The 55789-nt window shown below is 61.5% G+C and carries 59 protein-coding genes, 1 riboswitch and 1 other annotated feature (1 of these 61 running past the window's edge); of the genes, 20 read left to right on the top strand and 39 right to left on the bottom strand.

Annotated elements, in window-relative coordinates:
- Window positions 1-43: 43 nt before the first annotated feature.
- The 12 genes from BN1133_RS07580 to BN1133_RS07525 form a co-directional block, all read right to left on the bottom strand.
- Window positions 44-1675 (bottom strand): methyl-accepting chemotaxis protein, encoded by a 1632-nt coding sequence (locus BN1133_RS07580; RefSeq protein ID WP_050665931.1) that lies wholly within the window; start codon window positions 1673-1675, stop codon window positions 44-46.
- A 141-nt stretch (window positions 1676-1816) separates the two neighbouring features.
- The gene (locus BN1133_RS07575; protein ID WP_050665930.1) at window positions 1817-3121 is read right to left on the bottom strand and encodes an inosine/guanosine kinase; all 1305 of its coding nucleotides are present in this window, start codon (window positions 3119-3121) and stop codon (window positions 1817-1819) included.
- Between the two features lie 149 nt (window positions 3122-3270).
- A complete protein-coding gene (locus BN1133_RS07570) occupies window positions 3271-3654 on the bottom strand; it encodes an MAPEG family protein (RefSeq protein ID WP_050665929.1) in 384 nt (127 codons plus the stop codon).
- Between the two features lie 13 nt (window positions 3655-3667).
- Window positions 3668-4642, bottom strand: coding sequence for a ferrochelatase (gene hemH, locus BN1133_RS07565; RefSeq protein ID WP_050666009.1), 975 nt, complete (start codon window positions 4640-4642; stop codon window positions 3668-3670).
- Window positions 4643-4706: 64 nt separating this feature from the next.
- Complete coding sequence (gene adk, locus BN1133_RS07560) at window positions 4707-5351, bottom strand: adenylate kinase (protein WP_050665928.1); 645 nt, start codon at window positions 5349-5351, stop codon at window positions 4707-4709.
- Window positions 5352-5555: 204 nt separating this feature from the next.
- Window positions 5556-7466 carry a molecular chaperone HtpG gene (gene htpG / locus BN1133_RS07555; RefSeq protein WP_050665927.1) on the bottom strand — a complete coding sequence of 637 codons (1911 nt, stop codon included), beginning with the start codon at window positions 7464-7466 and terminating at the stop codon, window positions 5556-5558.
- A gap of 194 nt (window positions 7467-7660) precedes the next feature.
- On the bottom strand, window positions 7661-8263 hold the full coding sequence (gene recR, locus BN1133_RS07550; RefSeq protein WP_050665926.1) for a recombination mediator RecR: 603 nt from the start codon (window positions 8261-8263) through the stop codon (window positions 7661-7663).
- A gap of 91 nt (window positions 8264-8354) precedes the next feature.
- On the bottom strand, window positions 8355-8816 hold the full coding sequence (locus BN1133_RS07545) for a putative pterin-binding protein (RefSeq protein ID WP_050665925.1): 462 nt from the start codon (window positions 8814-8816) through the stop codon (window positions 8355-8357).
- Window positions 8817-8903: 87 nt separating this feature from the next.
- The gene (locus BN1133_RS07540; RefSeq protein ID WP_050665924.1) at window positions 8904-9233 is read right to left on the bottom strand and encodes a YbaB/EbfC family nucleoid-associated protein; all 330 of its coding nucleotides are present in this window, start codon (window positions 9231-9233) and stop codon (window positions 8904-8906) included.
- Window positions 9234-9353: 120 nt separating this feature from the next.
- Window positions 9354-11693 carry a DNA polymerase III subunit gamma/tau gene (gene dnaX, locus BN1133_RS07535; protein ID WP_050665923.1) on the bottom strand — a complete coding sequence of 780 codons (2340 nt, stop codon included), beginning with the start codon at window positions 11691-11693 and terminating at the stop codon, window positions 9354-9356.
- Between the two features lie 149 nt (window positions 11694-11842).
- Complete coding sequence (gene apt / locus BN1133_RS07530) at window positions 11843-12388, bottom strand: adenine phosphoribosyltransferase (protein WP_050666008.1); 546 nt, start codon at window positions 12386-12388, stop codon at window positions 11843-11845.
- A gap of 105 nt (window positions 12389-12493) precedes the next feature.
- Window positions 12494-12868 carry a YbaN family protein gene (locus tag BN1133_RS07525; RefSeq protein ID WP_050665922.1) on the bottom strand — a complete coding sequence of 125 codons (375 nt, stop codon included), beginning with the start codon at window positions 12866-12868 and terminating at the stop codon, window positions 12494-12496.
- 105 nt (window positions 12869-12973) lie between these two features.
- Here BN1133_RS07525 and dusC point away from each other — a divergent pair, with 105 nt between their 5' ends.
- The 3 genes from dusC (at window position 12974) to BN1133_RS07510 (ending at window position 15285) form a co-directional block, all read left to right on the top strand.
- A complete protein-coding gene (gene dusC, locus BN1133_RS07520; RefSeq protein WP_050665921.1) occupies window positions 12974-13918 on the top strand; it encodes a tRNA dihydrouridine(16) synthase DusC in 945 nt (314 codons plus the stop codon).
- Window positions 13919-14003: 85 nt separating this feature from the next.
- Window positions 14004-14381 carry a TraR/DksA family transcriptional regulator gene (locus tag BN1133_RS07515; protein WP_396021101.1) on the top strand — a complete coding sequence of 126 codons (378 nt, stop codon included), beginning with the start codon at window positions 14004-14006 and terminating at the stop codon, window positions 14379-14381.
- Window positions 14382-14520: 139 nt separating this feature from the next.
- Window positions 14521-15285: a substrate-binding periplasmic protein gene (locus BN1133_RS07510; RefSeq protein ID WP_050665920.1), complete on the top strand. Its 765-nt coding sequence runs from the start codon at window positions 14521-14523 to the stop codon at window positions 15283-15285.
- On the opposite strand, the gene rnd is transcribed toward BN1133_RS07510, so the two are convergent.
- The 7 genes from rnd to BN1133_RS07475 all read right to left on the bottom strand — a co-directional run bounded on the left by rnd (window position 15239) and on the right by BN1133_RS07475 (window position 22635).
- Window positions 15239-16351 (bottom strand): ribonuclease D, encoded by a 1113-nt coding sequence (gene rnd / locus BN1133_RS07505; protein ID WP_050665919.1) that lies wholly within the window; start codon window positions 16349-16351, stop codon window positions 15239-15241. The two genes, BN1133_RS07510 and rnd, sit on opposite strands and share 47 nt — an antisense overlap.
- Window positions 16352-16427: 76 nt before the next feature.
- Window positions 16428-18107: a long-chain-fatty-acid--CoA ligase FadD gene (gene fadD / locus BN1133_RS07500; protein ID WP_144431459.1), complete on the bottom strand. Its 1680-nt coding sequence runs from the start codon at window positions 18105-18107 to the stop codon at window positions 16428-16430.
- A 188-nt stretch (window positions 18108-18295) separates the two neighbouring features.
- Window positions 18296-19147 carry an alpha/beta fold hydrolase gene (locus BN1133_RS07495; RefSeq protein WP_050665917.1) on the bottom strand — a complete coding sequence of 284 codons (852 nt, stop codon included), beginning with the start codon at window positions 19145-19147 and terminating at the stop codon, window positions 18296-18298.
- Entirely contained in the window at window positions 19131-19667 is a 537-nt protein-coding gene (locus BN1133_RS07490) for a Slp family lipoprotein (RefSeq protein ID WP_050665916.1), read from the bottom strand. The genes BN1133_RS07495 and BN1133_RS07490 overlap by 17 nt, the downstream gene beginning before the upstream one ends.
- Before the next feature lie 38 nt (window positions 19668-19705).
- Window positions 19706-20395, bottom strand: coding sequence for a tRNA (adenosine(37)-N6)-threonylcarbamoyltransferase complex dimerization subunit type 1 TsaB (gene tsaB, locus BN1133_RS07485; RefSeq protein ID WP_050665915.1), 690 nt, complete (start codon window positions 20393-20395; stop codon window positions 19706-19708).
- A gap of 12 nt (window positions 20396-20407) precedes the next feature.
- On the bottom strand, window positions 20408-22255 hold the full coding sequence (locus BN1133_RS07480; protein WP_227002246.1) for a DNA repair helicase YoaA: 1848 nt from the start codon (window positions 22253-22255) through the stop codon (window positions 20408-20410).
- Between the two features lie 131 nt (window positions 22256-22386).
- A complete protein-coding gene (locus BN1133_RS07475) occupies window positions 22387-22635 on the bottom strand; it encodes a hypothetical protein (RefSeq protein ID WP_050665913.1) in 249 nt (82 codons plus the stop codon).
- Between the two features lie 212 nt (window positions 22636-22847).
- Window positions 22848-22972 (top strand) — a sequence feature (His leader region).
- 24 nt (window positions 22973-22996) lie between these two features.
- Here BN1133_RS07475 and hisG point away from each other — a divergent pair.
- The 9 genes from hisG (at window position 22997) to BN1133_RS07430 (ending at window position 30515) form a co-directional block, all read left to right on the top strand.
- Complete coding sequence (hisG, locus tag BN1133_RS07470; RefSeq protein WP_050665912.1) at window positions 22997-23893, top strand: ATP phosphoribosyltransferase; 897 nt, start codon at window positions 22997-22999, stop codon at window positions 23891-23893.
- 4 nt (window positions 23894-23897) lie between these two features.
- Window positions 23898-25184 (top strand): histidinol dehydrogenase, encoded by a 1287-nt coding sequence (gene hisD / locus BN1133_RS07465; RefSeq protein ID WP_050665911.1) that lies wholly within the window; start codon window positions 23898-23900, stop codon window positions 25182-25184.
- 13 nt (window positions 25185-25197) lie between these two features.
- Complete coding sequence (gene hisC, locus BN1133_RS07460; RefSeq protein ID WP_050665910.1) at window positions 25198-26256, top strand: histidinol-phosphate transaminase; 1059 nt, start codon at window positions 25198-25200, stop codon at window positions 26254-26256.
- Window positions 26257-26265: 9 nt separating this feature from the next.
- Window positions 26266-27375, top strand: coding sequence for a bifunctional histidinol-phosphatase/imidazoleglycerol-phosphate dehydratase HisB (hisB, locus tag BN1133_RS07455; RefSeq protein WP_050665909.1), 1110 nt, complete (start codon window positions 26266-26268; stop codon window positions 27373-27375).
- Window positions 27376-27978 (top strand): imidazole glycerol phosphate synthase subunit HisH, encoded by a 603-nt coding sequence (gene hisH / locus BN1133_RS07450; protein WP_050665908.1) that lies wholly within the window; start codon window positions 27376-27378, stop codon window positions 27976-27978.
- A 5-nt stretch (window positions 27979-27983) separates the two neighbouring features.
- Complete coding sequence (gene hisA, locus BN1133_RS07445) at window positions 27984-28730, top strand: 1-(5-phosphoribosyl)-5-[(5-phosphoribosylamino)methylideneamino]imidazole-4-carboxamide isomerase (RefSeq protein ID WP_050665907.1); 747 nt, start codon at window positions 27984-27986, stop codon at window positions 28728-28730.
- Window positions 28730-29503 carry an imidazole glycerol phosphate synthase subunit HisF gene (gene hisF, locus BN1133_RS07440; protein WP_050665906.1) on the top strand — a complete coding sequence of 258 codons (774 nt, stop codon included), beginning with the start codon at window positions 28730-28732 and terminating at the stop codon, window positions 29501-29503. Before hisA ends, hisF begins: the two co-directional genes overlap by 1 nt.
- A gap of 12 nt (window positions 29504-29515) precedes the next feature.
- Entirely contained in the window at window positions 29516-30136 is a 621-nt protein-coding gene (gene hisIE, locus BN1133_RS07435) for a bifunctional phosphoribosyl-AMP cyclohydrolase/phosphoribosyl-ATP diphosphatase HisIE (protein ID WP_050665905.1), read from the top strand.
- 94 nt (window positions 30137-30230) lie between these two features.
- Window positions 30231-30515, top strand: a complete 285-nt coding sequence (locus BN1133_RS07430) for a hypothetical protein (protein WP_050665904.1) — start codon at window positions 30231-30233, stop codon at window positions 30513-30515.
- A 39-nt stretch (window positions 30516-30554) separates the two neighbouring features.
- Here BN1133_RS07430 and mltB read toward each other — a convergent pair whose 3' ends face one another.
- On the bottom strand, window positions 30555-31619 hold the full coding sequence (gene mltB, locus BN1133_RS07425) for a lytic murein transglycosylase B (RefSeq protein ID WP_050666006.1): 1065 nt from the start codon (window positions 31617-31619) through the stop codon (window positions 30555-30557).
- Window positions 31620-31804: 185 nt separating this feature from the next.
- Here mltB and BN1133_RS07420 point away from each other — a divergent pair, with 185 nt between their 5' ends.
- Window positions 31805-33145 (top strand): flavohemoglobin expression-modulating QEGLA motif protein, encoded by a 1341-nt coding sequence (locus BN1133_RS07420; protein WP_050665903.1) that lies wholly within the window; start codon window positions 31805-31807, stop codon window positions 33143-33145.
- A gap of 33 nt (window positions 33146-33178) precedes the next feature.
- Here the strand turns inward: BN1133_RS07420 and BN1133_RS07415 are convergent, their stop codons facing one another.
- On the bottom strand, window positions 33179-33760 hold the full coding sequence (locus BN1133_RS07415) for a thymidine kinase (RefSeq protein ID WP_050665902.1): 582 nt from the start codon (window positions 33758-33760) through the stop codon (window positions 33179-33181).
- 95 nt (window positions 33761-33855) lie between these two features.
- Complete coding sequence (locus BN1133_RS07410; RefSeq protein WP_050665901.1) at window positions 33856-35430, bottom strand: Na+/H+ antiporter NhaC family protein; 1575 nt, start codon at window positions 35428-35430, stop codon at window positions 33856-33858.
- 87 nt (window positions 35431-35517) lie between these two features.
- Window positions 35518-35689: riboswitch (Lysine riboswitch) on the bottom strand.
- A 302-nt stretch (window positions 35690-35991) separates the two neighbouring features.
- Here BN1133_RS07410 and BN1133_RS07405 point away from each other — a divergent pair.
- Window positions 35992-36396, top strand: coding sequence for an H-NS family histone-like protein (locus tag BN1133_RS07405; protein WP_050665900.1), 405 nt, complete (start codon window positions 35992-35994; stop codon window positions 36394-36396).
- A gap of 45 nt (window positions 36397-36441) precedes the next feature.
- On the opposite strand, the gene BN1133_RS07400 is transcribed toward BN1133_RS07405, so the two are convergent.
- Genes BN1133_RS07400 through BN1133_RS07380 form a run of 5 tightly spaced genes read right to left on the bottom strand, consistent with a single transcriptional unit; the run spans window position 36442 to window position 39244 of the window.
- Window positions 36442-37005, bottom strand: coding sequence for a cob(I)yrinic acid a,c-diamide adenosyltransferase (locus BN1133_RS07400; protein WP_050665899.1), 564 nt, complete (start codon window positions 37003-37005; stop codon window positions 36442-36444).
- Complete coding sequence (locus BN1133_RS07395; RefSeq protein WP_050665898.1) at window positions 37002-37229, bottom strand: DUF3820 family protein; 228 nt, start codon at window positions 37227-37229, stop codon at window positions 37002-37004. The genes BN1133_RS07400 and BN1133_RS07395 overlap by 4 nt, the downstream gene beginning before the upstream one ends.
- Complete coding sequence (gene queE, locus BN1133_RS07390; RefSeq protein ID WP_050666005.1) at window positions 37229-37900, bottom strand: 7-carboxy-7-deazaguanine synthase QueE; 672 nt, start codon at window positions 37898-37900, stop codon at window positions 37229-37231. The genes BN1133_RS07395 and queE overlap by 1 nt, the downstream gene beginning before the upstream one ends.
- 35 nt (window positions 37901-37935) lie before the next feature.
- The gene (queC, locus tag BN1133_RS07385; protein WP_050665897.1) at window positions 37936-38631 is read right to left on the bottom strand and encodes a 7-cyano-7-deazaguanine synthase QueC; all 696 of its coding nucleotides are present in this window, start codon (window positions 38629-38631) and stop codon (window positions 37936-37938) included.
- A gap of 1 nt (window position 38632) precedes the next feature.
- Complete coding sequence (locus BN1133_RS07380) at window positions 38633-39244, bottom strand: tRNA-uridine aminocarboxypropyltransferase (protein ID WP_050665896.1); 612 nt, start codon at window positions 39242-39244, stop codon at window positions 38633-38635.
- On the opposite strand from BN1133_RS07380, the gene rrtA reads away from it, so the two are divergent.
- On the top strand, window positions 39231-39791 hold the full coding sequence (rrtA, locus tag BN1133_RS07375) for a rhombosortase (protein WP_231686246.1): 561 nt from the start codon (window positions 39231-39233) through the stop codon (window positions 39789-39791). The genes BN1133_RS07380 and rrtA overlap by 14 nt on opposite strands.
- Here rrtA and pyrF read toward each other — a convergent pair.
- The 6 genes from pyrF to cmk form a co-directional block, all read right to left on the bottom strand.
- On the bottom strand, window positions 39772-40467 hold the full coding sequence (pyrF, locus tag BN1133_RS07370; protein ID WP_050665895.1) for an orotidine-5'-phosphate decarboxylase: 696 nt from the start codon (window positions 40465-40467) through the stop codon (window positions 39772-39774). The genes rrtA and pyrF overlap by 20 nt on opposite strands.
- A 31-nt stretch (window positions 40468-40498) precedes the next feature.
- The gene (gene lapB / locus BN1133_RS07365) at window positions 40499-41665 is read right to left on the bottom strand and encodes a lipopolysaccharide assembly protein LapB (protein WP_050665894.1); all 1167 of its coding nucleotides are present in this window, start codon (window positions 41663-41665) and stop codon (window positions 40499-40501) included.
- A gap of 9 nt (window positions 41666-41674) precedes the next feature.
- Entirely contained in the window at window positions 41675-41965 is a 291-nt protein-coding gene (locus tag BN1133_RS07360; protein WP_050665893.1) for a LapA family protein, read from the bottom strand.
- A gap of 149 nt (window positions 41966-42114) precedes the next feature.
- Entirely contained in the window at window positions 42115-42399 is a 285-nt protein-coding gene (ihfB, locus tag BN1133_RS07355) for an integration host factor subunit beta (protein ID WP_050665892.1), read from the bottom strand.
- 86 nt (window positions 42400-42485) lie between these two features.
- Window positions 42486-44159, bottom strand: coding sequence for a 30S ribosomal protein S1 (gene rpsA / locus BN1133_RS07350; RefSeq protein WP_050665891.1), 1674 nt, complete (start codon window positions 44157-44159; stop codon window positions 42486-42488).
- A 95-nt stretch (window positions 44160-44254) separates the two neighbouring features.
- A complete protein-coding gene (cmk, locus tag BN1133_RS07345) occupies window positions 44255-44947 on the bottom strand; it encodes a (d)CMP kinase (RefSeq protein ID WP_050665890.1) in 693 nt (230 codons plus the stop codon).
- Window positions 44948-45181: 234 nt separating this feature from the next.
- Here cmk and ribA point away from each other — a divergent pair, with 234 nt between their 5' ends.
- Complete coding sequence (ribA, locus tag BN1133_RS07340; RefSeq protein ID WP_050665889.1) at window positions 45182-45775, top strand: GTP cyclohydrolase II; 594 nt, start codon at window positions 45182-45184, stop codon at window positions 45773-45775.
- 50 nt (window positions 45776-45825) lie between these two features.
- Here the strand turns inward: ribA and BN1133_RS07335 are convergent, their stop codons facing one another.
- Window positions 45826-46704 (bottom strand): LysR family transcriptional regulator, encoded by an 879-nt coding sequence (locus BN1133_RS07335; RefSeq protein WP_050665888.1) that lies wholly within the window; start codon window positions 46702-46704, stop codon window positions 45826-45828.
- Window positions 46705-46796: 92 nt separating this feature from the next.
- On the opposite strand from BN1133_RS07335, the gene BN1133_RS07330 reads away from it, so the two are divergent.
- Window positions 46797-48011, top strand: coding sequence for an MFS transporter (locus BN1133_RS07330; RefSeq protein WP_050665887.1), 1215 nt, complete (start codon window positions 46797-46799; stop codon window positions 48009-48011).
- On the opposite strand, the gene BN1133_RS07325 is transcribed toward BN1133_RS07330, so the two are convergent.
- The 5 genes from BN1133_RS07325 to BN1133_RS07305 all read right to left on the bottom strand — a co-directional run bounded on the left by BN1133_RS07325 (window position 47999) and on the right by BN1133_RS07305 (window position 53883).
- Window positions 47999-48535, bottom strand: coding sequence for a VOC family protein (locus BN1133_RS07325; RefSeq protein ID WP_050665886.1), 537 nt, complete (start codon window positions 48533-48535; stop codon window positions 47999-48001). The genes BN1133_RS07330 and BN1133_RS07325 overlap by 13 nt on opposite strands.
- A 3-nt stretch (window positions 48536-48538) precedes the next feature.
- On the bottom strand, window positions 48539-49303 hold the full coding sequence (locus BN1133_RS07320) for a hypothetical protein (RefSeq protein ID WP_050665885.1): 765 nt from the start codon (window positions 49301-49303) through the stop codon (window positions 48539-48541).
- A gap of 130 nt (window positions 49304-49433) precedes the next feature.
- Window positions 49434-50159 (bottom strand): oxygen-insensitive NADPH nitroreductase, encoded by a 726-nt coding sequence (gene nfsA / locus BN1133_RS07315; protein ID WP_050665884.1) that lies wholly within the window; start codon window positions 50157-50159, stop codon window positions 49434-49436.
- Between the two features lie 73 nt (window positions 50160-50232).
- Window positions 50233-51795, bottom strand: a complete 1563-nt coding sequence (locus tag BN1133_RS07310) for an AbgT family transporter (RefSeq protein ID WP_050665883.1) — start codon at window positions 51793-51795, stop codon at window positions 50233-50235.
- Window positions 51796-51933: 138 nt separating this feature from the next.
- The gene (locus tag BN1133_RS07305) at window positions 51934-53883 is read right to left on the bottom strand and encodes a putative bifunctional diguanylate cyclase/phosphodiesterase (protein WP_050666003.1); all 1950 of its coding nucleotides are present in this window, start codon (window positions 53881-53883) and stop codon (window positions 51934-51936) included.
- 139 nt (window positions 53884-54022) lie between these two features.
- Between BN1133_RS07305 and BN1133_RS07300 the strand changes: the two genes are divergently transcribed.
- The 3 genes from BN1133_RS07300 to BN1133_RS07290 form a co-directional block, all read left to right on the top strand.
- Window positions 54023-54709: a DUF2982 domain-containing protein gene (locus BN1133_RS07300; RefSeq protein ID WP_050665882.1), complete on the top strand. Its 687-nt coding sequence runs from the start codon at window positions 54023-54025 to the stop codon at window positions 54707-54709.
- Between the two features lie 75 nt (window positions 54710-54784).
- Window positions 54785-55678 (top strand): LysR family transcriptional regulator, encoded by an 894-nt coding sequence (locus tag BN1133_RS07295; RefSeq protein WP_050665881.1) that lies wholly within the window; start codon window positions 54785-54787, stop codon window positions 55676-55678.
- A 70-nt stretch (window positions 55679-55748) separates the two neighbouring features.
- On the top strand, window positions 55749-55789 hold the start of the coding sequence (locus tag BN1133_RS07290; RefSeq protein WP_082177948.1) for a response regulator. The gene runs 988 nt beyond the window's last position; 41 of the gene's 1029 nt are visible here — the first part of the coding sequence; it begins with the start codon at window positions 55749-55751; the stop codon falls past the right edge of the window.

Below are 55789 nucleotides of genomic sequence, written 5' to 3'. Positions count from 1 at the left end.
CCAGTGGACTCAAGGGATTCGCGGAAAAAAGCCCGCCCTTTCCTCATATTCGGTAGCTGCCAACCAGGGTGGAGAGCTGCCTGCTGCGCGATTCAAGCTGAACCACGGCCCGCTCCGTCTGCTCGTTATGCTCGAGGGCCCGGTGGGCAGCCAGGGCTATCGTGTCCATGTGGCTGTGGATCCCCCGCACAGAGTCGGTCTGCTGATTCGCCGCCTCGGCAATATGCCCGTTCATTCGGCTGATGGTATCGATGACGGTCGAGATATGGCCGATCACCTCGCCCATGCGAGCCGCCGAGCTGGCGGTGACGTCCGAAAGAGACTGCAACTGGCCGATCTGGCCCGTCACCTGGGCCGTCCCTTCTTGCACCCTGGCTATCATGTCGCGGATCTCATCGGTCGAGGCATGAGTGCGATTGGCCAGGGTGCGTACCTCATCGGCCACCACCGCAAAGCCGCGCCCCTGCTCCCCGGCCCGGGCGGCCTCGATGGCGGCATTGAGGGCCAGTAAATTGGTCTGCTCGGCGACCCCGCGGATCACCTCAAGAACTCTCTCGATGCTCTGACTGTTGGAGTCCAGCTGCGACACGGCGGTGACCGAGGTCATCAACTGGGCGGCAAGACGACCGACCGCATCGGCCGTCTCCTGCATCAGGCTCTGCCCCTCCCGGATCATCATCATGGCCTGCTCGGCCGACGCCGCCGCCTCACGGGTATGATCGCCAATCTGGGTGCAGCCGGTCGTCACCAGCGCGATCGCCTCTGCCGCCTTCTTCGTATCCCCCACCTGTTCATTGGCGAGCCGATGGTGGCTACGTGCGACCGACGCCAGCTGGGTGGCCGCCTTGTCGTTTTCCGCCGCGATCCCCTGCACCTGCAGCACCAGAGAGCCCATCTGTTCGGTGAAGCGGTTGAAGTTGCGAGCCAGTGCCGATAGCTCGTCACGCCCCTCGGCCTGTAACCTGGCCCGTAAATCCCCCTCCCCGCGAGCCAGCTCATCGAGCGCCCCGGTCGTCGCCGCCAGCGGCGTCACGATAGAGCGCGTCAGCCACCAGAGTGCGCCGCAGAGGACGGCCAGGATCACGCCGCTGAGCGACAACAGCCGCACCAGGACCTGCCAGTACTGCTGCTGCACGTCATCCACATAGATGCCGGTTCCGATGATCCAGTCCCAGGGCTCGAAACGCTTCACAAAGGAGATCTTGGCCACGGGCTCATCGGCCCCCGGCTTGGGCCATTGATAGGCCACATGCCCCCCTTCGCGCCGGGTCTGGGTGGCGGTCACAAACTCGACGAAAAGACGCTTGCCAGCGGGATCTGTGATGGAGGAGAGATCCTGGCCATCGAGCGCAGGCTTCATCGGGTGCATCACCATGAAGGGGCGGCTGTCGTTGATCCAGAAGTAGTCATCATGGCCATAACGCAGCGCCTTGAGTGTCTGGAGCGCCGCCTGCTTGGCCTGCGCCTCATCAAGCTCCCCGGCCTCGACCCGCTTGGCGTAGCTGGCCACCAGGCTCCAGGCCGTCTCGACCTGATGACGGGTCTGCTTGCCCTTCTCCGCCATCAGACTGCGATAGTCCAGGGTTGCCGCAAGCAGGGTCAACAGGACGAGTGAGAGGACAATGAGTAGCGACACCAGCAACAGACGCTGGCGAATGGAGAGCGTTCTTAGCACACCGAGTTCCTCCGTTGAACAGGTCTAGCTACGCTATGGCATTAGGATCAAATAGTCCATTTGACTCCGCACTCATGCATCAGGAGTTTGATAGCGGACACGAAAAAGGGGCCCAAGGGCCCCTTCTCACACATGCCGGGATCAACGCTCCCAGTACACCTCTTCCAGGCTGTCTTCCTTCTCAGGCAGGCCACGGGAGAGACGCGGGCTGCTCTGGGCCAACACCTCATAGCTCACCCGGTTGGCGTACTTGCACACCTGAGAGAGGGAGGAGTAGGTGAGGAAATCGGCCACGTGCTTGGCGGAGTTGGGCACGGCACCGCGGTGGTAGGCATTGGCCACCATGTCGTGCAACACGGCAGACAGGGCCCCGTCGCCGGCACCGTTGGTGTTCTTGATCTTCTCCGGCCCACCCATGTAGGGGGAGATGTGGGAGTAGATGCGCTTGGGCACGCGGCAGCCACTGCGGGTCATGGGGCGGCTGAACTCGTACATGTTGAACTCGGGAATGACACCGGGCAGCAGTGGCAAGGTGGTCTCGCGCTTGAAGTCATCCTCGGTGTAGGCCGCCATGTAAAGACCCACAGGGCCTGCGGTGCAGAGCACCATGTCGGCCCAGTCCAGCGCCTTGTCGGCGGCGGCCAGGGGATCGGCAAAGCCGGTCAGGGCCTCCCCTTCCTCTTCGTTCATGGCAAGTACGGTGACGTTCTCGCTGATGAAGTCGCGCCACCACTGGGGATCGGACTCGATGACGAAGCGGGTGCCGAGGGTCAGCACCACGGGGACGCCTGCCTCACGGGCGTAGCGCACCGCACTCATGGCCGCCTCTTTCATGGGGGTGCCATCTTCACCGCGCACCAGGTAGGCGGTGATGACCAGCGCCGAGGCCTCCTTGATGATGCTCTCGGGGATGTGGGCCACATCCAGATGGTCCATCTTGCCGGGGTTGATGCCAAAGCTGCGCTCACCCCCTTCGGTGATGAAGGTGAAGCAGCGACCGATGGGGCCATCGACCGGCTGCAGGTAGTCCAGGTTGACCCGGGACGAGGTGTTGCACAGGTAACGGTAGGCATAGCTGCCGATGCGGATGTCCTGACTCATCACCCCGAGCAGGATGGAGTGGGAGTCAGCCAGCACCGAATAGTTGTGCATGGTGTTGCCGATAGTGCCACCGGCAAACTCGCTCACCACCATGTTGTTGCTCTTGAGCTCGTCGTAGATCTGCTCGGCCACCTCGTCGGAGATGAGCATGGAGTGGCCACGGCTCAGGCCATAGCGCTCGAGGAACGCGACATCCACATGAGCTTCAATATCGACCAGCGTCTGATCAATCCCCACCACATACGCCTTGCCCCGCTCGCCGAGGGTTGCATTCTGGGAGATGAGGGGATCGCGGCGATCCACCGGAAAGTAGTGTTTGGACTTGCGCTGACCGGGAAATTTCATGGCTCTGATCTTCGGCTGAAGGGGAAAAAGTGGGGCGCGATTCTACCACATCGCGGCGGTGCGAAAAGTCGCCCGTTTCACTTTCCTTACCAAGACAACGCAGGCACGAAAAAGGAAAACGTTTACCGCCGAAGTCTGCGTCCCCGGGCTCACCAGCCCAGACAGATACCCTGAACACTGGCCATCAGCAAGGCGGTAAAGGTCAGTATCATGCCCCCTTTGCGGGCTAGATTGGGGGCAGCCCGCTGCTGGATCCCCACCGCATGAAGCAGGCGTCCCGCCAGAAGCAGCAGACCGATGGCGTGCACCATGACCGGGGAGGCACCGGCCAGCTCGACGCCACCCATCAGCAGCAGTATCAGGGGGACATACTCGGCAAAGTTGCCATGGGCGCGCATGGCAGAGCGCAGCACCGGCTCGTTGCCATCCCCCAGGGATACCCGGTAGCGCAGACGACAGCGGATCACCCAGGCAGAGAGGTACAGAAAGAGCAGGCCCAGCAGGCCCGCATAGATCAAGGTAATGTGCAGCATCTTGGCTTCTCCTTCAGGCCAGCTCGCGGCAGATGAGCGACACCATCATGCGGATATGGGCCGGATCGTCGTTAAGGGACGGGATGTAGTGAAATGCCTCACCACCGTGCTCGAGGAACAGCTCGCGGTTCTGGCCGTCGATCTCCTCCAGGGTCTCGAGGCAGTCGGCCGAGAAGGCGGGACAGACGACATCGAGCCGTTTTATTCCCTTGGCCGGCAAGGCGGCGACCGTCTCGTCCGTATAGGGCTTGAGCCACTCCTCCTTGCCAAAGCGCGACTGGAAGGTGACACTCCAGCTCCCCTCGGCCAGCCCCAGCTCGGTGGCCAGCAGGCGGCCCGTCTCACGGCACTGATAGCCGTAAGGGTCACCCTCCTCCTGATACCGTTCGGGAATGCCGTGAAACGACATCAGCAGGTGATCCCCCTGCCCCTGCTGCTCCCAGTAGCGGCGCACGCTCTGGGCCAGGGCACGGATATAGTCGGGGTGGCCATGATAGTCGTGGATGAGGCGCATCACCGGCAGGTTGCGCTCTTTTTTCATCGCCTTGGCCCAGGCATCGAAGACGCTGGCGGTGGTGCTCACCGAATATTGGGGGTAGAGGGGCAATATGATGACCCGATTCACCCCTTGCGCCTTGAGGCTCTCCCACCCCTCGCTCATGGAGGGTGAACCGTAGGTCATGGCCAGGGCCACCGGCACCTCGACCCCCTCGCGCTTGAGCTCCTGCTCAAGCGCCGCGCGCTGACGCTGGCTGATGGCCATCAGGGGAGAGCCATCGGCGCTCCAGATAGACTGGTAGAGCCTGGCCACCTTGGGGGAGCGCGTCGGCAGAATGATAAAGTGGAGCAGCGGGCACCAGAGGGCGCGGGGGACATCGACCACCCGCTGATCGTGCAGAAACTGGCGCAAGAAGGCCTTGACGGCCGCAGTGGTCGGGGCAGACGGCGTGCCCAGATTGACGAGCAGGATCCCGGTTTTGGTTGTCACTTTGCTTCTCTGAGTCATCGTTATAAAAAAAGGGCCCTGATGGGCCCTCTTTTAATACCAGACTTTAGCCCAGCAGGGTAGCCAGTTGCTGACTCACCGCATCGACGCTCTGGGTACCGTCGATCTTGTGGTACCGGGTGCGGCCGGCATCGGCCTCTGCCTTGTAGAACCCGACCAGCGGGGCGGTCTGGGTGTGGTAGACGTCGAGGCGCTTGCGCACGGTAGTCTCTTCGTCGTCGGCACGGATCACCAGATCCTCGCCGGTCACGTCATCCTTGCCTTCCACCTTGGGCGGGTTGAAGACGACGTGGTAGGTGCGGCCCGAGCCCGGGTGTACGCGGCGGCCACTCATGCGCTTGACGATCTCTTCGTCCGGCACATCGAACTCGAGCACGAAATCTACATTGACGCCCGCTTCCTTCATGGCCTCGGCCTGGGGAATGGTGCGCGGGAAACCGTCCAGCAGGAAGCCGTTGGCGCAGTCGGACTGGGCGATACGCTCTTTAACCAGACCGATGATGATGTCGTCGGAGACCAGTTGACCTGCGTCCATCACCGCCTTGGCCTTGAGCCCCAGCTCGGTGCCCGCCGCGATCGCACCGCGCAGCATGTCGCCGGTGGAGATCTGCGGAATACCGTGTTTTTCCATGATGAACTGAGCCTGGGTACCCTTGCCGGCACCCGGCGCCCCGAGCAGAACAATGCGCATACACGCTCCTATTGATTGGTTATTCAAAATTAAGCGCAAGAAAAGCTACACGCTTTCCCCTGCTTCCACAAGTTTCGGGGGGACAAGCGCACAATTTACCACCAGTTCCCGCTCCTTGTGACGCCCTTTTTGCTTCGCGCAACCGAAAGCGTGGTGCGTGAACATGCAAAAAACAGAAGGCCCACCGAGGTGGGCCTTGCACTATTACTTCAGCAGCAGCCGGTTGACGCGGGCCACGAAGCTGGCCGGATCGGTCAGTCCTCCCTGCTCCGCCAACTGGGCCTGTTCGTGCAGCAGGGTCACCCAGTCACCGAACAGGGACTCGTCCTCGATATCGCCCAGCTTCTTGACCAGGGCGTGCTCGGGGTTGAGCTCGAGGATATATTTTTGCTCCGGCACCGGCTGGCCGGCGGCGCGCATCAGCTTGAGCATCTGGGTGCTCATGCCGTAGGCGTCGGTGACGATGCACGACGGCGAGTCGGTCAGGCGATGGGTGACGCGCACCTCTTTGACCGCATCGCCCAGGCTCTGCTTCACCCGCTCGATAAGGTCGGCGTTGGCCTTCTCGGACGCCTCCTGGGCCTCCTTGTCGGCGGCATCTTCCAGCTCGCCGAGATCCAGCTCACCTCGGGTGACCGAGATCATCTGCTTGCCGTCGAACTCGCTTAGGTGGCTCATCAGCCACTCGTCGACGCGATCCCACATCAGCAGCACCTCGATGCCCTTCTTGCGGAAGATCTCCAGATGCGGGCTGTTCTTGGCGGCGGCGTAAGAGTCGGCGGTGATGTAGTAGATCTTCTGCTGACCTTCCTTCATGCGGCCGACGTAATCTTCCAGCGACACGGTCTGAGCCTCGCCGTCACCGGCAGTGCTGGCAAAGCGCAGCAGCTTGGCGATCTCTTCGCGGTTGGCATAGTCCTCGGCCGGACCCTCTTTGAGCACGTTGCCGAACTCTTTCCAGAAGGTGGCGTACTTCTCGGCATCGTCCTTGGCGAGCTTGGAGAGCATGGAGAGCACCCGCTTGGAGCACGCCTTGCGCAGAGCCGCCGTGGTCTTGTTGTCTTGCAGGATCTCGCGGCTCACGTTGAGCGGCAGATCATTGGAGTCCAGCACCCCCTTCACGAAGCGCAGGTAGGTGGGCATGAACTGCTCGGCGTCGTCCATGATGAAGACGCGCTGCACGTAGAGCTTGAGGCCGTGCTTCTGCTCGCGGTTGTAGAGATCGAACGGGGCGCGTGCCGGCACGTAGAGCAGGCTGGTGTACTCCTGAGCCCCCTCGACCCGGTTGTGGGCCCACAAGAGCGGATCCTCGAAGTCGTGGGCGATGTGCTTGTAGAACTCCTGGTACTCTTCGTCCTTGATCTCTTTCGGGTTGCGGGTCCACAGGGCGGTGGCCCGGTTGACCTGCTCCCACTCACCCGGAGTGCCGACGATGGTCTCGCCATCCTCTTCCCGATCCGGGGTGCCCTCCTTGTACATCTCCACCGGAATCGAGATGTGATCGGAGTACTTGCCCACCACGGAGCGCAGACGCCAGTCATCGAGGAACTCCTCTTCCTCGGCGCGCAGGTGCAGGATCACGTCGGTACCGCGACCCTCTTTGGTCACGTCGGCGACGGTAAAGGAGCCCTCACCCTCCGATTCCCACTGCACGGCGCGATCAACCGGCTCGCCGGCGGCGCGGGAAACCACGGTCACCTTGTCGGCAACGATGAAGGCGGAGTAGAAGCCGACCCCGAACTGGCCGATCAGCTGGGAGTCCTTGCTCTGGTCGCCGGAGAGGTTCTTGAAGAACTCGGCGGTGCCGGAGCGGGCGATGGTCCCCAGGTGCTCGATCACCTGGTCACGGCTCATCCCGATCCCGTTGTCGGAGATGGTCAGGGTGCGCGCCTCTTTGTCGACGATGAGACGAACGCGCAGCTGACCGTCGTTCTCATACAAGGAAGGCTCGGAGAGCGCCTTGAAGCGCAGCTTGTCCGCGGCATCGGAGGCGTTGGAGATGAGCTCGCGCAGGAACACTTCTTTGTTGGAGTAGAGGCTGTGGGCCATCAGGCTCAGCAACTGTTTGACTTCGGTCTGAAACCCGTGGGTTTCTGCATGAACGGCTTGGGTCATCGGCAATTCCTTGACGATTTCAGGTTGAACGGATTCGACAAGGAAGATGGGGGCGCCCTGACGGCTTTCAAGGGGTGACAGATAAAATGCCGCACCGACCGCTGCATATTTCACCACTGGCCCGCAGAAAAAGGCCCCGCATGTGCAGGGCCCGGATCTTCCGGGCCTGACGACCCGGTGGCGGGAGTGACGACTCAGTTGAGGGGCTGACGCCCCATCAATGAGTGGGAGAGCGTGGTGCCGTCCACCAGCTCCAGCTCGCCGCCAACCGGTACCCCGTGGGCGATGCGGCTCACCTTGACCCCCGCAGAGCGGGCCATCTCGGCGATGTACCAGGCGGTAGCGTCCCCCTCGATGGTGGGGTTGGTGGCGAGGATCAGCTCCTCGATGGCCTCGTTTTGCAACCGGCGCTCGAGGATCTCGAGCCCCAGCTCCTCGGGGCCGATACCGTCGAGCGGCGAGAGGTGCCCCATCAGCACGAAGTAGCGCCCGCTGTAGTGGCCGGTCTGCTCGATGGCAGCGACATCGGCCGGGCTCTCCACCACGCAGAGCAGGCCGTTCTCGGCACGCTTGGGGCTGGCACACAGATCGCACTGCTCGTTCTCGGTGAAGGTGCGGCAGTGGCTGCAATGACCGATCTCGGTCAGGGCCCGGGTCAGGGTCTGGGCCAGCCGCAGGCCACGGCTGCGCTCGCGCTCAAGCAGCTGGAACGCCATCCGTTGGGCTGACTTGGGGCCGACGCCGGGCAGGACTTGCAGGGCCTTGATCATCTCGTCAAGGAGGGGACTGAATTTCATCGCGCTCTCGTTTTGCTCACGGTGTGGGGCAGGACTATACCCAAACCCGCCCCACCTTGTCATGGGCGAAGACCTGCGTCGATACGGAAGACTAGCGGGCCTCGAGACGCTTGACCTGCCACACCATGCGGCTGTGGTAGCGCTCCTTGTCGAGCTCGGGAAAATCGCTTAAGGGATAGATGATCCAAAGCGGCCCCTTGTTGCGTACCGTGAGCACAGCGCCATCCTGCTCGGCCGCCACCAGCACGGGGTAACGGTCAGCATCTTCCCTGGGGATAGACGCCGCATAGTCGTTAAGTGCCACGGCCCACACCTCGGGGGTCTTGAGCCCGGCCTGATTCAGCAAGTCCCGCAGCAACACCCCCTGGTAAGAGTGCATCCCCTCGGTCCAGGGTGTCTTGGTCGTTAAACGATGTTGGGGCAAAGCGGTAAACTGCTCGCGAGTCAGGCTCACCACCCCACCGGTGCCTGCCTCGATGGTGAGCAGCGGCTCGGCCCGAAGCGAGGGGGCCAGTAGCAGCAGTCCAATCCAGAAAGCGTGTCGCGTGCGCATGATGATCTCCCGTAAAAACCATCACAATCATAGCCTATGAGCCTGAATCGGATACAAAAGGCCCCGCCGAAGCGGGGCCCATCGGGATTAGAACGGCATCTTGAAGCCGGGGGGCAGTTGCATGCCGCCAGTCAGCTCGGCCATCTTGCTCTTGTTCTGCTCCTCGACACGGCGCACCGCATCGTTGAAGGCGGCCGCGATGAGATCCTCGAGCATCTCCTTGTCATCTTCCATCAGGCTCGGGTCGATGTCGACGCGACGTACGCTGTGGTTGCCGGTCATGGTGACCTTGACCATACCCGCGCCGGATTCGCCGATCACTTCCATCTCGGCCAGCTGCTCTTGCATCTTCTGCATGCGCTCTTGCATCTGCTGCGCCTGCTTCATCAGGTTACCCATTCCACCTTTACCAAACATATCTCTCGTCTCTCATCGTGAACGGATGCGGCCAGGCCGCGGGGCTTACCGAACAATATGGGGGCGGCAAGCATTTTTTCAAGCCGGGCGGGCCCGAAGGTGACATCAGCGTGACTGACATCAATCGGTCAGAGGTTCGATGGAGTCGATATGAAGTTCGGCTCCGAAGCGCTGACGTAAAAACTGAATATGGGGATCCCCTTGCATGTCCCCTCGCGCCTGCTCCAACACCTGCATGTAGAGGCGATGTTCGATCTCAAGCGGCGTCTCCTGCCCCTCGACGACCCCCAGCTCCACCTCGACTCGCACCGCCTCACCGAGCGCCGGCGTCAGATGCTCGGCCAGAGCCTGACACGCCTTGTCGCTCACCAGGTGACGCTGCTCGGGCTTGAGGGTCAGGTGCAACAGACCCGGCTCCCGGCGCAACACCGAGTTAATGGCAAGCTGGCGCAGCCGCCCCCCCACCTGGGTGTGGGAGATGAGCTCGGCCCAGGGATCGCCGCAGTGGGCCAGCAGGCTGGCCGGCATCAGGCGCTCGCCAAAGTCCCCCTGCTCCTCGTCGCTCTCCAGTTCATCCCAGTCGATGGGCAGTCGCTCGGGGGAGGCAAGCGCCTCTGTCGCAATCACAGGCTCTGCAACAGGCGGCGCAACCGGCGCGGTCACTGGCATCGCGACAGGCTCGGGGGCCGGCATGGGCGCCGGACCATCATCCAGCGGCCAAGGCGGCAGATCGTCGACGGATGCCGCCGACGCGGGCGGGGCACTCATGGGCGGCTCGGCACTGGCCATGGCCGCCTCGTAGTCGCTCCAGAGCTGACCGTCATCCTCCTCTTCCTCAAGGGGGGCGAAGGCCGGATCCACACGAGGCGGCGCGGGACGCAAAGGCTCTGCTCGCGGCGCGGGGGACGGGGCACTCTCGACCTGGCGAGGCGGTGTGACCGACGGTACCCGCACCGGCGCAGGCTCACCACGGGAGCGGCTGCGCAGCATATTCTTCTTGCCAAGCAGTGCCAGGGCCCCCGAGACCCTGGGCTCAGGCTCAGGGGAGTCGACCACGGGGGAAGGCGCCACGGCCTGTACCTCTTCTTGCGAAGAGGGCGCATAACCCATCTGCTCGGCCTGCTGCATCAACTCGGCCTGCTCGGCAAAGAGGGCCTGCTCGGCGGGCTCAGGCTCTCCCGCCGGTGACGACTTTCCCGTCTCGTCCGCGACCACCGGCGCCGGGCTGATACTCTGCTCTTGCGCCAACCCTTGGGGCCGGGCAGGGGCACTCTCATCGGCAGAGCGCGTCACCTGGGCGGGCACCGCCGTCATGGTCCCCAGAGGCGCCATGGCCTGGGGCGCCGGACTGAAGCTCGCCGGCGGCAGCGCAACCCGGCGGGGCGAGAAGGCGAGCATGCGCAGCACCGTCATCTCGAGGCCGGAGCGACCATCCGGGGCCCAGGGAAGCTCCTTGCGACCATTGAGGGCAATCTGGTAACAGAGCTGCACCTCTTCGGGGCTCATGGTCTGGGCCAACAGACGCAGGGCATCGGCATCGCCCCCCTCCTCCTGCACGCTGGAGGGGAGCATCTGCGCCAATGCGGTGCGGTGCAGCAGGGCCTCCAGCTCGGCATGCAGCTGATCAAAATCGGGGCCCAGGGTGGCGATTTCGGCCACCTTGGCCATGGCAGCCGGCGCATCCTGGCGCAGCACCGCCTCCACCAGCTGGTAGAGGTGGCGATGATCCAGGGTACCGAGCATGGAGAGCACGCTCTCGAGGCGCACGCTGCCGTTGCCGTGGGCCAGGGCCTGATCGGTCAGGCTCAGGGCATCGCGCATGCTGCCATCGGCCGCCTTGGCCAGGGCCAACAGGGCGCGCGGCTCAAACGGCTGCGCCTCCCTGTCCAGCACCCACTCGAGTTGTTTGGCGATCTGGGTCTGATCCAGGCTCTTCAGGTGAAACTGCAGGCAACGCGACAGTATGGTGATGGGGAGTTTCTGGGGATCCGTGGTCGCCAGCAGAAACTTCACATAGGGGGGCGGCTCCTCCAGGGTCTTGAGCAGGGCGTTGAAGCTGTGACGAGAGAGCATGTGCACCTCGTCGATGAGATAGACCTTGAAGCGCCCGCGGGCCGGTCGGTACTGGACGTTGTCGAGCAGCTCACGGGTGTCCTCCACCTTGGTGCGCGACGCCGCATCTATCTCCAGCAGGTCGACGAAGTTACCCTGGTCGATCTCCCGGCAGGTGTCGCAGACGCCACACGGATGGCTGCTCACCCCCTGCTCGCAGTTGAGGCTCTTGGCCAGAATGCGGGCGATGGTGGTCTTGCCGACCCCTCGGGTGCCGCTTAGCAGATAGGCATGGTGCAATCGCCCCTGCTCCAGGGCATTGGTGAGGGCCATCAGCACATGCTGCTGACCTACCACCTGGTCAAATGTACGGGGGCGCCACTTGCGGGCCAGAACCTGATAGCTCATCGCACTCCATCTGGGGCTGGGAGGGTAATGGCGGGGATGCTAACACAAAGGGGGCGACGGCAATACCGTCCGGGGATCGAGTGCGCGGATTTGCGGCACCCATAAACGACAAGAGCCGCCCTGAGGCGGCCCTTGTCAGCACGAGGGGATCACTCCCCCTCGAACTCAACCAGGCTCAGCACCTTGACACCGGCCGCGGTCAGGCGGGCATCGCCGCCCAGCTCGGGCAGGGAGATGACGAAAGCAGCATCGGTGACCTCACCGCCGGCACGACGGATAAGCTTCACCGCCGCATCCACGGTGCCACCGGTGGCCAGCAGATCGTCGACCACCAGCACCTTGTCACCGGCCACGATGGCATCGGTGTGCATCTGCAGGGTGTCCTGACCGTATTCCAGCTCGTAGGACTCCTCGATCACCTCACGCGGCAGCTTGCCGGGCTTGCGAACCGGCACGAAGCCGACGCCGAGGGCACAGGCCACCGGTGCACCGAAGATGAAGCCACGGGCTTCGGTACCCACTACCTTGGTGATCCCCTGATCCTGATAGTGCTTCACCAGCAGATCGATGGTGGTGCGAAATGCCTCGGCATCTTCCACCAGGCTGGTGATATCGCGAAACATGATGCCCGGCTTGGGATAGTCGGGAATGGTCTTGATGCTGTTTTCGAGAAACTTCAGGGTATCCGGGTTCATGTTGTAACCGTTGATTCGACTCGCCTCGGCGAAAAACAAAAAAGCCCGTCATCGCAAAAATGACAGGCCCACTCCATTGCATTTTGCCGCCATAGCTTAGGCACTTCACTCCTTCAATGCAACTGGCTCGACCAGGGGCAAACGATTGAGCCAGGTGAGCAGGATCACCATTATCACCACAAGCAGGACACGCACCCGGATATCGGGTATCAGGATCAGCGAGAGTGAGAAGGTCATCAATATAAAGAGGTTGGCCCGCCGCCGTGCCGAACGGCGAATCCCCCTGTGTTGCTGCCAGTCCAGGATCAGGGGGCCGAAGTAGCGGTGGGCCAACAGCCAGGCGTGAAAGCGCGGTGACGAGCGGGCGAAGAGGGCGGCGGCCAGCAATACAAACGGGGTTGTCGGCAACAGAGGCAGCACAATCCCAATCACACCAGTGACAAGACTGAGCCAGCCAAGCAGCATCAAGAGTGTCTTCATCTCGCTCCTCCCCAGAGTACGACTATCCTGGCTGAGATGGTGGCTGACAGGCGCCCCCCTTGCCACTACAATCTCGCCTCCTTTTTCACGCAGGCAGCCATTTTCATGCACGTCACTCTGGCCCCCATGCAGGGGGTGCTCGATCATCTCATGCGCGAGACCCTCACCGCAGTCAACGACTACGACCTGTGCATCAGCGAGTTCGTGCGGGTGGTCGATCAGCTGCTGCCTGCCAAGGTCTATCACCGCCTCTGCCCCGAACTCAAGCAAGGCGGCAAGACCCGTGCCGGCACGCCGGTCAGGGTACAACTGTTGGGACAACACCCACAGTGGATGGCCGAAAATGCCCTGCGCGCCGTGGAGCTCGGCTCCCCCGGGGTCGATCTCAACTTTGGCTGCCCCGCTCCCACGGTCAACAAGAGCCAGGGGGGCGCCGTGCTGCTGAAAACCCCCGAGACGGTACACGCCATCGTGCGGGCAGTGCGCGATGCGGTGCCGGCGCACCTGCCGGTCAGCGCCAAGATCCGCCTGGGCTTCGAGGACAAGTCCCTCTATATGGAGAACGCCGACGCCGTCTGTCAGGGGGGCGCCAACGAGCTGGCAGTCCACGCCCGCACCAAGGTCGAGGCCTACCGTCCTCCGGCGCACTGGGAATATGTGGACGCCATCCGCCGCACCCTGCCCATCCCGGTCACCGCCAACGGCGAGATCTGGAACCACGCCGACGCCGTCCGCTGCCGCGAGGTGTCGGGTTGCGATCGCCTCATGGTGGGACGCGGCGCCCTGTCGCTACCCAACCTTGCCGATGTGATGAAGCAAGGGTGCCCCCACATGAGCTGGCCCGAGGTGCTGCGACTCATGGTGCGTTACAGCGATCAGGATCTGGCCAGTGACAAGGCCGACTACTACCCGAGCCGCATCAAGCAGTGGTTTAGCTACCTCAAGCGGGAATACCCTGAGGCCGATGCGCTGTTTCTCTCCCTGCGTACCTATAAAGAGACAGCGCCAATCCGGGAGGCCCTGCTGCAGGCGGCAGAAAAGCTGGGCTAACCATGGCTAACTTGACTCATATCATTCTGAGCCCCCTTCGCCCTCCCTATACTGAGCGCACTGTTGTTAGCCTGATGGGGGCATTGTGTGTGAACTGAGTGAGGCACGCCTGATCGAATGGCGTCGCCGTCTCGAATCCCTTTGGGCCGAAGCCCGCGCCGAGCTGGTTGCCCGGATGGAAGCGACGCAGGTTGGCGAAATGGGGCCCGAGCTGGCCCAGTGTGATACCGAGCAGCTGATCAGCATAGGACAGCGACTCCTGCCCAACCAGAGCGCCCCCCTGACCGCCCGGCTGCTCCATGTGGAGGCCGCCCTCTGTCAGATGGAACTGGGCCTCTATGGTCTCTGCGCCGACTGCGAGGAGCCGCTCTCCGTCGCCGCACTGGATCAGGATCCCGCCCTGCAGCGCTGCCCGCGCTGCGAGAGTCGTTATCGCAAGGGCAACCACGCCCACGAATTGTAATGGATGCCGCCTCTGGCTGGTGAGCCGCTCTCCCCTGCTCAATACTCTGGGGAGTGACTCCAGCCGGGGGCGTATCGTGCTTCGTTTACTCCTGCTTCTTTTTTTGGCTCTTCCTCTTGCGGCCCATGAGGCCAACAAGATGCATCAACCCCTGCGCGTCGGCTGGACCGACTGGTATCCCTACTCCTATCGCAGCGCAGGCAACCTGACCGGCCTGGATGTGGAGCTGACTCGTCTCATCCTGGAAGAGGCAGGCTTCACCCCCCAATTTATCGAGATGCCCTGGGCCAGGGTGCTGCGGGAGATCGAATTTGGCTCGATAGATATCGGCATGTCGGCCAACAACACCGAAGAGCGCGCCCGCTATGCCCGTTTCTCTCTCCCCTACCGCACCGAACAGACCGCCCTGATGATCCACCGCCCCCAGTTGCCCCAGTGGCAGCACCTCAAGGGATTACAGGAGCTTGTGGGACGCGACGACTTCCTGCTCGGGGTGCTCAAAGGCTTTGATTACGGTGAAACCTTTCGCCCCCTGCTGGCCGATCCCCGCCTTCAGAAACAGCTGATCGTTCGTATGCGCCTCGAGCCACTGGTTCGACTGCTGCTCTCTGATCGGATCCAGGGCATCATCATAGATCCGGGTAATCTCATCACCCTGAGACAAAGTGCCCTCCCCCTCGATGAGCTCTACCCGCTGATAACGACCCGGGCCACCCCGGTGCACCTCATCATGAGCCTCGCGAGTACCGACGAGCAACAAAAGGCCCGGATCGATGCCTCGATCCGGGCCCTGCTCGTCGACAAGCGGCATTATGAGAACATACTCAAACGCTTCGGGGCAGAGATCTCCCTGCTCCCTATTCCTGCAGCAGATGCCCCACCAGCTCACGGCGCCAGCCGGTGAGCAGAGCAGGAGGCTCGAGTGCAGCACGCTCGGCCTCGCTCAGGCGCCAGCTCCAGGTGAAATACTGGTGGATGGTCTTCTTGCTGGCGATAAGTTCGGGCGGCACGCCACACTCCTTGGATTTCTCCTCGACCAGGGCCTTGATGCGCTTGAGCTCCCCCTTGTACTGGGGAAAGTCTACCAGCCGGCGGATACGCTCGGGCCACAGCTGCGGATCCCCGGCCTGGGCTTTGGCGACGATATCGAGCAGGCGCTTGCCATGGATCTTGATCTCGATGGGCAGCAGGCCAAGCTCGTTGAGATCGCGCAAAGAGGCCGGTCGGCGCTCCGCCACCTTGTAGAGATGCAGCTCCTTGACCACGAAGTTGACTGCCAGATCCCGGCGTACCGCCTCCTGTTGGCGCCAGGCCGCCAGCTCGCGCAGGATGGCGAGCTCGCGCCGCCCCAGCTGCCAGGCGTTGCCGATGTCCAGATACGCCTGATAGGGATCGCTGATGGCCACCTTGCGGGCGCAGTGGCTACGGCACTCCTCCTCGAACCAGGCCAGCTTGCCACTCTCGGCGAGCCGCGCCATCACCTGCCGGTAGAGAGGCACCAGATAGAAGACGTCAGCCGCCGCATAGTCGAGCTGACGCGGGCTCAAGGGACGGGCCAGCCAGTCGGTGCGGGCCTGATCCTTGACCAGCTCCACCCCGAGGAAATCTTTGACCAGGGCGCCAAAGCCCACCGACACGCCGTAGCCCAGGAAGGCGGCGGCGAGCTGGGTGTCATGCATCAGGGCCGGCAGGTGGCCGGCCTCATGCTGGATGAGTTCGAGATCCTCACCCGAGGCGTGCAACACGCTGAGGCGGCCCGGCTCACCGAGGATCTTCCACAAGGGGGACATGTCCACGGCCAGGGGATCGATCAAGGCCAGTTGATGGCCGTCGTAGATCTGGAACAGGCCGAGTTGGGGGTAATAGGTGCGGGTGCGCACGAATTCGGTGTCGATGGCGAGCGGCCCGTCCGCGAGCTCGGCCAGGTAGGCCTCGAGACGGGGCTGCTCAAAAATCAGTTGGTATTGCATGGCGTCGCCTTGTGCTGACCGGCCCCGAAAACAACAGCGCCGTGGGGGAACCACGGCGCCGGGGAAGGCAGGGACCTTATTGCTGCTTGGCAAGCTCCTCGTCACGCAGCACGCGGCGCAGGATCTTGCCCACATTGGTCTTGGGTAGTTCGTCGCGGAATTCTACCAGCTTCGGCACCTTATAGGCAGTCAGATGTGTGCGGCAGTGGGCTATCATATCCTCTTCGCTCAGACTCTGGTCTTTGCGCACCACGAAGATCTTCACCACCTCGCCGGACACCTTGTGAGGCATACCGACGGCGGCCACTTCCATCACCTTGGGATGCATGGCCACCACATCTTCGATCTCGTTGGGATAGACGTTGAAGCCGGAGACCAGAATCATGTCCTTCTTGCGATCGACGATCTTGAAGAAACCCTGCTCGTCAAAGGTTGCGATGTCACCGGTGCAGAGCCAGCCATCCTGGATCACCTCGGCGGTCGCCTCGGGGCGCTGCCAGTAGCCGGTCATCACCTGGGGACCGCGCACCTGCATCTCGCCCGGCTTGCCGAGCTCGCTCACGACCTGACCCTCGTCATCGACCAGGCGGATCTCGGTGGAGCAGACCGGCAGGCCGATAGAGCCGTTGTAGGTAGTGAGATCGTAGGGGCAAACGCTCACCAGGGGGGCACACTCGGTCAGGCCATAGCCCTCGAGCAGGGGCACCCCAGTGGTCTGCTGCCACTTCTCGGCCACCGCGCGCTGTACCGCCATGCCACCACCAATGGTGAGCTTGAGGCGCTCGAAGTTCATGGAGGAAAAATCGGGATTGTTCACCAGGGCATTGAACAGGGTGTTAACCCCAGTGATGCAGGTGAAGGGATATTTCCTGATCTCCTTGATAAACCCGGGAATATCGCGCGGGTTGCTGATGAGCAGGTTGTAGCCACCGAGGCGCATAAAGAGCAGGCAGTTCACGGTCAGGGCGAACACGTGGTAGAGCGGCAGGGCGGTGACCACGAACTCCTTGCCCGCTTGCAGGCGCGGCCCGTAGACACCCAGACACTGCTCGACGTTGGCAATCATGTTGCGGTGGGTCAGCATGGCCCCCTTGGAGAGGCCGGTGGTACCGCCGGTGTACTGCAGGAAGGCGATGTCCGAATTCTTGATCTCGGGTTTGACATACTGCAGGAAGCGTCCCTTGGCGAGGGCATGGCGCATGGTGCTGGCCCCCGGCAGGTTGTATTTGGGTACCAGCTTCTTGACGTACTTGACCACGAAGTTGACCAGGGTCCCCTTGGCCAGCCCCAGGTTATCGCCCATGCGCGTCAGGATGACGTGCTTGACCGGGGTGTCGTAGACCACCTTCTCCAGGGTGTGGGCGAAGTTGGAGACGATGACGATTGCCTTGGCGCCCGAGTCCTTGAGCTGATGCTCCAGCTCACGCGGGGTATAGAGGGGGTTGACGTTCACCACCGTCATGCCGGCGCGCAGGATGCCAAAGACGGCGATGGGGTATTGCAGCAGGTTGGGCATCATGACCGCGACCCGATCACCCCGCTCCAGCTTGAGTTCATCTTGCAGGTAGGCGGCGAAGGCCCGGGACTGCTCTTCGAGGCGACGGTAGGTGATGGTCTGTCCCATGTTGACGAAGGCGGGCATGTCGGCAAACTTGCTCACCGACTCCTCGAACATCTCCACCAGAGAGCCGTACTTGTCCGGATCGATCTCGGCCGGAACCCCTTCCGGGTAACGCTTGAGCCAGACCTTCTCCACGTGATTCTCCTGCATATAAAGCACCTGTGCGCTCACCCTGTTTCCTCCATCCCTGGATCATTCAATCGGCTGTTTTGAGCTAGAGCTCTAAGGTAGTCACATGGTGACACAAGGATTATTGAATTAACAGCGATTTAACAGAGTGAGACTGGATTGAATTGAAAGAATAGTGACGTAGGGCGGGGATTCTACCGGATAAGGCAGAATTTTTCGATACAAGCTGCGGTGATTGCAGGATCTTCCATATGGAAGTGATGTCCTCCCTCCACCATGCCGGATTCCAAGCGCCCTATGGTATCACGACGCGCCACCAACTGATGGCTGAGCTCGGGATAACCGCGCGTCCCCTGCAACAGCAGTACGGGCGCCGTGATCGCCCCGAGCAGCGCCCTGGTCTGTCCCTCGCTCATGCGCAGAGGTGTGCGCTCACGCAAGGCGGGATCGCTGCGCCAATACCAACGCCCTGCCCGCTCGATCAGGGCTCGCTCCACGATGAGACGCACCAGATGAGGAGCCAGATCCCCCACCTGGCAGCGGGCCACCACCGCCTGCTCCGGTGTCGAAAAACCGGGGTGCTGGCGCCGGGTGGTGCGGGTACGACTCTCGAGTACCCGGCGGATCTGCCCCGGCACCTCCTCATCGGGCGCAGTGAGAGGACCCAGTCCCTCGAGCAGGATGAGGTGAGAGACCTGCTCGGGAAAGACCCCGGCATAGGCCGAGGCGATCAGCGCCCCGAGAGAGTGGCCGAGCAGGATGACATGGTGCCACCCCGCAGCCCGGATGATGCGATGAAGATCATCCAGCCAGTCCACAAACACATAGGGGGTCGACTTGTGGTCCGAATGACCGTGACCGGGCAGATCGATGGCGACCAGCTGACACCCCTGAAGGTGAGCGGCCAGGGGTCGAAAGCTCTCGCTGTTATCGAGCCAACCGTGAAGGGCAAGGATCAGGGGAGCGCCGGGCTCCCCCCAACGTTGAAAGGCGACCCGGCGGCCATCATCGAGCCGGATCTCGCCGGTGTCAGCGTGGCAGGGCATGGATAGAGCGCCGCGGCCAGAAGGGATCGTAGAAGGGGTCATAGAAGAAGGGATCCACATAGCGAACCTCAACCTCTTTGACCGGGGGCCAGAGCTTGCTCTTGTCCACCTCCAGGACCGCGAAACGGTAGGGATGCTCCCCTATCTTGCCATCCACCGGGGCCGCCACCTTGCCGAGCACGCTCAGGGAGCGCCCCTTGGCATAGAGGGTGGGATCCACAAAGCCCGGCATGATGGCGAGAAACCGCCCCGCGCTCTGCTCGGTCTGCTGCGGCACCCCGTTGGATTTGAGCGGCAACTCCACCACCTCGAGCACACTGCGGCTCGGCTCGTTGCGCACCTCGGCAATGACCCCGCTCCAGCGCGCCATGGCACCACTTTGCTCCAGCGCAGGCTTGAACGGTACCAGTGCCGATTCAGGCTCGTAGGCGAGCTCCCGCGGCACAGTGCCGCAGGCCGCGAGCAGTAGGGTCGCCGCGCCCAACAGTAGTCTGCTCCACGGTTTCGATGAATAACCCATGCACAACCCTCCTCGAAAGAGGGGGGCTCCCCCTCCGGTCATTCCCGACCCGGCAGCTTCTTCCAGGTCACCTTGTCCCGCAAGTATACGGGGGTTGCGGCCTCAACCGCTACCGCCTCACCGGCTAACCAGGCGGCGCGGGCAAGCGGCAACATGTCCTCGGCCATCGGTAGCCAGGGAGCGCTCGCAGGCACCTGTTCGCCTGCCAGTTGCAGCACCTCCCCATAGGTAGAAAAACCGGTGCCGATGGCGTGCCACTCCCCCTCCAGGGCGAGTTCGGCAGCCAGCCGTTGAGGATCAATAACACACTCTTCCTGAACCGGCACCATCAGACCCGACTGCTCCTCGAAACGTCCGAAATAGACCTCGTTCATGCGCGCATCGATGGCGGTGAGCACCCGGCGGGCGCCATCACGACGCCAGGCCCCCTGAGCCATGGCCGCCAGGGTAGAGACAGCGATGAGGGGTTTCTCGGCCCCCAGTGCCAGCCCCTGCGCCACGCCGATACCGATACGCACCCCGGTAAAGGAGCCGGGCCCGCGGCCAAAGGCGATGGCGTCAAGATCCGCCAGCGTGATATCCGCCTCGTCGAGCAGGGACTGCACCATGGGCAGGATCTTGCGAGTATGGTCGCGGGGCGCCTCTTCATAACGGGCAAACACCTGCTCACCCACCAGCAGGGCGGCGGAGCAGGCTTCGGTGGCAGTATCGACGGCCAGGATCTTCAACACGCTGTTTCCTTAAACATTGCTTGGCGAGGGCCCAGCGCCCTCGCGGAAAAACTCACCCAGCCGCGCCAACTCCCGGGTACGGGGGATGGGGGGCAGGCTCTTGATAAAGGTGGCGCCATAGGCGCGGTTGACCATACGCGGATCGCAGATGACCAGTACCCCGTGGTCCCCTCTGTCGCGAATGAGGCGCCCCACCCCCTGCTTGAGGGCGATGACCGCCTTGGGCAATTGCACATCGAAGAAGGGATCGCCACCGCGCAGTCGACAATCCTCGATGCGCGCCTTGAGCAGGGGATCGTCGGGAGAGGCGAAGGGCAGCTTGTCGATGATAACACACGAGAGCGCCGCCCCCCGCACGTCGATCCCCTCCCAGAAGCTGGCGGTGGCCACCAGTACGGCACGGCCATTCTCGACGAAGCGCCTGAGCAGCTGCGACTTGTTCTCCTCCCCCTGTAGCAGCACGGTGCGACCCATCTCGCGGCGCAGGACCTCGGCCACCTGGCGCATTGCCTGATGGCTGGTACAGAGGAAGAAACAACCGCCCGGGGTGCGGTTGATAAGCGGAATCATCATGGTGGCAAGCCGCTCCCCACGCCCGAAGGCGTTGGGTTCGGGCAGAGAGCGCGGCACACACAGGCGCGCCTGCTCGGCATAATCAAACGGGCTCTCCAGGGTCAGCTCGGCGCTGCCACCGAGCCCCATCTCACCGGCGAAGTGGCCAAAGTGGCCATCCACCGTCAGGGTGGCGGAGGTAAAGATCCAGCTCACCTCGGGGCGCTGCACCTCGCCATTGAAGCGCTCGGCCACCGAGAGGGGGGTCAGATTCAATGAGAAGTGCAGCCGGGTGCACTCATACCAGTAGGAGCAGCCGGTTTCCCCGAGCGAGAGCACCTCGCCAAGGCGGCTTTTAACCTCACTCACCCGCTCGAAGCACTGGTCGAGCCGCTCGCCGCGCCCGAGCGCTATCTTGAGCACGTCGTAACAGAGCGACAGGGCATCGGTGAGGCGCGCCAGCGCCTGGCCCCAGTGACTGCTTTTCATCATGTCGCGGGTGTTGCCACGTCCGCTCTCCATGCCAAAGGCCAGGCGCAAGTCCTGGCTGGCAATCTGCAGCCGGTCGGCCCCCTTGCCAAGCTGGTTCATGTCCTGGGCCTCGCTGCGATAGGCGAGCTGGATGTCCTGGGCAAGATCTTGCAGGGTGCGACTCGAGAGCGACTTGCCAAAGTAGCTGGTGGCGATCTCGGGCAGCTGGTGCGCCTCGTCGAATACATAGACCTGGGCTTCGGGCACCAACTCGCCAAATCCCGTGTCTTTCACCGCCAGATCGGCGAAGAAGAGGTGATGGTTGATCACCACCACCTGGGCCTCCATGGCCCGGCGACGGGCGATCACCAGATGGCAATCTTCGTAGTAGGGGCAGTCGCGCCCCAGGCAGTTGTCGTTGGTACTGGTGATATGGGGCAGGATCTCGGCGTTCTCCTGCAGCCCCGGAATATCCCCCACATCCCCTGTATTGGTGGTACCGGACCAGGACTTGACCTTGACCAGATCGGCCAGCACCTCGGCCTTTTGCAGATGAGACTCGCTCATCAGGTTGTTGAGCCGCTCGAGACAGAGATAGTTGCTGCGCCCCTTGAGCAGGGCCACCGGGCGGGCATAGTCGAGGGCGCCTATGATGGTCGGCAAGTCCCGGTGATAGAGCTGCTCTTGCAGGTTCTTGGAGCCGGTGCTGATGACGATGCGCTTGCCAGAGTGAAGAGCCGGCACCAGATAGGCGTAGGTCTTGCCGGTGCCGGTCCCCGCCTCCACCAACAGGCGCCCGTGGCTATCGATGGCGCGCTCCACCGCCCTGGCCATCTCCAGCTGGGGAGCGCGGGCGACAAAGCCGTCGATGTGACGAGAGAGGGAGCCATCGGGGGCAAACAGGGTCGAGACAGTGGTCAAGGCAGGTCTTCCGGCGAAAAGGCCGAGTATACCAAAAGCGCCGCTCAGACGAAGAGATCGATCTGATGGGGGGGATCGTCCGGGGGCGACTCCTCCTCTTCCACCTCGTTCGCCACCCGCTTCACCGGCTTGCCGGCAGGGGGTTGCTCCTTGCGCCGCTCCTTGGGATCGGCCGTGCTCTCGGCAACTCTGGGCTTCTTGCCGACTGCCCTCACCTCACGGGAGATAGGCTCACTGCCCGGCGTTGCCGGCGCACGGGGCAGGATGGAGAAGATCAGATCCTGGTTGGCCATGGTGCGCTCCCTATCCGGCAGAGGGCCGGACTCCCCTAAAGATGGACTGATCACTTATCGACCGCAAAACCGTTTGCTTGATATGCGCGACTATTTTTCGGGGGCGGGGTTGCAATTTCTGACCAGACGGGTAAGTTAAAACCCATTGTGCACTGGCACTCCAATTCGTAAAGAGAGATTTACATCATGTCTAACCTGCTGAAGACCCGTCACCATCACCACCATCATCCCGACTAGTCTTTCAGGAGGTTGGCTGCTGGAAGACCGATACTGGTGACTTCCTGCAGGCCCTCGATCAACAGACCCTCGGAAGCACCGCTTCCGAGGGTTTTTTGTTTTTAATACGAAGGAAAATCGAGCAATGGAAACACAACGTCTGCGCATCGCCATGCAAAAGTCCGGTCGCCTGAGCCAGGACTCCCAGGCCCTGTTGAAAAGCTGCGGCCTCAAGATCAACCTCCTGGAGCAGCGTCTCATCGCCCACGTGGAAAACATGCCCATCGACATCCTGCGGGTACGCGACGATGACATCCCTGGGTTGGTGATGGACGGCGTGGTCGATCTCGGCATCATCGGCGAAAACGTGCTCGAAGAGGAGCAGCTGAGCCGCCGCGCCCTGGGTCAGGCCGCCGATGTCAAGGTACTCAGACAACTCGACTTCGGTGGCTGCCGCCTGTCACTCGCCGTGCCGCGCGAGATGGAGTACACAGGCGCCGAGTGCCTGGCCGGCAAGCGCATCGCTACCTCCTATCCCGGCCTGCTCGGACGCTTCTTCGCCGAGCGCGGCCTCCCCTTCAAGAGCGTGATGCTGGGCGGCTCGGTCGAGGTGGCCCCGCGCGCAGGACTCGCCGACGCCATCTGCGATCTGGTCTCTACCGGGGCGACCCTGGAGGCCAACGGCCTCAAGGAGGTCGAGGTGATCTACCGCTCCAAGGCGGTGCTGGTGCAGGCTGCCCAACCTCTCGAGGCGAGCAAACAGCAACTTATCGACAAGCTGATGCCGCGCATCCAGGGCATGCTGCAGGCACGCGAGAGCAAGTACATCATGCTGCACGCCCCCAAAGAGAAGCTCGAGGCCATCACGGCACTGCTGCCGGGAGCCGAGCGTCCCACCATCATGCAACTGGCCGGCGATACCAACCAGGTGGCCCTGCATGTCGTCTCAAGCGAGACCCTGTTCTGGGAGACCATGGAGCGTCTCAAGGCCCTGGGTGCCAGCTCTATCCTGGTGCTGCCCATCGAAAAGATGATGGAGTAAGCTCATGCAGACCCTGATCTGGAACACCCTGGCCCCGGAGCAACAGCGCAGCCTGTTGGCCCGCCCGGCCCTGGCCAACGCCGACACCCTCGAGAGCACGGTGCGCGGCATCATCAGCGAGGTGCAGCGCCGCGGTGATGCGGCACTGCGCGAGCTCTCCGCCCGTTTCGAGCGTGCTCCGCGCGAGACCCTGCGCATCAGCCGCGCCGAGTTCGACGCCGCAGAGGCGCGCCTGGGAGAGGAGATTAAAGCCGCCATCCGCCAGGCCATCGGCAACATCCGTACCTTCCACGCCGCCCAGGCCCAGCCGGTGCTGCGTATCGAGACCCAACCCGGCGTGGTGTGCGAGCTGCGCAGCCAGCCCATCGGCCGGGTCGGCCTCTACGTACCGGGGGGCAGCGCCCCGCTCCCCTCCACCGTCATGATGCTGGCCGTGCCGGCGGCCCTTGCCGGCTGCCGTGAGGTGGTGCTCTGTACCCCGTCGCCGGCCAGCGACGAGATCCTGTTTGCCGCCCGCGCCTGCGGGGTGGAGAAGGTGTTCGCCATCGGCGGCGCCCAAGCCATCGCCGCCATGGCCTACGGCACCGAGAGCATCCCCAAGGTCGACAAGATCTTCGGCCCTGGTAACAGCTACGTGACCGAGGCCAAGCGCCAGGTAAGCCAGGACGTGCGTGGCGCCGCCATCGACATGCCGGCCGGTCCCTCCGAGGTGCTGGTGATCGCCGATGGGTCGGCCAACCCCGAGTTCGTGGCCGCCGATCTGCTCTCCCAGGCCGAACACGGTCCGGACAGTCAGGTAGTGTTGGTGACCGATGCCCCGGCCTTGGCCGACCAGGTGCAGGAGGCACTCTCCCGCCAACTCGCTGGGCTGACACGCCGCGACATCGCCGCCGAGGCCCTTCGCAGCAGCCTGATCCTGCTGTGCCGCGATCTTGACGAAGCGTGCGCCATCTCCAACGCCTACGCCCCCGAGCACCTCATCGTGCAGACCCGGGCGCCGCGCGATTTGCTCGACCAGCTCGAGAATGCCGGCTCCATCTTCCTCGGCCCCTGGACCCCGGAATCGGTGGGTGACTACGCCAGCGGCACCAACCACACCCTGCCCACTTACGGCTACGCGCGCACCTGCTCGAGCCTGGGGCTCGCCGACTACCAGCGCCGCTACACGGTGCAGGAGCTGAGCGCCGAGGGACTCAAGGGACTCGGCCCCGTGGTCGAGTGCATCGCCCGCGCCGAGGGGCTGGGCGCCCACGAGAATGCCGTGACCCTGCGTCTGGCCGCGCTGAAATAACAAGGAGCAGAGCATGAGTATCAAGGACCTGGCACGGCGCGCGGTGCGCGCACTCACCCCCTACCAGTCGGCCCGCCGCATCGGCGGCAAGGGCAACGTCTGGCTCAACGCCAACGAGGCCCCCCTGGCCTACCCCTTCACCATCGAGGGAGAGCGACTCAACCGCTATCCCGAGTGCCAACCCCCCGCGGTGATCGCCGCCTATGCCGATTACGCCAGCGTGGAGACCGATCAGGTATTGGTCAGTCGCGGTGCCGACGAGGCGATCGAGCTGCTCATCCGCACCTTCTGCGAGGCGGGGCAGGATCAGATCCTCATCTGCCCCCCCACCTACGGCATGTACGCCATCAGCGCCGAGACCTGCGGCGTCGGCATTGTCGAGGTCCCCCTCACCGCCGCCCGACAGCCCAACTGGCCCGAGATCAAGAGCCGCCTGTCGGATGTGAAGCTGGTGTTTCTCTGCTCCCCCAACAACCCGACCGGGGATCTGGTGGGGCGCGAGGGACTCATCGCACTGCTCGAGGCCGCCAACGATCGCGCCCTCATCGTCGTGGACGAGGCCTATATCGAGTTCTGCCCCGAGGCGAGCGTGGTCGACCTGCTGGCGCGCTTCCCCAACCTGGTGGTAACCCGCACCCTCTCCAAGGCGTTTGCCCTGGCCGGGATCCGCTGCGGCTTCACCCTGGCCGCCAGCGAGGTGATCGCCCTGCTCTCCAAGGTGATCGCCCCCTACCCCATCCCGGATCCGGTGGCCCAGATTGCGGCAGAGGCGCTCTCGGCCAAGGGGCTGATCCTGATGCAGGAGCGGGTGCGTGAACTCAACGCCCAGAAGGCGCGGCTCAAGGCCGAGCTCGCGGCGCTGCCCTGCGTCACCGAGCTCTTCGAAGACAAGGGCAACTTCGTGCTGGTGCGCTTTGACGATGGCGCCCGGGTGTTCGCCGCCATGAAGGAGGCCGGTATCATACTGCGCGATTTTTCGAGCAAGCCCGGTTTAAATGATTCGGTGCGCATTACGGTGGGTTATCGCGGCGAGATGGACGCCGTGGTCAACGTGCTGCGCGACATACGATAAGGAGATCCCATGACTGCCCCAATCCTCTTCATCGACCGCGACGGCACCCTCATCGAGGAGCCGGTCAGCGACAAGCAGGTAGACCGCCTCGACAAGCTGCGCTTCGAACCCATGGTGATCCCGGTGCTGCGCGAGCTGCAGGCCGCCGGCTACACCCTGGTGATGGTCACCAACCAGGATGGCCTGGGCACCGCCAGCCTGCCCCTGGAGCACTTCCAGCCGCCCCACGACCTGATGATGCACCTCTTCGAATCCCAGGGAGTGCACTGGGAGCAGGTGCTTATCTGCCCCCACTTCCCGGGCGACGGCTGCGCCTGTCGCAAACCCAACCTGGGTCTGGTCAGGGAGTACCTGGCCGCGGGCCGCATCGACCGTGGCAACTCGTTTGTCATCGGCGATCGCCAGACCGATCTGCAACTCGCCGAGAACATGGGGATCGCCGGCATTCGCTACCACCCGACCGAGAACGGCTGGCTCGCCATTCGCGACCAGTTGCTCGGGCGCGGCCGCAAGGCCGAGGTGGAGCGCAACACCCGAGAGACCCGGATCCGCATCGCGGTGGATCTCGATAAGAGCGGCGGCAACCGCATCAGCACTGGGCTGGGCTTCTTCGATCACATGCTCGATCAGATTGCCACCCATGCCGGGATCCACATGGAAGTCGAGGTGAGCGGCGATCTGCATATCGACGATCACCACACGGTAGAAGACACCGGTATCGCCCTGGGTCAGGCCCTCAAGGCGGCGCTCGGCACCAAGCGCGGCATCGGGCGCTTTGGCTTCGTGCTCGCCATGGATGAGGTACAGGCGGTCATCGACGCCCGCCCCCTGACCGAGCTGGAGGTGGCCACGGCCATGGACTTGAGCGGCCGCCCCTACTTCGTGTTCGACTGCCCGGCCGGCTTTGGCCGCGACCAGGTGGGGGATCTGGCCACCGAGATGGTGCCTCATTTCTTTCGCTCCCTCTCCGACGCCATGGCCATCACCCTGCAGATGAAGGTGGGCAGTGGCAACACCCACCACCAGGTGGAGGCCCTCTTTAAGGGCTTCGGCCGCGCCCTGCGCCAGGCGGTGCGGGTAGAGGGCAGCGATCTCCCCTCCAGCAAGGGGGTGCTCTGAATGAAGCTGGTGATCATCGACACGGGCTGCGCGAATCTCGCCTCGGTGCGCATGGCCTTCGAGCGGCTCGGGGTCAACCCTGTGGTGAGCCGTGAGGCAGACATCATCGCCGCCGCCGACAAACTGATCCTGCCCGGGGTAGGCACGGCGGTGGCGGCCATGCAGAACTTGAATGAGCGCGCTCTGGTGCCGCTCATTCGCGCCGCCACCCAACCCCTGCTCGGCTTTTGCCTCGGCATGCAGATGCTGGCCGCCTCTTCCGAAGAGCGCATGGGGGGCGAGACCGATATCGATTGCCTGGGGATCATTCCGGGCAAGATCCGCCTGATGCAGGTCGGCGATCTGCGCCTGCCGCATATGGGCTGGAACCAGGTGTGGCACGACGAGACCCACCCCCTGCTCAAGGGGATCCCGAGCGGCAGCCACTTCTACTTCGTCCACTCCTACGCGCTGGAGGTGACCGAGGCGACCCTGGCCACCTGCGACTACGGCCAGCCGTTCACCGCCATCGCCGGGCGTGACAACTTCTTCGGCGCGCAGTTTCACCCGGAGCGCTCCGGCGCCGTGGGAGCCCGCCTTTTGCAAAACTTTCTGGAGCTGTGACCGGCATGATCATTCCCGCCATTGACTTGATAAACGGCCAGGTGGTGCGCCTCTACCAGGGGGACTACGGCCAGAAGACCGAATACTCGAGCGATCCCCAGGGGCGCTTCGACGACTACGTGGACCAGGGGGCGCAGCAGCTTCACCTGGTCGATCTCGACGGCGCCAAGAACGCCGCCGCCCGCCAGCTTCCCCTGCTGCGCGAGCTGCTGGCCAGCACTGCAGCCCCGGTGCAGGTCGGCGGTGGCGTGCGCGCCGAGCAGGATGTGGCCGACCTGCTCGCCGCCGGCGCCAACCGGGTGGTAGTGGGCTCCACCGCCGTCAAGAGCCCGGCACTGGTGATGGGCTGGATGGCGCAATACGGCCCCGAACGCATCGTGTTGGCGCTGGATGTGAACATAGGGAGCGATGGGGTGCGCCGTATCGCCGTGGGCGGCTGGCAGGAGCAGAGCGACACCACCATAGAGTCGCTCATCGAGGCCTTCCTGCCCGCCGGGCTTAAACATGTGCTGTGCACCGACATCAGCCGCGACGGCACCCTGGCCGGCACCAACGTCGATCTCTACCGGGATCTCTGCGCCCGCTTCCCGCAGGTTGCCTTTCAGGCCTCCGGCGGTATCGGCTCCCTCGCCGACATCGAAGCGCTCAAGGGATCGGGGGTCGCCGGCATCATCCTCGGGCGCGCCCTGCTCGAGGGCAAATTCACCGTGGCCGAGGCGATCGCCTGCTGGGCCAACCAGGAGGTGCGCTGATGTTGGCACGTCGCATCATCCCCTGCCTCGACGTCAAAGATGGCGTGGTGGTCAAAGGGGTGCAGTTTCGTAATCACGAGGTAATGGGCGATATCGTCGCCCTGGCCCGCCGCTATGCGGCCGAGGGGGCGGACGAGCTGGTCTTTTACGACATCACCGCCTCGAGCGACGCCCGGGTGGTCGACAAGAGCTGGGTGAGCCGGGTGGCGGAGGTGATCGACATCCCCTTCTGCGTCGCCGGCGGCATCCGATGCGTCGATGACGCCCGCCAGGTCCTCGAGTTTGGCGCCGACAAGATCTCCATCAACTCACCGGCCCTGGCCGATCCCACCCTCATCACCCGGCTGGCCGAGCGCTTCGGGGTGCAGTGCGTGGTGGTGGGCATTGACTCCTACTTCGACGCCCAGAGCGGTCAATATCAGGTCAAGCAGTTCACCGGCGACGAGAGCCGCACTCGCACCACGACCTGGACCACCCAGGAGTGGGTGCAGGAGGTGCAACGGCGGGGGGCCGGCGAGATCGTCCTCAACGTGATGAATCAAGATGGCATGCGCCAGGGCTATGACATCGAGCAGCTCAAGGCGGTGCGTGCCCTGTGCAGGGTGCCACTCATCGCCTCGGGCGGCGCCGGCGCCATGGAGCACTTTCGCGACGCCTTCACCCTGGCCGACGTGGACGGGGCGCTGGCCGCCTCCGTCTTTCACAAGGGGATCATCCCCATTCCCGAACTCAAGTCCTGGCTCAAGGGCCAGGGCATCGCCATTCGCAGTTAAGGAGGGCGTGCAATGACCATCTCTTTCGATAGCCAGAGCCTGGACTGGGCCAAGTGTGACAACCTTATCCCCGCCATCGTGCAGCACGCTCACAGCGGCCAGGTGCTGATGCAGGGCTTTATGAATCAGGACGCCCTGGAAAAGACCCTGGCCTGTGGCCAGGTCACCTTCTTTAGCCGCAGCAAGCAACGCCTGTGGACCAAGGGGGAGAGCTCGGGCAACGTGCTCGTCCTCAAGGCCATCACCACCGACTGCGATCGCGACAGTCTGCTCATCGCCGCCGAGCCGGTCGGCCCCACCTGCCATCTGGGCAATGTCTCCTGCTTCGATGGCCACCCGCTGCCACCGCTGGGCTTTCTCGCCGAGCTCGAGCAGCTGCTGGCCGCACGCAAGGGGGCCAGCCCCGAGAGCAGCTACACCGCCCGCCTCTACGGCAAGGGCACCAAGCGCATCGCCCAGAAGGTGGGAGAAGAGGGGGTCGAGGTAGCCCTGGCGGCCATGGCCAAGGACAGGGAAGAGCTCATCAACGAGTCGGCAGATCTGCTCTACCACCTGACGGTGCTGTTGCAAAACGAGGGGCTGGCCCTGCAGGACGTGGTGCAGCGCCTCTTCGAGCGGCATCGGCAGGGGTGACAGGAGGCTGGCTTGGCGCCCCCTCCCCTTCGGGGGGATGACAATCCCCCCAAAAAGAAGTACTCATAAGGCACTCTTAATGATGGAGCACCCCATGAGCAAGTATCAGGTTCTGGCGACTCGCCTCGATGCCCCCGACTTCACCCTGCTGGAGATGGACTCGCCCACCTTTCTCGAGGAGAAGAGACAACTGCTGGAGCAGGGGCTGGAGGTGGTGGGGGATATTATCCACGCGGCCACCCGGGAAGAGGCCATCGCCCATCACAGGGAGGGCTTTGGTTACCTCAGCCGGGAGTACAGCGCCGCCACCCCGGCAGGAGGCGCGGCCTGGATGGTGATGGGGCTCGTCGACGAGATGAAAAAACGCCTGACACGATGAAGAGTGCAGAGGGAGCCAAACGCTCCCTCTCTTTTTCCCTTAACGGGCGACCCGCACCGCCTCACCCAGCTGCCACACCGCCATGGCGTAGTGGGTGCTGTGGTTGTAACGGGTGATGGTGTAGAAGTTGGAGAGGCCGTACCAGTACTGATACTGCTTGCCCATGTCCAGGCGCAGCAGGCTCGCCTCCCTGTGATGACCGAGAGGAGCCAGCGGTGTGAGGCCAGCGGCCGAGAGCTGGCTGACTTTGTAGCGGGTCTTGAAGCCGTGCTCGAGGCCGGGAGCCTGGCCGCTCGCCTGTACCGCCACCTTGTCCCCCTTCACCCAGCCATGAGCCTGGAAGTAGTGGGCCACGCTGCCGATGGCATCCACCGGATCCCAGAGGTTGGTGTGACCGTCACCGTTGAAGTCCACCGCATAATTCTTGAATGAAGAGGGCATGAACTGGCCATAACCCATGGCCCCGGCGAAGGAGCCCTGGGGATCCAGTGGGTCGATCGCCTCACTCCTGGCCATCAGCAGATAGGTCTCAAGCTCCCCCTCGAAATAGGCGGCGCGGCGGGGGTAGTCGAAGGCCAGGGTGGAGAGGGCATCGAGAATTCGGGTCTTGCCCATCACCCGGCCCCAGCGGGTCTCGACCCCTATGATGCCGACGATCACCTGGGGGGGGACCCCATACTGGGCATAGGCACGGTCAAGGGCCTCCTCATACTGGTTCCAGAAGGCGACGCCGTTCTCCACATTGCCCGGGGTGATGAAGTTGTTGCGATAGCGTATCCAGGCCCCGTTCGGCCCAACCGGCGGCTTGGTGGTGGGGGCCTGTTTGTCCATCAGACGGATCACCCAGTCGAGACGCTTGGCCTGCCCCAGCACATCGTGCAATTGCTGCCGGTTGAAACCATGCTGCTGCACCATCTTGTCGATAAAACTGGCCGTCTGTGGATTGGCGGAGAAATCCCCCATCAGGGGTGTCTGCACATGCTCGGGATCGAGCAGAAAGCCCCCCTTGGGTGCCTGGGGCTCACTGGGAGCGGCGGGAGCCGGGGTGCTGCTGCAGGCGGTGACAAGAGGAATGATGGGAAGAAAGAGAGCCAGGTGACGCATCGACATTGAAGATCCAGCAGGTAAACGGAGCCGTCATGTTACTCCATTGTGAGGGTGGAACAAACGCATCTCCCCGCTAAATCGTCACCCGCTGTCGGCTCGATTCAGGCCATGGCAAGCAAGGAGCAGGCGCAGGCGCAAGATTGGCGATAAGATAGAGTTCATCTCCCCCTTTTCACACCGCCATGAGCCATCAGGAACAGTACCGCCAACAACTTCGCCGCCTCTCCGACGAGTTGCTGGCCATCCAAAAACCGATCCGTATCCTCGACGCCATCAAATGGCCGCGCCAGCTCGAGGAGGAGTTCTTCGCCTCGGGTGCCTGCCACCTGCCCAGGGTCGATCGCCACTTCTACGAGGCGATCCCCCTCTCCTTCGATCCTCACCACACCTACCGGGAGCTAAGAGAGCTGCGCGAGAGGATTGTCCGCCACCTGGGAGCCCATGACGAGCTGGGGCAGATCCTGCAGCAGACGGTTGAGCAATACATGGTGGTATGCGAGATGCTGCGCTCACGGGGTACGCCCGATTTTTTGCGCTACAGCCGCCTGCTCTATGGCTCGGCCCGGGATCACCTGCGCGGGGATCGCAAGACCCTCAAGGAGCTGGGAGAGCGTTTGTGCCAGATCTTCTCCCTGCCCGGCGCCCGCCACCTGACCCGCCCCTGGCCCAAGATCTATCAGGGAGAAGGCGCGGTGACGCGACTGCAGGAGAAACTCACCGACTACTTCGATGAGGGGACGGTGCGGGTGAAGCTCAGCGATGGCATCGTCTCGGATGCCGCCGCCGGCGGAGACTATATCAAGCTCAGCAGTCACGCCCGCTTCTCCGAGCTGGATCTTCAGGTACTCGAGGTCCACGAAGGGTGGGTCCATGTGGGCACCACCCTCAACGGACGGGCCCAACCCTGGGCCAGCTGGCTCAGTGCCGGCTCCCCGCGTATCACCGCCTGTCAGGAGGGGCTGGCGGTGCTGATTGAAACCCTCACCTTCAGCTCCTTCCCGGATCGGGCCAGGCGTATCTCGGATCGGGTGATGGCGATCGATATGGCCGAGCAGGGGGCCGATTTTATCGAGCTCTATCGCCACTTCCATGCCCGTGGCATGGGTCAGCACGACGCCTACAAGGTGGCCCAGCGGGTGTTTCGTGGTGGCGCGGTCGACGGCAGCGCCTGCTTTACCAAGGATCTTTCCTATGTGCGCGGCTATGTGGAGACGGTCAATTTCATTCGCAGCGCCGTACTCGAAGGGGTGCCCGAGATCCTGCCCATGCTCTTCGTGGGCAAGGTGAGCCTGGATGATATCCCGGTGCTCTATCGCCATTATCTGGAGGGGCTTATCGAGGCGCCGCGCTTCCTCCCCCCCATGTTTAAAAACCTGACCGGCCTCTACGTCTGGTTCGGCTTTTCATCGGGCATGAGCCTCATCGACATCGGACGGGTACAGCAGCATTTTCGCCAGCTGTTCCACACCCTCCCCCAGACCGCTCCCCTCTACGAACCCCAGGGAGACGTGGACATCGACTGATACAAGGACCCCGGCATCAGCCGGGGTCTTTTATCAGGAGTAGGCCTTGCCTTCCAGATAGTGCTTTCGACAAAGGGAGACGTAGCGGTCATTCCCGCCGATCTCGACCTGTGCCCCGTCGCGCATCACCTCTCCCGAGGCGCTCACCCTGGCATTCATGTGGGCTTTGTTGCCACACCAGCAGATGCTCTTGAGCTCTTCCACCTTGTCGGCGAGGCAGAGCAGGTGGTAGGAGCCGGGAAAGAGCTCGGCACGAAAATCGGTCTTGAGCCCGTAGGCCACTACCGGGATATCGAGTTCATCGACGATACGCGCCAGCTGATAGACCTGCTCCTTGGTCAAAAACTGGGCCTCGTCCACGATAAAGACATCGATACGCTTCTGCTCGTTGCGTTCACGCAGTAATTCGAAGAGATCGCTCTCTTCGCCAAATACCTCGACTTTCAGGGTCAGACCAACCCGCGCCGAGATAACACCGACACCGAAACGATCGTCGATGGCAGGAGTCATGGCCAGGGGATTCATCCCCCGCTCGCAATAGTTGAAGTGAGCCTGGATGAGCTGGGTCGATTTGCCGGAGTTCATGGCGGCAAATTTATAGTGAAGAGAGGCCATGGGCACGCATTCCGAAGGGTCTTTTTAACTGGGGCGAATACTACCATAAACCAGCGGGGGCCCTAAGGCCCCCGCATGGTGAGATCGCCGTTTGCTCAGGCATTGGCCAGAACAGGTTGGTTACGGCGAATAAAGAAGAGGCTCGATGCCATAAACCAGATCCCGCTGACCACGACACCGGCCAGCACCGAGTGCATCAGACCGAGGGCCAGGTAACCGAGCACGGCACCGAAGGCGATGGTGAGGGCATAAGGCAACTGGGTCACCACGTGATCGATATGATGGCAACCGGCTCCGGTGGAGGAGAGGATGGTGGTGTCCGAGATGGGCGAGCAGTGATCGCCAAACACGGCACCGGCCAGCACGGCCGAGAGCATGGGTAACAGCATGGTGATGTCGCTGGCGGCAGCCATGTCGCCGGCAAGCGGCAACATGATGCCAAAGGTACCCCAGCTGGTGCCGGTGGAGAAGGCCATGGCGCCGGAGAGCACGAACAAGACTGCCGGCAGCAAGGCGATGGGCAGACCGCTCTGGGCCAGGGATGCCAGGTACTTGCCGGTCTCGACCTCGCGAATAACGGCACCGATCCCCCAGGCGAAGATGAGGATATAAATAGCCGGCAGCATGGCCATTACACCGTGCTTGGCGGCCAGCATCCAGTTCTTGAGACCCAGTCCAAGGCGCAGGGAGAGCAGGATGGCCACGGCCAGACCACAGAGACCACCATTCACCAGAGAGGCTCCCACGTCGGTGTTTTCAAAGGCACCGAGCAGCGTGAAGGGGGTGCCCTTCTCGGCCAGGGCTGCGGCGCCGGAGGCCACCATAAAGTAGACGGTGGAGAGGGTCAGGGTCAGGATCGGCAGCACCAGATCCAGTACCCGCCCCTTGTCGGAGCTGGAGAGTTCGCCGCTGGCACCGGCCGGCGCCCCCTTGCTCTCGTCCCACAGCTTGCCTTCGGCCGCCCACTCCTCATGCTGACGCATGGCGCCGATGTCGAGCTGATAGAAGATCACGACCAGTACCATCGCCAGAGTAAAGACGGCGTAGAGGTTCATCGGGATCATCTGGATAAAGGCCGAGATGGGGGTCTGGTCGGTCAGACCGTGGGCCGCCAGGATGCCACCTATGATGGCGATGATGTAGGCCCCCCAGGAGGAGATGGGCATCAGCACGCAGACCGGTGCGGCAGTCGAGTCGAGCAGGTAGGCGAGCTTGGCACGGGAGATCTGGAAACGATCGGTCACCGGACGGCAGACCGAGCCCACCGAGAGGCTGTGGAAGTAATCGTCAATGAAGAAGAGGAAGACCAGGCAACCGGTCAGTATCTTGGCGCCGCGGCGGCTCTTGATACGGGTCGCGGCCCAGTCGGCAAACGCACGGGTCGCGCCGGAAACGGTCATCAGGCTGATGATGCCGCCGAGCAGCAACAAAAAGAGGAGAATATTGACGTTCCAGCTGTTAACGGCACCGTCGGCCCAGAAGATGCCTTTGGCGACATCGCCAATGTATTCGGCAGTACCGAGCGGAGAAAAACCGCTCACCAGAATGCTGCCGGCGAGAATGCCCATTCCGAGGGAGAGCAGAACCTTACGGGTCCAGATTGCCAGAATAACCGCAATCAGGGGGGGGGCGAGTGACAATGCCGACGTGGCGTAATGGGTGATTTCCATGATCTCTTGCACCTACAACAGACTCAGGTGGAGATCTACCGAGAGGATAAAGAAACAAGATCCACCGGGGGCGGACATACTCCTCACCCTTCAGGTAGCGCTCCATAGTGGATGACTATGGCAGTCCTGCACCTCTTCGATGCAGAACCAGCAGCCCGGTATGATGGCCTGGCCACTTCGGCGCTGACTCCTTTCCTCGAGCATCACAGGCATCACCCTCCGCTCGGTTACTCATAGGCAGCGCGCCTCTACTTAAAGGTATTCGCGATGCATTTTATCAATCGAGAGATTAATCGCAAGTTTTATGAATGACTACTCATATGAACCACACTCTATCGCAAAGTGCAGCAGAAACATCTTACCCTTCCCTCATGATGACCGATTTCTCCCGCTTGCCCCCCCAAACGGGAATAGCGTGAAAGTAAATAAATGGGTTTACGTCAGGAAATATTAATTAATAATTATCTCCGACTTGACTTGCTCATATTCCCTGTTTAAATTGCGACGAAATAGCTACACTTCATCTGTGTAAAAATCAATAACTGCTCGAGTGGTGTCCTTATGAACGAATTTTTGAAAGTACTGCTGAATATCCGCAGCCTGCGTGCTGCGTGCCGTGAGATGACCATGGAACAACTGGTTGAAGGTCTGGAAAAGCTGCAATCTATCGTTGACGAGCGTCAGCAAGAAGCCGCAGCCAGCCAGGCTGCTCAGGCCGAGCATCAGCGTAAACTGCAAGAATTTAGCGAAATGCTCAAAGAAGCCGGTATCGACCCGACCGAACTGGTCGGTAGCCCGGTTGTTAGCGAAAGCAAGAAGAAAGGCGCCAAGCGTGCTCCGCGTCCTGCCAAATACCGCTATATGGATAATGGCGTAGAAAAAACCTGGACCGGTCAGGGCCGTACCCCTGCCGTGATTGCCAAGGCGCTGGAAGAGGGCAAGGCCCTGGAAGATTTCGCCATCTAACGTGACATCGCCCAATAAAAAACCTCGCCCATGGCGAGGTTTTTTTTATTTGCGCTCACTCTCTTTTTGCCAAATGACTTCCCTGAGCCCCTCGCACCTGATCAACCACCTGGCCAGGACAAAGAACCAGTCACTCAGACGGTTAAGGTAGGGAAGCAGAGCGGGGTTGAGCCGCTCATGCTCACCCAGCATCACCACTTGCCGCTCGCAGCGCCGCGTCAGGGTTCTCACCACATGGGCCTGGGCAGCCACCAGTGAGCCACCGGGCAGAATAAATTGCGTCAGTGGTGACAAATCCTGACTCATCCGATCCATCTCCTGCTCGAGACGAAAGGTCCATTCATGAGTGACTCGCCACACATCCTTATTTTGTGCCGAGCCGGGAAGCGCCAACTCAGCCCCCAGATCGAACAGCTCATGCTGTAACAACTGCAGCGTGGACTGCATATGGAGAGCCTCGTCGGGTAATAGTGCAATCAACAAACCAATATGAGAATTGAGCTCGTCGACAAGACCATAACATTCAACCCTCATATGGGTCTTGGCAGATACGGTCCCATCGGCCAGCCTGGTCATTCCTCCATCACCCTGTCTGGTATATATCCTCATCCCTGTGTCCCGTTGAGTAGTGGTAATACCACAGATTCCAAACCATTGACCTTGATCTCGTGGGCCAAGGCCAGTGCACTGCCCAATTTCCCGGCCGGGAACCCCTCTCTGGCCATCCACACCAGATAGGGCTCGGGCAGGTCGATAAGGCGCCGTCCCTGATATTTCCCATAAGGCATGTTCATATTCAAATGAAGCAACACTTCTGGATCGGGATGGGTCATCAATCGATATCCAGATATTTATGAGTCTGTATTGAGAGCCGCCAGTGACGCTCGATACACACCCTCATGGCCAATTCGGTCGCATGCTTCTTCTGACTAATGGGCTGTAATCCTATCTGCACATCGGGGCGCAGGGTCGCAAAGTGAAGCAGGGCGTCGAGCTCCTCGATATGATGCTCGGTCGCCACCGGGTGCTTAATCTCATTGGCACGGGCGAGGGCCTGCGGTAATACCTCCAGCCCCCCCTTCATCCCCAGTTTGGGAGAGACGGTGACCCAGGCCTCGTCATGCACCTGGATCTCATGGGTACCACTGGTCTCGACCTGCACCGTAAATCCTTCGGCCAACAAGAGTACCGAGAGCTCGCGCAGGTCATAGAGACAGGGTTCACCCCCCGTGATCACCACGTGGCGAGCCGTGTAATCGAGGCGCTGGAAGCTCTCGCGGATCTCGGCTGCACTCATGGCGCTCCAGGCATCGGACTCGTTGGAGCGATCCAGCACCTGGCGGCTCGGCACCTGACGCTCGGGGTCGACCACCCAGGTATGGCGGGTGTCGCACCAGGGGCAGCCCACCGGGCAGCCTTGCAGGCGTACGAAGATAGCGGGAAGGCCGGTATAGACCCCCTCCCCCTGGATGGTTTGGAAAATTTCGTTGATCGGGTAGTGAATCATCACATTCTGTCTAATTCGGTGAAAGGGCCGACTTACGATGCCGGCGCCAGCTTGGTGGCGAGGCGGGCACGCACGGCCTCACCCTGCTCAAGGTACTCTTGCAGGCCACGAGCGCGCAGCAGGCAGGCGGGACACTCACCGCAACCATCCCCCTGAATGCCGTTATAGCAGGTCAGGGTGTGGTGACGCACAGTGTCAAGGTGGCCACAACGGTCGGCCAGTGCCCAGGTCTCGGCCTTGTCGAGCCACATAAGTGGTGTCTCAAAGCGAACCGGCCTGTCCATCCCCAGCACCACGGCCCGGTTGAGTGCCTGGACAAACTCGTCCCGGCAATCGGGATAGCCGGAAAAATCGGTCTCGCAGACGCCGGTAATGACCGCCTCGGCTCCCACCTGATAGGCATAGATGGCCGCCAGGGTGAGAAACAGTATGTTGCGACCCGGCACAAAGGTGTTGGGCAAGCCGTTCTCTTGCAGCTCACGGCTGACCGGGATCTCATCGCGAGTCAGGGACGAGAGGGCCAGTTCACCGAGCAGGGAAACATCCATCACCTTGTGGGCCTTCACCCCCAGGCGCTCGGCCAGTGCTCTGGCCACCTCGATCTCGGCGACATGACGCTGGCCATAGTCAAAGGTGATGGCATGGACCTCATCATAATGCTGCAGGGCCTGTACCAGACAGGTCGTGCTGTCCTGGCCTCCGCTGAATACGACCACGGCGATACTCATGTCACGCTCCTCGGTTGACTTGGCTAAAGGTAAGCCATTGCTGGTTGAAACGAACGAACAGGTCCCACAGGGGGGCGTAACGCCCGGGCTCTTGCTCCCATTCGCACAAGAGGTGATACCCCGCCTCCAGGGTCGACAAGGCACCGGAGAAGGGTGCCTTGCGAATATGATAGTGGCCACTGCGTGGCGTCAATGCCACCCGGGGCAACGCCGCCAGGGCCGGATTTTCCATCAGCATGCGATAGCACTTGCGCCAGGTGCCATCGAGGAGCACAAAGCGCGCCCCCCTCTCCCGTGGCAACTCGTCGAGGGTGAGCGCCCCCTCACCGGGCCACAGCAGGTAGCAAGGGGGATGGCTGACAAACTGCTGCACCGCCTCATCCTCCTGCCACTGACTGCCCACCCTCAGCTCAGCCAGCTCCAGAGCCCCGGCCAACAGATGGGCCGTCCCCTTGGGATGCAGATGCTCCTTGGGGTGCTGCAACACCATTAATGGTGTCGGGTTGGCGATACGGGGCAACGTGGCACACAGACAGGCCTTGAGTGCGCGGCCACAATGAGTACAGTAGCGGCTGGTGTGGGTTGATGTGGGATCACTCGTGTTCACAAAGATTTCCGGATGGCCGGCAGCTGCCGGGCTCTCGCTGTTATTGCTGCTGCTCTGGCTGAGCGTACCAAGCGATGCCCTCTCGTTTCAGCGTGAGGCCATCGCCCATGGGCAGTGGTGGCGCATCATAACAGGCAACCTCGTTCACACCAATGGCTGGCATCTGTCGCTCAACCTGCTCGGACTCTGGCTCCTGGCGCAGATTTTTCATGACGAGTTGAACTCAAGGTGCCTGCTCACCGTATTGGGACTCTGTGCCCTCGGGGTCACCCTGGGGATCTGGCTCTGGTGCCCTCAGACCCAATGGTACATGGGGCTCTCGGGAGCCCTCCACGGCCTCTTTGCCTGGGGGGTAGTACAAGAGCTGGGGCGTCGTCGCAGCGCCAGCCTGCTGCTGATTGGCTTGCTGCTAAAGCTCTACATCGACTGGCAGGGTGGAGGCTCGGGTGGCCCGAGTGCCGCACTGATCGGCGCCCGGGTCCACGTAGAGTCTCATCTTATTGGCGCAATGGCCGGTCTCTTGCTGGGCCTTCTCAGCCGAGCTCGGCGTTGATCGCCTGCAACACACTGGCAGGGGTGTCGGCCTGAGTGATGGGACGTCCCACCACCAGATAGTCGGCCCCCGCTGCCACCGCCTGTGCTGGCGTCATGATGCGGCGCTGATCCCCCTGCTCGCTGCCTGCGGGACGAATTCCCGGAGTCACCAGTTTGAAGTCGGCACCACACTCGGCCTTGAGCAAGCTGGCCTCCTGGGCCGAGCAGACCACGCCATCCAGGCCGGCCGCCTTGGTCAGACGGGCCAGGTGCAACACCTGCTCGGCAGGGGTGAGCCGAACGCCCAATTCATTGAGATCGCTCTGCTCCATACTGGTCAATACAGTCACCGCGATGAGCAGCGGGGCCTTCTCCCCATAGGGAGCCAGGGCTGCCTTGGCCGCTTCCATCATGCGACGTCCACCACTGGCATGCACATTGACCATCCAGACACCCAGTTCGGCACTGGCTGCCACGGCCTTTGCCACCGTATTGGGGATGTCGTGGAACTTCAGATCCAGAAACACATCGAAGCCTCTGGCGACCAGTTGGCGAACAAACTGGGGGCCAAACAGAGTAAACATCTCCTTGCCCACCTTGAGGCGGCATGCCGACGGGCTGAGTTGATCAACCAGGGCCAGGGCCTCTTCTTCGCGCGCAAAATCCAGCGCCACCACTACTTTGGGCTCGCTCATGTCTCTTCCTGTCTTGTTAGCTTGATTAACGTTATTCCCCGTCCAGACCCCGGACCGGTTTGATGGTGCCCCACTGGCGGCACGACGGGCACTGCCAGAAGAGGGAGTGGCTGGCAAAGCCACACTGGCGACACTTGTGGGTCGCCTTTATCTTGATCTGCTCCCCCACCAGGCTCTTGAGCATGGCGAGGCTCTCCTTGGCCTGTCCCTCCTCGGCACCGCGCAGCTGAAGCTCCATCAGGTGATAGAAGCCACGCATGGAGGGGGTTCGTCTGAGCTGACGCAGCACCAATTCGGAGGCCGCCTCGCGACCGTTGTGCTGCTCGACGTAATCGGCCAGACGCAGGGTGACGGAGAAACCGGCCCGCGCCTCCTGGGCGTGAGCCAACAACTCGGGGATCCGCTCAGCCTGTTCGCTCTTCTCAAGGCTTTCACACAGGGGAGAGATGGCCTCACTGGCAAAATCCACATCCTGCTCGAGCACCCGCTCAAACTCGCGGACGGCCTGGGCGAACTCCCCCTCCCCCATCGCCAGCCATCCCAGGGCAAGGGAGGCCCGCACACAGGCCGGCTCCACCGAGAGTGCCTTGCGAAAGCGGCTCTGCGCCAACTTGCGATCGCCCTCACGCAGGGCCATGTCCCCCAGCTCACAATGGTAGTGAGCAATGGCGGGGGCCGGCTTCTTGCCCTGAAATGTCTGCAGCCGCTCACTGACCTCGATGGCCTTCTCCCAATCACGCAATTGCTGATAGATAAGCTGCAACTGGGCCAGAGCGGTCTCTTCGAAGTCGCTGTCCTCGGTGAGCTCGAGCCACAATTTCTCGGCCCGATCGAGCAGGCCGGCGGCCAGGAAGTCACGCGCCAACTCCTGCAAAGCCAATTGACGCTGCTCCATGGTAAGTTGGCGAGTAATGAGGTTCTGGTGGATCTTGATGGCCCGATCCACCTCGCCACGCTGACGAAACAGGTTACCGAGAGAGAGGTGGGTCTCTATGGTCTCATCATCCACCTCGAGTAGCTGAATGAAGAGATCGACTGCCTTGTCAGACTGATCCGACAGGATGTAGTTCAGGCCCGCCACATACTGGCGGGAGAATTGATTGCTCTGCTTCTGGGTATCCTGGCGGACACTCCTGCGCCCCATGTACCAGCCATATCCGGCGGCGATAGGCAGCAGCAGGAAGAGTAACTCTAGCATCGAGAGGCGTTATTCCTTGGCCGCCTCGGGCGCCTTCATGGCATCGAGCTCACGGGATTGACGACGCACGCTGCGGTTGAGGGCTCGGTTCTGGATCTTAAGACGCAGCAGCAAGATGGCGAAGACGGCCCAACCGGCCACAAAACCGATCCCGAAAAAGAGGCCAAGCAGGGAGGCAAGAGAGAATTCCCCTTGGGCAATCAGATAGTTAAATTGAACAACCTGACCATTTTGAGAGCCCAGGGCGAGGGCCACGACAAACACCAGGGCCAGGACGACCAGGGCCACGATACGTTTCATAAGCATCCCCTATTGCTTGCGGTTAACCTGATGATTATCCCCAAAAAAGCGATAAGAGACTAGCGCGAATACACGGCGTGACGGGAAAAGAGGGGGGCAATGCGCCAAAAGAAAAAAGGCATACCCGAGTATGCCGTTTCTGCAACATCCTAGTCTGCGGCATTAACCCGCTCGCGTAGCTCCTTGCCCGGCTTGAAGTGAGGAACATATTTGCCGGAGAGCTCAACCTTGTCACCCGTCTTGGGATTACGCCCCACTCTGGGTGCACGGTAATGAAGGGAGAAGCTGCCAAAACCACGGATCTCGATGCGATCCCCCTTCTGCAGGGTCGACGCCATCTGCTCGAGGATCTCCTTCACGGCGGCCTCAACATCCTTGGCGGGCATTTGCATACGGCTGGCGGCCAACTGTTCGATGAGGTCTGACTTGGTCATGGAATTTACTCTCCTTTCCTCAATCATTCGCGAGACATTGAGACAAAAAAGGGCGGCGCAATGCCGCCCTCTTCATGGCTCAAGGATTACTCACCCTTGGCGGCTTTGAAAGCCTCAGCCATGGCATTGCTGAACACGGCATCGTCTTGCTGCTGGTTCAGGTTGTCGATAGCAACGCGCTCCTCGGCCTCGTCCTTGGCACGGACAGACAGGCTTACGGTGCGGTTCTTACGATCAACGCCCATGAACTTGGCTTCAACTTCGTCACCGGCGGACAGAACCAGAGTCGCGTCCTCTACACGGTCACGGGAAGCGTCGGAAGCACGCAGGTAACCTTCAACACCGTCGGCCAGCTCGATCACTGCACCCTTGGCATCAACTTCGATTACCTTACCCTTCACGATAGCACCTTTCTTGTTATCAGACAGGTACTTGTTGAACGGGTCTTCTTCGATCTGCTTCACGCCCAGGGAGATACGCTCACGCTCCGGGTCAACCTGCAGAACAACGGCTTCGATCTCGTCGCCTTTCTTGAACTCGCGAACGGCTTCGTCGCCCTGGTTGTTCCAGGAGATGTCGGACAGGTGAACCAGACCGTCGATACCACCTTCCAGACCGATGAAGATACCGAAGTCGGTGATGGACTTGATCTTACCGGATACGCGGTCACCCTTGGCGTGGGTTTCTGCAAACAGCTGCCACGGGTTGGACTTGCACTGCTTCAGACCCAGGGAGATACGACGACGCTCTTCGTCGATGTCCAGAACCATTACTTCAACCACGTCACCAACGTTAACAACCTTGGAGGGGTGGATGTTCTTGTTGGTCCAGTCCATCTCGGAAACGTGTACCAGGCCTTCAACGCCTTCTTCGATCTCAACGAAGCAGCCGTAGTCGGTCAGGTTGGTCACACGACCGGTCAGACGGGTGTTCTCCGGGTAACGCTTGGCGATAGCAACCCACGGATCTTCGCCCAGTTGCTTCAGACCCAGGGATACACGGGTACGCTCGCGGTCGAACTTCAGTACCTTGACAGTGATTTCGTCGCCGACGTTCACGATCTCGGACGGATGCTTGACGCGCTTCCAGGCCATGTCGGTGATGTGCAGCAGGCCGTCAACGCCGCCCAGATCAACGAAGGCACCGTAGTCGGTCAGGTTCTTAACGATACCCTTGACTTCCTGGCCTTCTTGCAGGTTGGCCAGCAGGCTTTCGCGCTCGGAGGTGTTCTCGGTCTCGATCACGGCACGACGGGAAACGACAACGTTGTTGCGCTTCTGGTCCAGCTTGATGACCTTGAATTCCAGCTCTTTGTTTTCCAGGTGAGCGGTGTCACGGATCGGACGCACGTCAACCAGAGAACCCGGCAGGAAGGCACGGATGCCGTTCAATTCAACGGTGAAACCACCCTTGACCTTGCCGTTGATAACACCGATAACGGTGGCCTGCTCTTCGTAGGCCTTCTCCAGCTGCAGCCAGGCTTCGTGGCGCTTGGCTTTTTCACGGGACAGCTTGGTTTCGCCGAAACCATCTTCGATAGAGTCCAGCGCTACGTCAACGAGGTCGCCCACGTTGATTTCCAGCTCGCCCATGGCGTTCTTGAACTCTTCTGCCGGGATGGCAGATTCGGATTTCAGACCGGCGTCAACCAGAACGAAACCGTTCTCGATGGCAACTACGGTACCCTTAACGATAGAGCCCTGACGGGTTTCTACGGCTTTCAGGGACTCTTCAAAGAGTTGAGCAAAAGATTCAGTCATTGTTTATGTCACAAAAATAAACATCCACTCGGCATTCCGGCTCAAGCGGGGCTGTTTTTACTAATCTGTTCCATCCATGAAACAGACAACCGATGTCAGCGCGAACCGACATCACCTAATTTACTGACAGCATAGGACATGACCTGCTCGACAACCTCGTCGATGGTCATGCTGGTGGAATCCACCACCAGAGCGTCCTCTGCCGGGCGCAGCGGTGCGACAGCGCGGTTGCGGTCGCGATCGTCACGCTCTTTAATCTCGGTCAAAAGACGCTCAAAGCTAACATCAAAGCCCTTATCTTGCAACTGCTTATAGCGTCGGTTGGCACGCTCCTCAGCACTGGCATCGAGGAATATCTTCACCTCGGCATCGGTAAAGACCACGGTGCCCATGTCACGACCATCGGCGATGAGGCCGGGCCCTTGACGAAACGCTCGCTGACGGCGCAGGAGAGCCTCGCGAACCCGCGGGAAGGCGGCGACCTTGCTGGCGGCATTCCCCACCTCTTCGGTGCGGATGGTGCGGGAAACATCTTCCCCTTCCAGCACCGCACGCACCTGCCCCTCCTCTACCACAAACTGGATGTCGAGGTGGGCGGCCAGCGGTACCAGCGCCTCTTCGGAATCGAGCTCAACATCGTGATGCAGGGCAGCAAGTGCCAGCACCCGATAGATGGCGCCGGAATCGAGCAGATGCCATCCCAGGCGCTCGGCGAGCAACTGGCACAGGGTTCCCTTGCCTGCCCCACTGGGGCCATCAATCGTCATTACGGGAGCCGGAACTGGCATACATCCTCCTCAATTACACCGCCACAAGCGGTTAACCATGATTGGAGGGGGAGTATATCGGAAGTGAGGGAGTCGGGGGGAGACGCAAAGTGCCCGCCATGGATTAATCGCTGCATTTTTGTCCTTTTCACCCCGCTCCCCACCCCAACCAGCGGGTTGTCAGGGTAGCTCAGGGGACTGGGTCACGTTACACTGTGCCCCCTCTTAGGTCTCGATTGTTGTAAAGGAGTCCCCGTGAGCAGCGTCACCCTGATCGCTCAATCCAAACTTCCCACCCCCTGGGGTATCTTCACCATGGTTGGATTCCAGGAGGCGGGTACCGATAAAGATCACGTCGCCCTGGTGATGGGGGACATCACCACCGACAGCCCGGTGCTGGGACGGATCCACTCGGAGTGTCTCACCGGCGACGCGCTCTTCAGCCTGCGCTGTGACTGTGGCTTCCAACTTCAGGCGGCCTTGCAAAATATCGCCAAAGAGGGGCGCGGCGTACTGCTTTACGTGCGCCAGGAGGGACGAGGCATCGGTCTGCTCAACAAGATCCGGGCCTATCATTTGCAAGATCAGGGTGCCGATACGGTCGAGGCGAATGTGGCACTCGGTTTTGCCGCCGATCAGCGCGACTATCGTATCTGCGCCGACATGCTCGAGCAGCTTGGCGTTCACGCCCTGCGTCTGATGACCAACAACCCGCGCAAGGTGAAGGCGATGGAGTCCTTCGGCATCAAGGTTGCCGAGCGGGTGCCCCTGCAAGAGGGTCGCAATCCCTACAACGAGTTCTACCTCTCAACCAAGGCAAACAAGCTCGATCACATGCTGAAAAAGTGAGGCGAACACGCCCCATTTGGCGAGGCCCTGCGGGGCCTCGTTACGTTTTGTCAGGCCCGTTCACACTGCTCCAGCAGGAAGTCACGCAAGGCGCGATTGGCCCTCGACAGGGTTTCATCGCGGTGCCAGGCCACACACAGATCCAGATAGATGGGGGGGATGAACGGGACGGCGAAGAGATCATCATCCTCCTCGATGGCCATTCTCAGTAAGGTGCTCACCGCAAACCCCTGTCTCACCACCGCCTTGTGCAAGGGGATCAGGTTACTCTCAAAGGCGATCCTCGGGGTCACGCCCGCCTCTGTGGCGAGACTCTCCATGTGCTCCCTGTGATAGAAGCCCTGGCGAAAGAGGGCCAACTCCTCTTCGAAGAAGGTGCCGAGGGTAATGCCCGACTTGCCACGCCAGGGGTGCTCTTCCCCCACCACGGCGACCATCTCCTCACGCACCAGGCGGGCCCCCATCAGCTCGCCGGGCAGGTCTGAGGCGATCAGGATCGCCAGGTCCAGCTCTCCGGTCGCCATGCGCGACAACAGCTCCCGGGTCCCCGCCTCATCCACCTCGATGCGCAGGCCAGGATAGCGGTGCTTGAACGCCATCAGGATCGGCGGGAAGAAGTAGGATCCCATCATAAAGGGGATCCCGATACGCACCTCACCCCGCACCAGACTCTTGAGCTCCTCCATCTCCCGCTCGGCGCGCTCCGCCTGCTGGAGCAATCGCCTGGCATGAGCCAGCAGCACCTCCCCCTCCGGGGTGATGCGAATCCGTCGCTCCTGGCGTTCGAACAGCTTGAGCTCGAGGCGCTGCTCCAGCCGGGCGATGGCCATGCTGATGGCCGATTGCGCCACATGGTGACGCCGGGCCGCCGCCGTGAAGGAGCCGGTGTCGGCTACGGCGACCAGATAGGTGAGCTGTTTCAGATCCATCCATCACATCCAGTGATGATTAACATCATTTAAATATATTATTTTTATAACCACGTGCCCACTACCCTGTGCACATCGACAGGAGGCATCCCATGATCGACCAAGGAACTCTGCACTGGTGGCGCGCCACCCTGGCTCTGGGGCTGGGATCGTTTCTGGTGTTTCTCAATCTCTATCAAGCCCACCCCCTGCTTCCGCTGCTGGCCGCCCAGTTTGCGATTCCTCCCCTTGAGGCCGGCGCGGCCCTCTCGGCCACAACAGCCGGACTGGCACTGGGTCTGCTACCCATGGCGCGCATCGCCGATCGTCACGGCCGGCGCATCGTGATGCTGGGATCACTGCTGGGGGCCATCCTCCTCTCGCTATGGCTGTCTCAGATCACTCACTTCACCGGCCTGTTGTTGCTGCGATTCCTGCAAGGGGTTCTGCTGGCGGGATTGCCGGCCACGGCGGTGGCCTATATGGGGGAGGAGTTCAGTAAACGGGCACTGATCAGCGCGGTGGGGATCTACATCGCCGCCAACTCTCTGGGTGGCATAGCCGGAAGAGTGGTGGCAGGCATGCTGGCCGGCGCACTGGGAGGCTGGCACCAGGCTTTTCTCGGGATCGGCCTCATCAGCCTGCTGCTGCTGCCGCTGGTCTGCTGGCTGTTGCCTCCCCAACAGGGTTTTCGCCCCGCCATGGCGCAACCGGGGGAGCTGGTCATGGCCCTTCGCCAACATCTGGGCTCACCGCTACTGGTGGGGGCCTATCTCATCGGCGGCCTCAACTTCATGGTCTTTCTCAACCAATACAGCTACCTCACCTTTCTGCTGAGTCAGCCCCCCTTCTCTGTACCCACCCAGTGGCTTGGTTTGCTCTTTCTCACCTACCTGAGCGGTACCCTGGCCTCGTCCCTCAGCGGACGCATCAACCGTTATCTGGGCACGGCGCACACCATGGCCGGCGGCATCATCATCATGATAAGTGGCGCTCTACTCCTGCTATTGGGCTCTCTGGCGGGGATCCTGGGGGGGCTGCTGGTGGCCAGCTTCGGCTTCTTCCTGACCCACGCCAGCGCCAGCAGCTGGGTGGGACAACATGTGAGGGAGCACCGCGCCATCGCCTCCTCTCTCTATCTCATCGCCTACTACCTGGGAGCCAGCCTGGGGGGCCTTTACCTGCACCCCTTCTGGGAGTGGGCCGGCCTCACGGGCATGGTCATCGGCATGGTGATGGTATTGCTGCTCACCCTGGGGATTAGCCTCTCTCTGGGCCGGCACTCGGTCAGTGAGGCAACCCGTTACAAGCAGACTCAGCCCCAGTAGTCCCCGGGAACCTGGCACACCTCTCCCCGACTGACCTCCTCGGCGATCACCGCCTCCAGGGTACGCAGGTGAAACTTTGCCTGCCCTCCCCCCAGGGTCAGGGCGATATCGGGATTGCGCAGGTCATGCTGGTTGTCGGTACGAAATACACAATGGGGATGGGCGGCCATGAACGCTTCGAGAGAGGGGATCACCATCTCGATGTGTTCGAGCCCCGCCTGGTGGGAGCGCCCCGGTTTGGGCGCCGCCAATTCGATGCAGGGTACACTCACCACCCCGCTCACAACCGGCTGATGATAGCGATAGGTGGCGATGGGCCTGCCCCCGATCATTCCCTCAACCAGTAGCTCACCCGCCTGCTCGAGCAGGGCTCTCAGGCGCAGGTACTCCTGGTTGTCGGCGGCTCGATAGCAGAGGTGATCGACCGGATACCCTGTCTCCACTCCCAGCTCGGCAAGTTGTGAGAGCAGCAGAGAAACGAAGGGGCCTTGCGGCCCCAGAATGGAATCGAGCGGATGAGACATGAGTTACCACTTTTTCTTGGGTTGAAACAGGACATCGAGCTCATCGGCCTCCTTGTCCTTGATATTTTGCAGCTCTTTTTGGTTCTCGCTCTGCAGCATGCTGTCGAGATCCTGAATCGCCTGACGCATATCCTCTTCCCGGGCAATCAGATAGGCATCCTTGTCGGCGACATTTCCCAGCACCGTCAGCCCCTTGAGCAACATCTGACGGCAAGAGCCAAACTGACCGCTCGACTGGGCCTCACGTGCTCTCTGGGTCAGGTTGGCGATATTGACCTTGAGCTGCATCAGCTCGAGGCGGCGATCCTCTTGGGCAAATCCTTGGGGGTCTATCTTCCCCTTGTTGTGTTCCACCCTCAACACCGCCCTCATCTTCTTGACCGTCTGCAACATCTGGATCGCTTGTCGGTCTGAGTCGGGGGCGCGAAATGCCTCATCCGGGGTGCGGTAGTTCTCTTGCACGTTGTTGATCTGATTCTGGGTATCGGCGATCCGCTGCTTTATCTGGGCATGGCCGGGAGAGACCTGTGCGATGGCGCGATAGGCATCCAGAATGCGGTGCTGCAGGATCAGCACCAGCGCCTTGGAGAAGGGCAGCAGATTGACATTGAGCAGAACCGCCTCGGTCTCGTCGGCGATAGCCTTGTGACGGGCGATGGTGGCACGCTTGTCGGACTCGACCTTCTGTTTGTACTGCTGTACCACGTTATAGGCGATCACCAGAAACAGCAGCGCGCCTATCGACAGCAGTACCAAGGTTAAAATCATGACGTTCCTCGTTCAGCCCTTGTCCTAATCATTTGATCCTACAACATGAAGTCTGCTTTCGGTAGCCCGGTCTGACCCTGGGGGAGAGAAGACCCTTATCTCCATCGGCTCCAACCTCCCTCTTCTTGAGTCACTTGAGCAAAAAACCCTGCTTTTGCAAACTCGCCAGCATAAAGGGACGCGACTCCTTGCCCAGGATGCGGCGGATCTGGCCACTCCAGCCCTGATGCTTCTGGTTGCTGCTTCGATGTTGATAATAGGCGAGCATCTGCGCATCGTATCGGGTCAGCAACGCCTCGTCGAGCCGCTCGGGATAGCGGTTCTCATAGACCACCAGATCCCGGGGCAGTCGCGGTTTACGCTCGGGTATCTGGGCCGGATGACCCAGACAGAGACCAAACAGGGGAAAGACGTCCTGGGGCAGGGCCAACGCCTCGACCACCTGGTCGGGGTGATTGCGAAGCCCACCGATATAGACCCCACCCAGCCCCATGGACTGAGCCGCCAGCAGTGCATTCTGGGCCATGATGGCCCCATCGATGGCCCCGATCAGCAACTGCTCCGTGAAACCGGTCATGGCATCGGGGGCCACGGCCCTGTGGCGATGGTAATCGACACAGAAGACCAAAAACTCGGCCGCCTCGGCCACATAGGGCTGCTCGCCGGCCAACACGGCCAGGTGGGCACGCAGAGCGGGGTCCGTGACTCGCAAGATAGTGGTGACCTGCAGAAAGCTCGAGCTTGAGGCGCTCTGGGCCGCGGCCAGGATAGCGTCGAGCTGGACCTGTGGCACCCTCTCGGAGGTGAATTTGCGAATGGATCTATGGTTGAGGATGAGATCGACGACGGGATTCATGGATGCCTCCAGACAGTTTCATGCCACTCTACCCCAAAGAAACGGGGAGGCCCAAGCCTCCCCGTCTTTCCCCTTAAGGGGCGGGATAGGTGTAGGGCGCCTGTAATCCCAAGGGGAACCCCAGAGCCCAATAGGTCAGCAGGAACAGGGTCCAGCTCACCAGGAAGGCGATGGAATAGGGCAGCATCATGGAGACCAGGGTGCCGATCCCGGTGCTCTTCACATAACGCTGGCAGTAGACCACCACCAGAGGGAAGAAGACCATCAGGGGAGTGATGATATTGGTGGAGGAGTCACCCACCCGATAGGCCGCCTGGGTCAACTCGGGGGAGATGCCTACCGCCATCAACATAGGGACCAGGATCGGGCTGATGAGTGCCCACTTGGCCGACGCCGAGCCCACCACCAGGTTGACGCAGGCGGTCAGCAGGATCATGCCGACTATGGTCACCTGTCCGGGCAGCGCCATGGCCTGCAACACCTCGGCACCGGCCAGCGCCAGCAAGGTCCCCAGGTTGGAGTCACCGAAGGCCTTGATGAAGAGTGCACAGAAGAAGGCCATCACCATGTAGGAGCCCATCTTGTTCATGGTGGCCGACATGGCATCGATCACGTCCTTGCTCTGCTTGAAGGTGCCGGCAGCAAAGCCATAGACGATACCGGGCAGGATAAAGAGCAGGAAGATGAGGGGGACGATGGACTTCATCACGGGGGCGGCGAAGGTGGTCAGAGAGCCATCTGCCGCTCGCAGGGGCGAATCGGCCGGCCAAAGGGCCGCCGCCAGGGCCAGCAGGCCGATCAACATGGCCAGACCGGCACGGTTAAAGGCGCGGCTCTCCTGCTCACTAAAGCGTCCCATGTCGACACCGCTCTCGAGATCCTCATCGAGCTTCACCGCTTGCAGACGCGGCTCGACGATCCGCTCGGTGACGTACCATCCGACCAGGATGATCAACAGGGAGGAGGCGCCGGTGAAGATGATGTTACAGAGGGTGTTGACCATGTAGTTGGGGTCGAGTAGCTGTGCCGAGGTCTGGGTAAAGCCCTGCAGCAACGCATCCCCACCCGAGGGGAGGAAGTTGGCCGCAAAACCACCGGAGACGCCGGCAAAAGCCGCCGCAATCCCGGCCAGAGGGTGACGCCCGGCCGCATGGAAGATGATGCCGCCGATGGGGATCACCAGTACATAGCCCGCATCCGCCGCCGTGTGGCTGACGATGGCGACCAGGATCAGCATGGGGGTCAGCAGACGTGCCGGGGTCACACGAAGCAGCTTCTTGAGCCCGGTATCGATAAAGCCCGATTGCTCGGCGACACCGACGCCCAGCATGGCGACCAGCACGATACCGAGGGGGGCAAAACCGGTGAAGGTCGTCACCATGTTGGCCAGGAAATCGGCCAGGGCCGACCCGGTCAACAGATTGTTGACCACCACGGCCTCACTGGTACGCGGATTGACCAGATCAAAGTGAAATTGGGAGAGGATCGCAGATGCGACCCAGACCAGTGCCAATGCGTAGAGAAACAGCATGGCCGGGTCTGGCAGCTTGTTACCGGCTCGCTCAATGCCATTGAGAAAACGGTTCAGCCACCCCTTGGGGGAGGATGAGGGAGAACTAACCTCGATGTGTTGCATCGATCCTTACTCCATGACGGTGTGATACTAATAAAGGAGTAAGTAGCCTACCAATTTTAATCACAGATGAGTAATGATAATGAACAAAACAAGGTGACATTCCGACACAAAAAACCAGTATTGTGACAAAAAGCAGACTTAATGTTCGATACAAGACTCAATTGTGAAGCAACCTGTCTCGCTCTCTATCACAAAGCCCCTCGCCTCCAGCTCGGCCGCCGTCAGCGGATGGCTGATGAGGTAACCCTGAATACGGTGGCACCCCTGAGCCTTGAGGGCCACTAGCTCCTCGTCGGTCTCTACCCCCTCCGCGATGATGTCCAATCCCAAGCCCGCCGCCATGGCGACCGTGGCCCGGATCACGGGTAAGTTGAGTCCTACCACGAAGGAGCGATCCAGCTTGATCTCGTTGATGGGGAGGCAATTGAGATAGGCCAGCGAAGAGTAACCGGTCCCGAAATCATCGATGGAGATGTTGATACCCAGCTCGCCCAGCGCTTCGAATACCTTGCGACTCCCCTCCATGTCCACCATCAACACGGTTTCAGTCAGCTCCAGAGTCAACAAATGGGGAGAGACGGCGTGACGCGCCAGCTCGGCCGCAACCCAGGCCGGCAGCTCGGACGAGATCTGCATACCCGAGAGGTTGACAGCGAGGGGCACGGCGAGACCAAAACGCTCACGCCAACTGGCCATCTGGGTCAGGGCCGAGCTCAGCACCCACTCACCCAGCTCCCGGATCAACCCCATCTCCTCGGCCAGGGGGATAAACTCGGCCGGCGAGACCTGACCCAGAATGGGGCTGTGCCAACGTAACAACACCTCACAGCCGATCACCCGTGCGGCGATCAAGTCGACCTTGGGCTGAAAGACCAGGGAGAGCTCTCCGCGTCCCGCGGCCTTGGCCAGAAACTGTTTGACGGTCAGCTTGCGGTGCAGGGCGTGCTGCAGATTGGGCGTAAAACGCTGCCAGGTGAAACGACCGAGATGCTTGGCCTGGTACATGGCCATATCGGCACGGGTGATGAGGTTGTCTCCGTCATCCGCATCATCGGGATAGAGCGCGATGCCGATGCTCCCGCCAATCGTGACTTCGGGTAGTCCATTGAGGGTAAAAGGCCTGGCCATCTGCTCCAGCATCAGGTCGGCAAAGCGGTGCGCCCGCTCGGTATCGCTCCCCAACGGCACCAGTGCCGTGAACTCGTCTCCCCCGAGACGAGCCAGCTCGACATCGGAGGGGCAGATCTCCTTGAGGCGGCCGGCCACACGCTCCAACAGCCGATCTCCGGCACGGTGGCCGAAGTTGTCATTGACCAGCTTGAAGTTATCGAGATCCATAAACAGCAGGGCAAAGCGAGCCCCCATGCTGCAGTTGACCTCCAGTGACTTCATCAACCCGTAGCGATTGAGCAGACCTGTCATGTAGTCGTGGCGAGCGAGGTGGCGGTGTTCCAGCTCCTCAAGCTTGCGGGCAGTAATGTCACGCAGGGTGAGCAGGATCTGGGAGCGCTGCTGAACATAACGAAACTGGTACTGAAACCAGCGCATCCCCTTGAGGGTTCGGCCCTCCCCCTCGCACACCAGCTCCTCATGCAGGCGCAAGCGGCGGTAGAAGTGCTCGTCATCTCCCCCATAGACCTGGTTCAGTCTGCGGATCCGGGTACCGAAGCACTTCTGAAAATAGTGGTTACCGCTGATGAGATGCCCCCTGTCGTCAAACAGGCAGGCGAGGGTATCCCCCTGCACCATGGCGGCCTCATGGCTCAGGGTATCGGCATCGAGCACCGCCTCGCCAATCATCATCAGACGCTCGGCAATCTCGATACCGGAGAGGCGCAGATAGACCTTCTTGCTGATCCCCTTTGGGGAGATGCTCCACCACTCGCAGAAACTGCGACCACTCTGAAACTCCCGCAGATAACGCTGTAACAGGAGATCCACGGCGGGGGCCATATCACGGGAGAAGTCACGCTCTTGCAGCTCGGCCAGGGAGTCGGCCTCCCAGACCGAGAGTGCCGCCCGATTGGCCCAAAAAATATGGTGCTGCTGGATGTCATAGATCCAGATCGGCGTGTGCAGCAGGTCCAGCGTGGTCAAACTTCTTTCGTCAAACGGCATCATGGAAGTGTCATCTAGGTCGGCGCCAGCACAGCGGGATGGCTCCCTCGCCTGGCATACGGGGAGATCACGCATTAGTGTTTAGATATCTGGTAGAAAGAGGTCTGCCATGACGACACTACACATTTCCCCCCTGACGAAGCGAAACGGGATCTCTTTGACCCTGCTCGGTCTGCTCGTTACCAGCATTATGATTTTTATACTTTTTTTCCTCGAAGAACAACTTGTTGTGGCGGTTATCAGTCTGTTACTGACAGGAATTTGCTGCACATTTATCGGCCTTCTCAAACTCCTTGAGCCCAGAGTGAGCCTCTCCTTGTGTCACGATTGTCTGCAATATCACCACAAATGGGGCGGCTGGGTGCTCAAATGGAGAAATATTCAGCGTTTTGATCGCCCATCGGTCAGAAGAGGTCTTGCATGGCACCCTTTGCCATACATTGGCATACGCATTCGCAATTATGACGAATTTTTGACGTGGGTCACACCCAGGTTGGCCGTCCATCTGCTAACCGAGCAACGCGCCCTGCTCGTCACCCTGATCCATCAGGAGCAGGGCTGTAGCAATGGCACCTGCCAACCGCTGGCAGAGGAGCTGTTTGAAGAGAGCCATTATCGCTCGTCCAACGGGCGTCACTATCACGGTGTCGTGGCCATGTTTGCCAATCGCATGGCCCGCCTGCGCACCCTCACGGGGCTCGATCTGCTGCTCCCGGAAGGGAGTCTGGATCGGGAGCCGGATGCCTTTCTCAGGCTGCTGCGCGACTATCAGCGCACCCTTCCCCAGATCAATTAAGAGCCAGTTAATACTTGCCAAGGGTGGCATGAGCCCCTAGATTCAGCCGTTTGGTGCATTTGACAGTTGTTGCCCATGAAGCACATCGAAGAGTTTTATCTGTTCGTCAAAGTCATTCAGGAAGGGGGCTTCTCCCATGCCGCCGCCGCCCTGAATATTCCGACCGCCACCATCAGTCGTCGTATTACCCAGTTGGAAGAGCAGTTGGGCACGCCACTGCTGCATCGCTCCACGCGCAAGCTGCGTCTGACCGACGAGGGGCTCCATTACTATCAGCGATTGTGCGGCCCGCTGCAGCAGCTGGAGCAGGCCACGGGCGAGATCCGTGGACACAAGCAGGAGCTGGGCGGCCTTATCAAGCTCGCCGCCCCTATCTCGGTCTCCAATACCCTGCTCATCGATCTGCTGGCCGAATTCAGTCGGGCCTACCCCCAGATCCGCTTCGAGCTGGAGCAGACCAACGATCACCAGCAGCTCTTCGATAACCAGTGGGACCTGGTGCTCTTTAGCGGTGACCTGCCCAAGCGGGTGGCCCATGCCCGCAGCCTCGGCAAGATCCAGTATGCCCTCTATGCCTCCCCTCTCTATCTGGAGCAACACGGCACCCCCAGCCATCCTCGGCAACTGGCCGAGCATGCGCTAATCTACTGCTGGCCCTACTCCACCTGGCAACTGCGTCATCTCGATGGCGAGGCGATAGACATCAACCAACCGGGGCGGCTCTCGGTCAGCCAGTCTCAGGCGGCTGTGCTGGCCGCCTGTAATCATCTGGGTATCATCAACGCCCCGCGCCATTCGGCGCAGAGTCAGCTCAAGCGTGGTCAACTGGTCCCTGTGTTACCCGACTGGCGTGCCGGTGAGCGAGCCTTCCACCTGCTGGTGAACAATCCCGACTTCGCCCCGCTGCGTGTGCGTCTGCTGCAGGAGTTCATCCACAAGCAGGCCCTGCGCTACAACCAACCGGTCTGATTTGGGTTGCGCCCTGACGATGGCTGGTCACACTATATAACGAACCCCTCTCAGCCAATCAGGGATGACGATGAATGTATTGATTTGTGATGACTCGGGGTTTGCCCGCAA

The sequence above is a fragment of the Aeromonas schubertii genome (assembly GCF_000820105.1).
GTDB lineage: Bacteria > Pseudomonadota > Gammaproteobacteria > Enterobacterales > Aeromonadaceae > Aeromonas > Aeromonas schubertii.
The sequence above is the reverse complement of the archived record's forward strand: the minus strand, read 5'-3'. Positions and strand labels throughout refer to the sequence as shown.

What these genes read in the sequence shown, in the direction of transcription:
- BN1133_RS07480 (WP_227002246.1), bottom strand. Translation starts at nt 22,255, where the DNA reads ATGGCCAGGGCGGTGGAGCGCGCCATCGATAGCCACGGGCGCCTGTTG.
- BN1133_RS07295 (WP_050665881.1), top strand. Translation starts at nt 54,785, where the DNA reads ATGAAGCACATCGAAGAGTTTTATCTGTTCGTCAAAGTCATTCAGGAA.
- BN1133_RS07360 (WP_050665893.1), bottom strand. Translation starts at nt 41,965, where the DNA reads ATGAAACGTATCGTGGCCCTGGTCGTCCTGGCCCTGGTGTTTGTCGTG.
- BN1133_RS07545 (WP_050665925.1), bottom strand. Translation starts at nt 8,816, where the DNA reads ATGCGCACGCGACACGCTTTCTGGATTGGACTGCTGCTACTGGCCCCC.
- recR (WP_050665926.1), bottom strand. Translation starts at nt 8,263, where the DNA reads ATGAAATTCAGTCCCCTCCTTGACGAGATGATCAAGGCCCTGCAAGTC.
- hisC (WP_050665910.1), top strand. Translation starts at nt 25,198, where the DNA reads ATGAGTATCAAGGACCTGGCACGGCGCGCGGTGCGCGCACTCACCCCC.
- BN1133_RS07325 (WP_050665886.1), bottom strand. Translation starts at nt 48,535, where the DNA reads ATGTCTCATCCGCTCGATTCCATTCTGGGGCCGCAAGGCCCCTTCGTT.
- rnd (WP_050665919.1), bottom strand. Translation starts at nt 16,351, where the DNA reads ATGCAATACCAACTGATTTTTGAGCAGCCCCGTCTCGAGGCCTACCTG.
- mltB (WP_050666006.1), bottom strand. Translation starts at nt 31,619, where the DNA reads ATGCGTCACCTGGCTCTCTTTCTTCCCATCATTCCTCTTGTCACCGCC.
- htpG (WP_050665927.1), bottom strand. Translation starts at nt 7,466, where the DNA reads ATGACCCAAGCCGTTCATGCAGAAACCCACGGGTTTCAGACCGAAGTC.
- hisG (WP_050665912.1), top strand. Translation starts at nt 22,997, where the DNA reads ATGGAAACACAACGTCTGCGCATCGCCATGCAAAAGTCCGGTCGCCTG.
- hisD (WP_050665911.1), top strand. Translation starts at nt 23,898, where the DNA reads ATGCAGACCCTGATCTGGAACACCCTGGCCCCGGAGCAACAGCGCAGC.
- ihfB (WP_050665892.1), bottom strand. Translation starts at nt 42,399, where the DNA reads ATGACCAAGTCAGACCTCATCGAACAGTTGGCCGCCAGCCGTATGCAA.
- hisIE (WP_050665905.1), top strand. Translation starts at nt 29,516, where the DNA reads ATGACCATCTCTTTCGATAGCCAGAGCCTGGACTGGGCCAAGTGTGAC.
- BN1133_RS07525 (WP_050665922.1), bottom strand. Translation starts at nt 12,868, where the DNA reads ATGAAGACACTCTTGATGCTGCTTGGCTGGCTCAGTCTTGTCACTGGT.
- BN1133_RS07310 (WP_050665883.1), bottom strand. Translation starts at nt 51,795, where the DNA reads ATGCAACACATCGAGGTTAGTTCTCCCTCATCCTCCCCCAAGGGGTGG.
- hisB (WP_050665909.1), top strand. Translation starts at nt 26,266, where the DNA reads ATGACTGCCCCAATCCTCTTCATCGACCGCGACGGCACCCTCATCGAG.
- BN1133_RS07320 (WP_050665885.1), bottom strand. Translation starts at nt 49,303, where the DNA reads ATGATTTTAACCTTGGTACTGCTGTCGATAGGCGCGCTGCTGTTTCTG.
- hisA (WP_050665907.1), top strand. Translation starts at nt 27,984, where the DNA reads ATGATCATTCCCGCCATTGACTTGATAAACGGCCAGGTGGTGCGCCTC.
- nfsA (WP_050665884.1), bottom strand. Translation starts at nt 50,159, where the DNA reads ATGAATCCCGTCGTCGATCTCATCCTCAACCATAGATCCATTCGCAAA.
- BN1133_RS07475 (WP_050665913.1), bottom strand. Translation starts at nt 22,635, where the DNA reads ATGGCCAACCAGGATCTGATCTTCTCCATCCTGCCCCGTGCGCCGGCA.
- BN1133_RS07540 (WP_050665924.1), bottom strand. Translation starts at nt 9,233, where the DNA reads ATGTTTGGTAAAGGTGGAATGGGTAACCTGATGAAGCAGGCGCAGCAG.
- BN1133_RS07300 (WP_050665882.1), top strand. Translation starts at nt 54,023, where the DNA reads ATGACGACACTACACATTTCCCCCCTGACGAAGCGAAACGGGATCTCT.
- rpsA (WP_050665891.1), bottom strand. Translation starts at nt 44,159, where the DNA reads ATGACTGAATCTTTTGCTCAACTCTTTGAAGAGTCCCTGAAAGCCGTA.
- BN1133_RS07495 (WP_050665917.1), bottom strand. Translation starts at nt 19,147, where the DNA reads ATGCCCTGCCACGCTGACACCGGCGAGATCCGGCTCGATGATGGCCGC.
- BN1133_RS07490 (WP_050665916.1), bottom strand. Translation starts at nt 19,667, where the DNA reads ATGGGTTATTCATCGAAACCGTGGAGCAGACTACTGTTGGGCGCGGCG.
- cmk (WP_050665890.1), bottom strand. Translation starts at nt 44,947, where the DNA reads ATGCCAGTTCCGGCTCCCGTAATGACGATTGATGGCCCCAGTGGGGCA.
- hisF (WP_050665906.1), top strand. Translation starts at nt 28,730, where the DNA reads ATGTTGGCACGTCGCATCATCCCCTGCCTCGACGTCAAAGATGGCGTG.
- BN1133_RS07510 (WP_050665920.1), top strand. Translation starts at nt 14,521, where the DNA reads ATGCATCAACCCCTGCGCGTCGGCTGGACCGACTGGTATCCCTACTCC.
- hisH (WP_050665908.1), top strand. Translation starts at nt 27,376, where the DNA reads ATGAAGCTGGTGATCATCGACACGGGCTGCGCGAATCTCGCCTCGGTG.
- BN1133_RS07335 (WP_050665888.1), bottom strand. Translation starts at nt 46,704, where the DNA reads ATGGATCTGAAACAGCTCACCTATCTGGTCGCCGTAGCCGACACCGGC.
- BN1133_RS07420 (WP_050665903.1), top strand. Translation starts at nt 31,805, where the DNA reads ATGAGCCATCAGGAACAGTACCGCCAACAACTTCGCCGCCTCTCCGAC.
- BN1133_RS07410 (WP_050665901.1), bottom strand. Translation starts at nt 35,430, where the DNA reads ATGGAAATCACCCATTACGCCACGTCGGCATTGTCACTCGCCCCCCCC.
- BN1133_RS07430 (WP_050665904.1), top strand. Translation starts at nt 30,231, where the DNA reads ATGAGCAAGTATCAGGTTCTGGCGACTCGCCTCGATGCCCCCGACTTC.
- BN1133_RS07415 (WP_050665902.1), bottom strand. Translation starts at nt 33,760, where the DNA reads ATGGCCTCTCTTCACTATAAATTTGCCGCCATGAACTCCGGCAAATCG.
- BN1133_RS07405 (WP_050665900.1), top strand. Translation starts at nt 35,992, where the DNA reads ATGAACGAATTTTTGAAAGTACTGCTGAATATCCGCAGCCTGCGTGCT.
- lapB (WP_050665894.1), bottom strand. Translation starts at nt 41,665, where the DNA reads ATGCTAGAGTTACTCTTCCTGCTGCTGCCTATCGCCGCCGGATATGGC.
- adk (WP_050665928.1), bottom strand. Translation starts at nt 5,351, where the DNA reads ATGCGCATTGTTCTGCTCGGGGCGCCGGGTGCCGGCAAGGGTACCCAG.
- BN1133_RS07400 (WP_050665899.1), bottom strand. Translation starts at nt 37,005, where the DNA reads ATGAGGATATATACCAGACAGGGTGATGGAGGAATGACCAGGCTGGCC.
- BN1133_RS07575 (WP_050665930.1), bottom strand. Translation starts at nt 3,121, where the DNA reads ATGAAATTTCCCGGTCAGCGCAAGTCCAAACACTACTTTCCGGTGGAT.
- pyrF (WP_050665895.1), bottom strand. Translation starts at nt 40,467, where the DNA reads ATGAGCGAGCCCAAAGTAGTGGTGGCGCTGGATTTTGCGCGCGAAGAA.
- BN1133_RS07570 (WP_050665929.1), bottom strand. Translation starts at nt 3,654, where the DNA reads ATGCTGCACATTACCTTGATCTATGCGGGCCTGCTGGGCCTGCTCTTT.
- BN1133_RS07330 (WP_050665887.1), top strand. Translation starts at nt 46,797, where the DNA reads ATGATCGACCAAGGAACTCTGCACTGGTGGCGCGCCACCCTGGCTCTG.
- apt (WP_050666008.1), bottom strand. Translation starts at nt 12,388, where the DNA reads ATGAACCCGGATACCCTGAAGTTTCTCGAAAACAGCATCAAGACCATT.
- dnaX (WP_050665923.1), bottom strand. Translation starts at nt 11,693, where the DNA reads ATGAGCTATCAGGTTCTGGCCCGCAAGTGGCGCCCCCGTACATTTGAC.
- dusC (WP_050665921.1), top strand. Translation starts at nt 12,974, where the DNA reads ATGCACGTCACTCTGGCCCCCATGCAGGGGGTGCTCGATCATCTCATG.
- queC (WP_050665897.1), bottom strand. Translation starts at nt 38,631, where the DNA reads ATGAGTATCGCCGTGGTCGTATTCAGCGGAGGCCAGGACAGCACGACC.
- BN1133_RS07395 (WP_050665898.1), bottom strand. Translation starts at nt 37,229, where the DNA reads ATGACCCATCCCGATCCAGAAGTGTTGCTTCATTTGAATATGAACATG.